Below are 56,812 nucleotides of genomic sequence, written 5' to 3' on the forward strand. Positions count from 1 at the left end.
CCGGCCACCCGCCGCAGGTCGCTTTTCCCCCGACCCGGGCACCCGCCCCGACGAAAGCCCCACCCCACAGCCCCACCCCACGGCCCGGACCAACCCCGCACCAACCCCGCACCAACCGACCCGCAACCCTACTGAGGTTTCCGGGTTCGGTTGACGGTGTGTCAAATATGGGCATATCCGTGGTATGGGGAGTTCGGGGATGTCCCCGGCCGAGCGGGAGCGCCGGGAGAAGTCGCGGTTGCGGGCCGCTGGTTGGTTCGCGGAAGGTGTGTCGCAGGCGGAGGTGGCGCGCAGGTCCGGCGTGTCGCCGCAGGCGGTGTCGGTATGGCATCGCGCATGGCTGGACGGTGGGGCGGACGCGTTGCGCTCGGCCGGGCCGCCGGGTACCCGGCGGCGGGTGTCGGACGAGGGGTTCGCCGAGGTTGCGGCGGTGCTCGAGGCCGGTCCGGAGGCGGCCGGGTTCACCGGGCAGGTCTGGACGCTCGCGCGGGTCGGGCGGGTGATCACGCAGGTCACCGGGGTCGTCTACGCGTCGCCGTCCAGCGTGTGGCGACTGCTGAAGGCCCACGGCTGGTCGCGACAGCGGCCCGCGCGGCGTGCGTTGGAACGGGACAAAGAGGCGGTGACGACCTGGAGGAGCACGGTGTGGCCCCGGGTAAAACCACCGCGGAGCGGACCGGTGCGGTGATCGTCTTCGCGGACGAGACGGCGCTGTCGCTGTTGCCGCCCGTCCGCGCGACGTGGGCCCCGCGCGGTCGCACCCCGATCCTGCGGGTACGGATGGGGAAACGGCCGAAGACCTCGCTGGTCGGCTGGTGCTGTTACCCACCGGACGCAGTACCGAAGTTCCTCTACCGCATGGTGTCGGGCTCGGTCACCGACCGGGACCTGATCCGGCAACTGCCGGACATACACCGCACGTTCGACCGGCCGATCATCCTGGTGTGGGACAACCTCGGCAGTCATCGAAGCCGCCGCATGCATGCCTTCGCGGACGGCGTCGACTGGCTGACCCCGACCTTCCTCCCGCCCTATGCTCCCGACCTCAACCCGGTCGAGGGCGGGTGGGCGCACCTGAAGAACGGCCCCCTGGCCAACCTCGGCGCCCGCACCCTCGACGAACTGGTCGCCGTCGCACGCCAGGGCCTGCGACACATCCAACACCATCCCGCGCTCCTCACCGGCTTCCTCGCAGCGACCCAACTGACATGAGGACCAACAGCAACCGAATTCGCAAAGCTCAGTAAGCGCAACGTGCGCCGAGAACCCCAGGCCCACTTCCGCTGTGCTGTGGTGCTTGGAAATCGGGGCTCGGGGGTGTGCGGCCGGAGTCGTACTCTCGTAGTGCCAGGCGGAGTTCGGGTTCGGGTTCGGGTCCGGTTCGGGAAGGTGGGTCGGTGGGCGACGTGCGGTGGGGCATTGACGAGGTGGCTGGGTCCGAGGTGGCCGGTGTGTCCGACGTGGCCTACGGGTCCGACGCGGCCGGGTTGTTCGGGCCGGGCTCCGTTACCTGGCAGTTGCATGCGGATCCGGTGATGTGGGTGGCCGGGGTGCGGGCGCTTTATCTGCAGGCGTTGCATCCTCGGGCGGTGCGGGCCGTGGTGCAGAACTCGGACTTTCGGAAGGATCCCTGGGGGCGGCTGTTCCGGACGGCGGACTTCGTCGGGGTGACCACCTATGGGACGCGGGTCGAGGCGGAGCGGGCCGGGACTCGAGTGCGGCGGATTCATGCCGGGTTGCGGGCCGTCGACCCTGCCACGGGGGAGAAGTACCGCATAGACGACCCGGATTTGCTGCGCTGGATACATTGCGCCGAGGTGGGGTCCTACCTCTCCGTGGCCCGGCAGGCCGGGTTTCCGTTCACCGACGCGCTCGCCGATCGGTACCTGGACGAGCAGCGTCGTTCGGCCGAACTGGTCGGGCTCGCCGCGGACGATGTGCCCGGGTCGATGGCCGACCTCGATCGTTACTTCGACGAGATTCGACCCGAGCTCGCCATGTCGGACGAGGCGCGGGACGTGTTCGACTTCCTGCGGCGACCGCCGGTGCCGTTGGTGTTGGTGCTCGGCCGCGAGGTGTTGTGGCGGCAGGTCGCCGAGTTGGCGTACGCCGCGTTGCCCGACTGGGCCAAGGAGCTGTACGGCACACGTGGTCTGCCGTCGGCGGTGGCTCGGCCCGGGCTCAAGGTGCTGCGTCGGGTCGTCGGGGCCGCGACGCCGGTGATTCGTGCGGTATACCCGTCGCCGCACATCAGAGGGGCGATGGATCGGCTCGGTCCGGAGGTCCAGCCGTCGCCCGACCGGCTGCCGAAGCCGGGTTCCGGCGGCTGAGGTCCCCGATTCCCTGATCCCCGGAGTCCGCTTCCCCGGCCTACTTCGCCAGGAATCAGTAAGGCACCCTTTCTTTCTGGGTCTGCTCCCGTCACAATGTCAGACATTGTCAAGTAACCGGGCAGCTCGAAGGGAACCGCACGTGGCGAACGGCTTCTGGGCCCATGCGCAGGCCAATCCGGACCGGCTCGCGCTGGTGGACCCCGATGGCGCCGAGTGGACCGCGGGGGAGTTGGCCGCCGCGTCGAACCGGCTCGTGCACGGTCTGCGGGCGGCCGGGCTGGGGACCGGCGACGTGTTCGCCGCGATCCTGCCGAACTGTGCCGAGTACATCGTGGCCTACATGGCGGCGGCGCAGGCCGGGATGTACCTGGTCCCGGTCAACAATCACCTCGTCGGCCCCGAGATCGCCTGGATCCTCGCCGACAGCGAAGCCAAGGTGCTGATCGGGCACGAGCGCTTCGCGGACACGATCGTGGCCGCGGCCGACGAGGCCCGGGTGCCGGCGGCGGCGCGGTTCGCCGTCGGAGCGGTGCCGGGCTTTCGGGCGTTCGCGGAGCTGAGCGAGGGGCAGTCGGCGGAACCGCCGACCGAGCGCAGCGTGGGCGTGACGATGAACTACACCTCGGGCACCACCGGCCGCCCCCGCGGCGTGCGTCGGCCGCTGTCCGGCGGTTCGCCCGAAGAGGCCCGCTACGGCGGCACGTTGCTGATCTACGGCGTCAAGCCGTACGACGACAACGTGCACCTGGTCGGCTCGCCGCTCTACCACACCGCCGTGCTCCAGCACGCGCAGCAGTCGCTGCACATCGGGCACGCCGTGGTGCTGATGGACAAGTGGCGGCCCGAGGAGATGTTGCGGCTCATCGACCGCTACCGGGTCACCACCACGCACATGGTGCCGACCCAGTTCCACCGGCTCCTGCAACTGCCGGAGAAGACGCGGGCCGAGTACGACGTGTCGTCCCTGCGGCACGCCGTGCACGGCGCCGCGCCCTGCCCCGAGCACGTCAAGCGGGCGATGATCGAGTGGTGGGGGCCCTGCGTCGAGGAGTACTACGCCGCCAGCGAGGGCGGCGGCACCTTCTGCTCGGCGCAGGAGTGGCTGGATCGGCCCGGGACGGTCGGCAAGGCCTGGCCGATCAGCGAGATCGGCATCTTCGACGACGACGGCAACCGGCTGCCGGCCGGCGAGGTCGGCACCGTGTACATGCTCATGCGGGCCGGGGCGTTCAAGTACCACCGCGACGACGAGAAGACCCGCAAGGGCCGGATCGGCGACTGGTTCACCGTCGGCGACGTGGGCCTGCTCGACGAGGACGGCTACCTGTACCTGCGCGACCGCAAGATCGACATGATCATCTCCGGTGGCCAGAACATCTACCCCGCCGAGATCGAGGGCGCGCTGCTGCGGCACCCGGCCGTCGGCGACGCGGCGGTGTTCGGCATCCCGCACGAGGACTGGGGCGAGGAGGTCAAGGCCGTCGTCGAGGCCAACGAAGGCTTCGCGGCCGGTCCCGCGCTGGCCGAGGAATTGCTCGGTTTCTGTGCCGGACAGGTGGCCGGCTACAAGCGGCCCCGGAGCGTGGACTTCGTCGAGACGATGCCGCGCGATCCGAATGGGAAGTTGCAGAAGCGGCGACTCCGGGATCCCTATTGGGAGGGGCGCGAGCGGGCGGTCTGAGCCGATATACGAATACACCGCCCGGGATATCCCGGGCGGTGTATTCGGCGTTTCGTTTTCGTGCCGCGAACCTTTCGGGTCGCGGCAGCCGCAGGAGCGGGTCTATCCGGCGGCGGAAGCGGAAGGGGAAGCAGCAGGGGAAGCGGAAGCGGAATTGCTTTCCTCCGGTGCCGAAGCGATCGCCAGTGCCCATTGCAGGTCCGGCTTTCCCGTCGGCGTGCGCTGGGTCTGTTCGACCACGCGCATCACCCTCGGCACCTTGTAACCGGCGATCTTGGTTCGGCAGTGCTCCTGGATCGCCGCCAGGCTCGGGGTGCGGCCCTCGCGGGGCTGGACGACCACCGCGACCGTCTGGCCCCAGCGCGGGTCCGGGATGCCGACCACGATCGCGTCGTAGACCTCGGGGTGGGCCTTGACCGCGCCCTCGACCTCCTCGGTGAAGATCTTCTCGCCGCCCGAGTTGATCGTCGCCGAGCCGCGGCCGAGCAGGGTGATCCGGCCGTCGCCCTCCAGTCGGGCGTAGTCGCCCGGGACCACGTAGCGGGTGCCGTCGGGACCGGTGCGGAAGACCTCGGCCGTCTTGACCGGGTCGCCCAGGTAGCCCTGCGGGATGTTGCCCTTGCGGCCCAGGCGGCCGACCACGCCGGCGGGCAGCGGGTTCAGGTCCTCGTCGAGCACGACCGAGTCGGGGACCGCCTTGACGGTGATGCCGCTCTGCTGCTCGGTCTGGCCCTTGACCGCGACGCCGACGCCGTTGGCGCCGGACTCGGAGGCGCCGATCGCGTCGCTGACCACGATCCCCAGGCGCTCCATGAACTCCTCCTTCAACGACGGCGAGAACAGCGCCGCGCTGGAGGACAGGGCGAACAGGGCGGACAGGTCGTACGCCGCGCGCCCGTCGCGTGGCTCGTCCAGGGCCTCCAGGAGCGGACGGGCCATCGCGTCGCCGGTGATCAGGACGACGTTGACCTTCTCCGCCTCGACCCGCTCCCACACGCTGTGCGCGTCGAACTTGTCGATGAGCACCACACGGTGCCCCTTCGACAGGTTCTGCAGCACACCCCACTGGGTCGCCCCGTGCATCAGCGGCGCGATCGGGAAGGTGGTCATCTGCCCGTTGCGGCCCTTCTCGACCATCTCCTCGGGCCGCGAGACGCGCTGCCCGTTGGTGGGATCGATACCGCCGCCGAGGGCGAAGATGACGTCCTCCTGACGCCACACCACACCCTTGGGCAGACCGGTGGTGCCGCCGGTGAACAGCAGGTACAGGTCGTCGCCGGAGCGCGGGCCGAAGTCGCGGGCGGGGGAGCCGGCCGCCAGCGCGTCCTCGTAGTGCAGCGCGCCCAGGGACTCCGCGGTGACCGGGTCGGCGGCGCCGCTCTCGGTGCCGTCCTCGACCACGAGCAGGTGGCGCAGCGAGGGGACCTTGGGCGCGACCTCGGCGACCCGCCCGGTGAACTGGCGCTGGAAGACCATGGCGACGGGCTTCGCCTGGTCGAGGAGGTAGGCCAGTTCGTCCGCGACGTAACGGAAATTCACATTGATGCAGACGGCTCGGATCTTGTAGATCGCGAGCATCGCCTCCGCCCATTCGATGATGTTGAAGGCGTAGACGGCGACATGGTCGCCCGGCCGGACCCCGGAGTCCTGAAGGTGGTGGGCGAGGCGATTCGCCCGTTCCTCCAGAAGGGCATATGTACGGCGTTCACCGTTCGCGACGATCGCCTCGCGTTCGGGGTATTCCCCGGCCGCGCGCTCGAAGAGGTCGGCAAGGTTGAATTCCATGGGCGGAGCGTAAGGCGTGGGCCGGTCGATATTCCAGAGGAAATATCGTTTGGATGCCCTCGGGAAACTGTGATGCCCGCGACCGTCGCCAACACTTGACTGTGGCAAAGATATGAGCCGGCGGCGCCGCGCGGGCCGGCCGGGTCCGCCGGTACGGGCCGTCCACGCTCGCTCGCCGCGACCGCCGCGGGCGCGGGCTCAGCGCTTGGCGTACTCCCGCAGCCGTGGTCGCGCGCTCGCCAGGACCAGGACCACGCACACCCCGAGGACCCCGATCGGCACCCACGGCCAGCCGGTCAGCGCGTCGGCGGCGTCGTCCGTGCGGTTCTCGAAGTCGGTGTGCTCCGCCTCCGCGGCCACGGCCAGCGCGGTCTGGTAGTCGTAGAAGTCGAAGGCCAGGTTGCCGCGGCCGACGTTGGTGGCCAGCCCGACGGCGACATCCAGCCGGCCCCCGGCGACCGCCGCCCGCAGTGCCTGATCGTCGCGCCGGAAGGCTTCCAGGCGGGTGGCGACCTGCCGGTTCGGCACGGCCTTGTCGAGCTCGATCGACTTGTCCTTGAACGCCTGGCCGTACGCCCGGGCGCGGTCGGGCAGGATCACAAACCGGCTCTCGTCCGCGTTCGCCTCCGACGCCGTCGCCCGGGCCCGGGCCAGCGTCAGGAACGGATCGAACGCCTGCGTCTCCGCGTCGCGCAGCCGGGACGCGTGGTCGGTGAACAGGACGGCGGCCGTGCCGGTGAGCGCGGCCACGGCGATGGTCACCGCGGCCAGCCCCGGCACCACCACCCGGCGGAAGCGGCGGGCCCACCAGACCTGGCCGACGACCAGGATCACCACGAGCACCAGGCCGACGAGCCCGATCGCGAGCGCCGCCCAGCGTGCGTGCGTACGGTCCGCGTCCGCGTCGGCGGCCAGCTTCTCGCCGGCGCCGCGGCCGAGCGCGTCGGCGGCCGGCAGCAGTTCGTCGTGCAGGAGGGAGGTGGCGTTCACGAAGTAGTTGAGCGCGACGACCGGCGGGCGGGCGACGGCGCGGTTCTCGACCTGATCGTCCTCCAGGCGGGCCTGCGCGACATACGCGTCGTACTTGCCGAGCCCGTCGATCAGCGTCTGCACGGTCCGCGACGAGGCGCCGCCCGCGGCGAGCTTTTGGATGTTCTCGGTGACCGAGGCGCGCCGCTGGCGCATCTGCCGCAGCGCCAGTTGCCGGTTGCCGATCTGCTCGTCGGAGCCGACCAGGAGCACGTTGGCCACCTGCGCGTCCAGATCGGCGAGCGCGAAATACAGGTCGGCCGCGGCCCGCGCGCGGGGGGCCGAGGTGTGCGCGACCTCGTCGAGGCCCGATCCGGCGTTGCCGGAGCCGACCGCGATCCCGGCGGCGAGTACGACGATGCCGGTCAGGACCAGCGCCACGAACGCGTACAGCCTTGCCGGCACCGCCCCCATCGGCCGCAGCCGCAGGGATATTCGGGCCACCGCCCTGTCCGAACTCGGCACAACCGGCGCGGCCTGCGGCGGCGAGGGCACATACGCGGGGGCCGGGGGCGCAGGCGGGGCAGTCGATGCAGCCATGACGAAACGGTAGGCACAGGCCGCGAAGGCCCAATGGGACAACGATGGCGCGGACACGAAAATCACGTGAACATCCGTGTTTTCGAGGGGAGTTCGAGCGGTTCCGACACATCCCCACGAACCCCCTCGGGGCCGACGGGTCGTGCGGAACTCCTCGACTCCTCGACTCCTCGGGAGCCCGGCTCCCAGGCGATGCGACGGGGCGACAAAGCGACGGGGCGGGGTGCGGAGGTGCGGAGGTGCAAGGGGCGCACGGCGTTGTACCGGCTCTGACCGCGCGCGACCCGGAGGCCGCCGCGAGGCTCCCGCGCGCTGCCGGCGCGCTCCCCCCGGCGCGCGTTTCGCGCGGTCGCGCGCCCTGCTCCGAGCGTGTGCGTGACTGACGCTTGGTCAGCCCTCGGTTGCGCCCAGTTGTGTCACCCACGCGGATGAACCGCGCGGCGTGTGCCGGCTATGCCCCCCGTTAACCGCTTTGGTGACGGGCGGATTCGCACTGCGAAGGGCTGTTGCGGAGCAGTCTTTGGCATGTAGCGTTGTCCGCGGTTGCAGCAGTAGATGTAGTTCCCTCGCACGTCCAACGCCTGCGGACATCAACAGCCGTGGGCGTTTTTCGCTCCTCACAGCGAGGGCATCCCGGGGTAACGCGGGGAGTGGGACCACTCGACGGTTCGCGACCCGGGCATCACGAGGTGTGGTGTCCGTGGGTTACGTGAAGGAATCAAGACATGGCCACCGGTACGGTCAAGTGGTTCAACGCCGACAAGGGCTACGGCTTCATCTCGCAGGACGACGGCGGCGCTGACGTCTTCGTCCACTTCTCCGCCATCCAGACGAACGGCTACCGTTCGCTGGAGGAGAACCAGCGCGTGGAGTTCGAGGTCACGCAGGGTCAGAAGGGCCCGCAGGCCGAGATGGTTCGCCCGCTCTGAATCGGTCCCGCGGCTCCGGCAACGGACCGCAGACCTAGCAAGGCCCGCGCCCGTGCAGGGTGCGGGCCTTGGGGCTTTTCCGGCGCCGATCCCCGGCGGGTACGGTGCCCCGCCCCGCTCGCTGCCGCAGCGGCCCGGCTGCCCGAAGCCGGCGTGCCGCGACCGGCGCGCGTGCGGCGGTGGGTGTGGCCGGCGGCACGCCGGGGGGCCACTAGCATGTCTGTATGGGTTTCCTGCGCCGCCGCCCCCCGTCCGGGCCGGATTTCGACGTTCTCGCCATCCCGTTCGGTGACTGGCCCGGTTCCGTGGTCGTGGCCATGTTGCCCGGGGAGGACGGCAGTTGCCAGGGGATCTTCGTCCGCTACGACCTGCTGGCCAACCGCGGCCCCGCGATGTTGATCGGCAACCTGCCGCCCGGCTCGCCCGCGCGGGAGGAAGGCGTCGGCCGGATCGAGGCCCAGCAGCTCGTCGCCGCCCTCGGCCACGAGGAGATGCCGGAAGAGTTGTCCACCGAGGACACCCCGATCATGCTCGGTGACGACCTGCTGATCGTGCGCAAGGTCAAGTACGCCGAGGGTCGGCTCGCCTGCGTGGAGTTCGACCGCAGCGACAACGTCCTGGTGCGCATCGTGACCTGGGATCGCCCGATCACCGACGACGTCTTCCAACTCCTCAAGCCGATCGACTCGGAGACCTTCGGCGGCTGAGGCCGCGGGGTCGCGGGGCGAGCCGCACCCCGAGCCCGTGAGCCGCCCGCGCTACCGCGTGCCGATCGCGGCGCGCACCGCTCGGCGGACCATCCCGCAGTCGTCGTGCAGCCGGCGCAACAGCCGGCGCTGCTCCTCGCCGACCGGACCCACGTCGTTGAGCCGGATCTCCCGGACCAGCACCAGCATCAGATTGACCAGGAACGCGTCGCGCGCGAGCGAGCCGGACTGCTGGGCGGTCTGGATCAACTGCCGGCGGGTCATCGGATCCCGGGCCAGCAGGGTCCACAACACGGCCAGGTCGTAGCCGGGCAGGTGGTAGCCGGACGACTCCCAGTCGACCAGCGCCGCGCCCTGCGCGGTCAGCAGCACGTTGGACAACACCGCGTCGCCGTGGCAGAACTGCGCGGGCACCCGGCTGAGGCCGCGAAGCAGCTGGGCCAGGTCGCCGGCGTCGCGATCGGTGAGCAGGCCGAGCTTGTGGTACCGGTCGACCCGGGCCGGATAGTCGAACGCGAGCGGGAAGGACCCGGGAGGGGGCTTCCAACGGTTCAGGGTGGCGAACGTGTGCAGGACCGCGCGTACGTCGGCCCGGGCCAGCGCGGTGCCCGGATGACGCTCGTTGGCCGCCGGCCGGCCGGCCACGTGTTCCATCACCAGGATGCGGCGCTCGGGATCGGCGGCGATCAGCCTGGGCACCCGCACCGGCGGGCGCTGGCGGGTGAAGGTGCGATACGCGTTGACCTCGTGCCGGAAACGCTGGAGCCAGTGCGGCGAGGGGTCGGTCAGGTACTTCACCACGACCGGGCCGCGCCCGACCGAACCGGACAGCAGCAACGAGCGCGGCGTGCGCCGCAGCACCGCTCCGGCGGTGAAGCCGGGACACACCCGCGCGGCGAGCGCGGCGACCGCCTCCGGACCCGGACCCTGTTGCGGCATGCGAGGTACTCCCGGGCCCGCTCCACCGGCGGCCACGGCCGCGCCGGTCGCGACCGCGGCGTTCGCCGAGATCGCCGTGTTCGACGCCGCCACCGTGCCGGCGGGTGTCGAACCACCGGTGGGCATACGCCTGTTCGGCCCGGGAATGCCCGGTCGTGAGGCGGCGGATCCTGGGGTGGTCGAGCGGCCCGGGGTGGTGGACGTCGTGGATGACATGTAAACCTTCCTGCGCTGCCGAGGGGCGGATCCGGCCGCGCGACGGGTGGGGGCCCACGTGCCGGATCCACCATCCACAACACTCCCGAATCCGGGTGGTGATCCACGTGGCGCACCCTGGCGAACCCTGGCGAATCGGAGCCGGCTGCTCCGGACCCGGCTAGCCTCGGTCCGGCAGGCGGCCTCCCGAGGACGCTTTCGAGCCACGGTCCCCACATCAACGGGCGGTTTGTCATGCGCCGGGAACCCAACACCAAACTGGTGGATCTCTTCGCCCTGACCGGGTGGTCCAAGGGCGAACTCGCCCGACTCGTCAACCGGCGGGCCGCAGCGATGGGCCATCCCCAGCTTGCCACGGACACCTCGAGGGTCCGGCGCTGGCTGGAGGACGGCGAGCGTCCGCGCGACCCGGTTCCCCGGGTCCTTGCCGCGCTCTTCACCGAGCGGCTCGGGCGTGTCGTCACCTCCGAGGACCTCGGCCTCACCGGCCGCCCCCGGCACAACGCGCAGGTCGTCCAAGAGGACCTGCCGTGGAGCACGGACCGTACGGTGACCGCGCTGACCGAGTTCACCGGCATGGACCTGATGCTCAATCGGCACGGCTTCACCGGCGGCGGGTTCGCGCTGGTCGCCGGTCCGGCACTGGTGGCCAACTTCGATCGTTGGCTCAGCCCGGGGCTCGGGGTGCCCAACCCGCGCGGCGCGCCCGCCGATCCGGTGTCCTACGGCCTCGCGGACGCCGGCCCGATCGGCGCCGAGGAGGTCACCGCGCTGGAGAACGCGGTCACGGTCTTTCGCACCTGGGACGCGGATCGCGGCGGCGGGCTGCAACGCAAGGCGGTGATCGGTCAGTTGAACGAGGTCGGCAATCTGCTGACCTATCCCAATCCGCTGCCGATCACCCGCCGGCTGTGGCACGTGGCGGCCAACCTCGCCGCGCTGGCCGGCTGGATGTCGCACGACGTGGGGCTCGACCCCACCGCGCAGAACTACTTCGTGATCGCGGCGCACGCGGCCCGGGAGGCGGGTGATCTCCCACGCGCGGCCGAGGCGTTGTCGCGCGCGGCGCGGCAGATGGTGCACCTGGAGCGCCCGGCCGACGCGCTGGCGCTGATCGAGCTGGCGCAGCGTACGGCGGGCGATCGGGCGGGCGCGACCACCCGCGCGATGTTCCACACCGTGGAGGCGTGGGCGCAGGCCGCGCTCGGCCGGGCCGCGGACTGTCGGCGCACGCTGGGTCGGGCCGAGGCCGAGTTCGGCCGGTCGCGCCCGGAGCAGGATCCGGACTGGGTGGCCTTCTTCGATTCGGCCGACCTGCACGGCATGCAGGCCCTGGTGTACCGCACGCTGGCCGAGCTGGACCCGACGGCGGCCGGTCGCGCGCAGGAACACGCGGAGAAGGCCCTGGAACTGCGCGCGAGAGGGCACGAGCGGGCGAAGACCTTCGACCTGATCTCGCTGGCCTCGGCATGCCTTCTGGACGGCCAACCGGACCGGGGCGCGCACCACGCCCGGCTCGCGGTTCGCGCGGCCGGCGAGGTCAGCTCCAAGCGCACCTGGGACCGCCTGGAGGTGCTGCGCAAACTCACCGACCGCTACCGCGACGTCCCCGAGGTGCACGCGCTTCGCCGAGAACTCGCCGAGGGCACCTGAACGCCACCCCCACCGCCCGGCCGGCCACCGATCGGGCGACCACCCTCGAACGCTCGCCCGGCACCGCCCGACGAGCCGTCACCGGGGGGTCGACCGCCCCCACGACCGAGGGAAACCGCATGCTCGCCCGCCCCGACGGTCGACCCTCACCGCACGCACACCGCCATCACGCACGCGTCGTCCTCGTACCGGGTGTGCCCCAGCCGACTGAGCACCACGTCCACGCACGTCCGCGCGCTCGCCCCGAGCACCAGCGGCCCCAGGCCCAGGAGCGCGCGGACCGCCTCCTCTGTACCGCGCCCACGTCGCTCGACCAACCCGTCGGTGAAGATCAACAGCACGTCCCCGGAACGGAGTTCGACCCGGTCCTCGACGAACTGCGGCTCGTCCAGCGCGCCCAGCAACACCCCGAACGGCGCCGCCAGCGCCCGCCCGGTCCCCTCCCGGTACAGCAGCGGCGGCGGATGCCCGCCCTGCGCCCACGTCAACACCCGCGTCGCCGGCGCGAATCGCGCACACACGGCGGTGGCCACCTTGTCCGCGGGCAGCGTGTGCACCACGATCCGATTCAGCGCCGCCAGCATCGCGGCGGGGCCCGCCCCCGTCATCGCCACCCCCTGGAGCGCCCCGCGCAGCGTGGTCATCCCGGACGCCGCCGCGACCCCGTGCCCGGACATGTCGCCGACCGCGAGCAGCACGTCCCCGTCCGGCAGCGCGAGCGCGTCGTACCAGTCGCCGCCCACCTTCGAGTCCTGCTCGGCGGGAAAGTAGCGGGTGGCCACCTCGATCCCGGGCAGCTCGATCGGCCGGGTCCACCACGGCATCACCACCCGCTGCAACTCGGCGGCGATGCGATGCTCCGAGCGCAACAGTCGGCGCTGGGCCAGCAGTTGCGCTCGCGTCTCGGTCAACGCCTGCTGGGTGCGTCGCAGTTCGGTGATGTCGCGCAGCAGCGCCCAGATCGCGTGCGGGGTGCCGTCGGCGTCGAGGACCGGCTCGCCGACGAACTGCACGGACACCCGGGTGCCGTCGCGGCGCACGATCCGGAACTCGCCCTCGACGCCGTTCGCCTGTTCGAGCAGTTCACGCACCAGGTCGGCGACGAACGCCCGGTCCTCGGCCGCCGCGTGCTCGGCCAACGCGGCCAGCGGCAGCGGTCCCAACGCCCGGTCCCGGTCGAAGAGCGCGTACATCTCCGCCGACCAGCGCACGTCGTCGCGATCGAGATGCCACTCGGCGCTGGCCACCGGACCCGAACCGGGCGCGGTCTCGCGCGGCGCGCAGGTCCCGCGCTGCTCGGGCAGCAGACCGCTCGGATCCGGCTCGACGAACAACCGGCGCAGGTGCCGCCAGGGCAGCGCGGCGTCCTCGGCGTCGTCGACCGTGAAGGGCGTCAAGGTGGTGGCGACCGTGAAGGGCGCCGCCGGCCCGGCATCCGACGGCCGCATCGCGCTGCGCGCCGGCGTGCAGGCCGCGAGCCCCGGATCGTCCGCCTGCCGGTGCTCGGGGTCGTCGATGTCCAGACTCAGGCGGGCCAGGTACTCCGCCGCCCGACCGAGGCTGCACGCGAGCAGATCGCACAGCAGGTCGCGCCGATACGCGTCGTCGCCGGCCGCGGGATCCGCACCCGCGAGGATCGGGCCCGGCAGGCCGCCCGGTCCCGCGCCGGGGCCGAATTCGCGCCGCAGGGCGTCGAGTTCGGCCCGCATCCGGCCGATGTGCGCACGCCACCGGGACGGATCCGCCACGGCGGCTGCGTCCACGGGGTGTTCGGGCCGTTCGCGCATCCGCTCGCGCTCCTCCGGACATGACCTGGCAGGGGTGCAATGAACTGTCGCACATCAAAGGCCCGGACGCGGATGAAACCACGGTAACCGGCATGCTTGTGGCGGATTGCCCATTTCGCTGTCCGGAGATGGCGAAAGGGGCTCGATCGCGACCACGATCGAGCCCCCTGCGGGCCACGCGAACAGAACCGGACACCCCGCCCGACCGGATTCGAGCGGCGGCGTCGCGATACGGCGTGTCGGCACGCCGGGCACCGGTCCGCGGCGTCGGGCCCGGCCGCCGCGCGGATCAGCCCAACTCGTTCCCCAGGATCGAGATGAACGACACCATGTCGCCCGGATACCCGCCCAGGTTGTGCGTCAACGCCAACTTGCGCCCGTCCGCCGGGATCCGCCGCTCCGCCGGCGCCGCGCCGCGCAGTTGCAGCCACGCCTCGAACATCATCCGCAGCCCGGACGCGCCCACCGGGTGCCCGAAGCTCTTCAGCCCGCCGTCCGGGTTGACCGGCAGCCGACCGTCCAGGTCGAACGCGCCGGCCAGGACGTCCTTCCAGGCGGTGCCACGATCGGCGAACCGCAGGTCCTCCATCAGCACCAGCTCGGTCGGCGTGAAGCAGTCGTGCACCTCGGCCATCGCCAACTCCTCGCGCGGATTGGTGACCCCGGCCTGGCGGTACGCGTCCTCGGCGCAGGCGGCGATCTCGCGGAACGTGGTGTAGTCGTACTCCGGGTCGATCACCCCCGACCCGTTGCCCGCCACCAGGGACAGTGCCTTGATGTACAGCGGCTTGTCCGTGTACAGGTGCGCGTCCTCGGCCCGGACCACGATCGCCGCCGCCGCACCGTCCGCGACGCCCGCGCAGTCGAACACGCCCAGCTGCCCGGCGAGTTTGGGCATCGCGGAGATCTTCTCGGCGGCGATCTCCTTGCGGAACTGCGCGCGCGGGTTGCGCGCGCCGTTGTAGTGGTTCTTCGCCGCGATGTGCGAGAGCACCTCGCGCATCTCCGCCTCGGAGACCCCGTACTTCTCGCCGTACGCTGGCACCACCATCGAGAACATGGCCGCCGCGGTGAGGGTGCGCGCGGTGCCGTCGCCGGGGATCGGGAAGGCGTTCAGACCCTGGAACCCGCCGTCCTTGACCTTCTCGACGCCCACCGCCATGGCCACGTCGTACGCGCCGGACGCGACCGCGTAGGCGGCCTGGCGCAGCGCGTCCGAGCCGGTCGCGCACATGTTCTCCACGCGCGTGACCGGCTTGCCCTGGAGCTGCAACGGCTTGGCCAGGGTCAACCCGGACATGCCCGACTGCGCGGTGCCCAGCCAGTACGCGTCGACCTGCTCCTTGCCCACGCCCGCGTCGGCGAACGCCTCGGCGGTCGCCTCGATCAGCAGGTCGTCGGTGCCCCGGTCCCAGTGCTCGACGAAGGGTGTGCAGCCCATCCCGACGATGGCGACGCGGTCCTTGATGCCGTGCGATCCCATGCCTATGCCTCCTCGGCGGCTCGGGCGGTCCGCACGGGGCGGGCCTTCCAGAAGTAGTTGTGGATCCCGTCCGCGGTGCCCAGCCGGCGGAAGGTCGGCTCGACCCGGTCCCCGATGGCGACCTCGCTCGCGTCCATGTCGGTCAACTCGATCGGCAGCCGGCCGCCGTTGTCGAAGTCCACGACGGCGAACACCACGGGCGGGCTGGGGGAGTAGGCCATCCGGTCCACGGTGAACGTCTTGACCGTGCCGAGCACGTCGGCGGTGGGCACCGGCTCCATGTCGTCCACGTTGCCACCGGTCATCGACACCCGCTGCGGCGGCAGGTGCACCGCGCCGCTCTGCCGGTCCCGGGCGCCGACGAAGCCGTACTTCCAGTCCACCGAGCGCACCGCGGCCGAGGACGAGGTACGCGCGGGCTCGGGGCGGCGCGGCGGCTCGACCGGCAGCAGCCCGCGCCAGGCCAGGTACTTCCCGTACGGCAGCGGCGCGCCGCCGGCGATCTGCTCGGCGACCGTGCGGGTGGGCCGATAGGCCGCGAGCGCGTCGCCGGCGCGGAAGAGGAACACGTCGGCGCCGTCGGACAACACGACCAGCGCGATCACCGCGCCCGGGGCGGCGGCCTCCAGCGTGGCGGCCAGCAGCAGGCCCGGGTGCGCCGCGCCGGTGTTGCCGACGGTGCCCGACAGGTCGTCGCCGAGCACGCCCTCGCGCAGCCCGAGTCGGCGGCCGAGGCCGGCGACCGCGCGCCCGTGCAGGCCGGCGACCACGGCGTGGTCCACCTGGTCGGCGGTCAGGCCGGTGGCCTTGAGCGCGTCGGTCCAGGCCCGGCGGCCCGCGGCGAGGTAGTTGTTCTCGCCGAACTTCTCCTCCCACACCTTCGACCGCACGTCGCCGGGGGTGCGCCAGCGGTCGACGAACTCGGCCGTGGCGGCGGCGCCGCCCAGGTACTCGGCCAGGACCGGGCCGTCGGCGGGGCCGCCGACCAGGAGCGCGGAGGCGCCGTCGCCGCCGGCCGCCTCGTCGGGGCTGCCGGGCAGGCCGACCCGGATGTCCGCGCCGACCACGAGCGCGCTGTCGGCGCCGGTCAGGGCGAGCCGGAGCAGCCCGGCCGCGGAGCGCACCGAGCCGGCGGCGTCCATCGCCGGCACCGAGCCGTCCAGGCGCAGCGCCGCGTGGATCGCCGTCGCGTTGGTGCGGTCCGTGTACGCGGGGGCGACCGTGGCGAACAGCAGCGCGCGCGGGTCGGCCCCGGGCGTGGCGCGCAGCGTGTTGCGGGCGGCCTCGACGCCCAGGGTGGTGGTGTCCTCGTCGAAGGACGCGACCGTACGGGTGCCCTTGCCGCCTCCGGTGCCGGCCACGGCGGCGATGGTCTTGCGGTCGAGGCGCCGGTAGGGCAGGTAGGCCCCGTATCCGAGGATGCCGCGTCCCGTCGAAACTGCGGTTCCGTCAGTCGTCATTTCTCCGCTTCCGCCTCGTTCCACTCGGGTTCGTCGCGTTGCTGGGTAGCTGGGTAGCTGGGTGGCTCGGTTGCTGCGTGGTGCCGCGGCGGCGTCGGGTGTCCGGGTCGCCGCCGCGGTGGCCGGTGGGTCGGGCCGTCGGCTACGGCGTCTCCAGTCCGATCGCCCCGGCGGCCGCGAGTCGGTCGATCTCCTCGCGGGACATGCCCAGTTCGGTGCCCAGGACCTCGGCGGTGTGCTCGCCCACCCACGGCACCCGGCTCTCCGGGCCCTCGGCGACACGGGAGAGCTTGACCGGGTTGCCGGGGGACAGGATCGGCGCCGGCTCTCCGTCGGTGCGCTCCATCTCGACGAGCATGTGGCGATTGCGCACGTGCTCGTCGTCGATCACGTCGCCCGGGTTGTACACCGGCCCCGACGCGACCCCGACGCCGCTCAGCGCCGCGCACGCCTGCAGGCGCGACTTGTCCGCGGCCCACTCCTCGATGCCGGGGCGCAGGATGTCCTCGATGTGGTCGAACCACGCCTGCGGCCCGTCCAGCCGGGGGTCGGTGCGCCACTCCGGCTTCCCGACCAGGTCGGCCAGCGCCGCGAACATGTGCGGACGGGCGCACTGGATCAGGAAGTAGCCGTCGAAGGCCCGGAACGAGTGGTTGATCAGCGGGGCCAGGCCCGGGTCCTTGAGCCCCATCGACCAGTAGCTGATGCCGGCGTCGTTGAGCGCGACCATGGCGTCGAACATGGAGATGTCCACGTACTGGCCGACGCCGGTGGCGTCGCGGTGGCGCAGCGCGGCGAGCACCCCGATCACCGCGAACAGCGCCGAGCCGGAGTCGCCGAGCGCGCCGAGCGGGGACACCACGGGCGCCGTGTTCGGGTCGCGCTTGAAGTCGTACAGGCCGGCCATGCCCTCGGCGACCGGGGCGTACGCGGGCCAGGAGGCGTAGGGCGACTCGGTGGTGTTGCCGAAGCCGGACACCGACAGGTAGATCGCGCGCGGATTGACGGCGGCGATGTCCTCGAAGCCGAGGCCGAGCCGGCCGGCCGTGCCGGGCTTGAAGTTCTCGCAGACGATGTCCGCCTTCTCGGCCAGGCGCAGCACTATCTCGCGGCCCTCGGGATGCTTGAGGTCGACGGTCACGCTGCGCTTGCCGAGGTTGTTGCGCAGGAAGGTGACGCCGACGTCGCGGCCGAGCGGATCGGTCATCGTCGGCAGCGCGGCGCGCCCGGACTCGCCGACGCCCGGCGACTCGATCTTGACCACCTCGGCGCCCAGGCGGGCCAGCATCTGGGTGGCGTAGGGGAGCGCCTGCATCTGTTCGATGGCCAGGACCCGGATCCCGTCGAGCGGCTTTCCGAAGCGTTGCAGGTCGGCGCCCGCCACCTCACCCAAGCGCATGGTCACTCACTCCCTGTCGTGCGGTCGTACATGTGCCGCGCGGTCGGCCGGCCGGCCGAGCCTGCTGCAGCCGTGCGGCCGGCCCCGGCACCCGGACCCTCGGCGCGGCACCGACACGGCACCCCGCACGAGTGCCCGATAGTCGCGAGACAGGCACCTCGTCACCATAGCTGACGGCCAGTCAGATAAGCATGGGTCGAGTTCCGTGCCGCTCGTCACGCACTCGCGCGGGGTGCCCGGTTCGGGTGACGCGCGAGGGCTCGTCGGCTTGTCGGCGGTCCGAGGAGACCCCGTCTCCATTACGGTGCGCGCATGATCGACGATGCTCTGATTCGCGACGCGGAGTCGGCTGCCCGTGCCCTGCTCGACCGGCGTATCGACCTGATCCGCGAACTCGCCGCATCCACTGCCGAGTTGGAGCCCCTGCTGCAGGCCGCGGCGGCCGGCGAACAACGCGCGCTCCAGGCCTGGTCCGACGCCCTGGCCGGCGGCTGGACACCCGACGAACTCCGCCGGCTCGGCTACCGCGACCCGGACAAACGCCCAACCCCCAAAAAGCCCACCACGAAGCGCACACCCCCCACCACAACACCCCCACCGCCCACCCCGACCCCCGAAACGCCCCCGGCCCCCGCCTCGGTGCCCGAAACACCCTCGGCCCCCGGGACACTCCCGGCGCGGCGCGCGACGCCGGAAACGACCTCGGCGTCCACCCGCCCGGACGCGGCCGAAAACGACTCGAACCCGGCAGACGCAACCGGTCACGGTTCGGCATCCGGGGATGCGACCGGGCGTGGTTCGGCATCCGGGGATGCGACCGGGCACGGTTCGGCACCCGGGGATGCGACCGGGCACGGTTCGGCACCCGGGGATGCGATCGGGCGTGGTTCGGCGCCCGAGGATGCGACCGGGGGCAGCTCGGCGCCCGGGGACGCAACCCGGCGCGGTTCGGCACCCGAGGACGCACCCGGGCGCCATGCGGCATCCGGGGGCGCGACCGGGTGTGGTTCGGCATCCGGGGACGTGGCCGGTGGCGAGCCGGTGACGGTGGACGCGGCCGGCCGCGAGCCGGGACCGGCGGGCGGGGCAGAGGTTGGCCCCGAGCGCGGATCGGCCGGCGCGCAGCCGACGGGCGCCGGCCGTCCGACCACCCCGTCCGTCCCACGCCCGGGGCCGGGGTCGGGGTCGGGGTCGGGAACGAGCCCGGGCCCGCTGCCGCCCGCACGCGCAAGCTCCGGACCGCCCCCGCCCGCGTCCACCCGCCCGGACACCCCCGAAGCCGTCACCCGGGCCGCCGAGTAACCGACCACCGGCACCCGCGCAGGCGCCCCGCGCCCCGCGCCGACCACCGAGTCGGCCCCGACGACGAATCGCTGTATTGTTGGTTGAGCCATGCAGATAACGCACGGCGAGCGACAAGGGGGGCGGTCATCGATACCGCGACGACACCGTGTGACGAGCCGACAGCCGGCCGCGCACCCGACGAACTGGGACGCGAACTCGCGCGCCTCATGCGGCTCTCGGCCGCGGCCAAGGCGCGCAGCCGCGCCGAAGGCGGTCCGATTCCCGACGGGGGAGACCGGCTGCTGCTGGCCTATCTGGTCATGGAGGGACCCCGCCGGGTCACCGACCTGGCCGCGATGACCTACCTGGACGTGTCCACGGTCAGCCGACAGATCGCCTCGCTGGTCCAGCGCGGTCTCGTCGAGCGCCGACCGGACCCCAACGACGGTCGCGGCACGCTGCTCGCGGTGACCGACACCGGCGAGCAGGCGTTCGAGGTGTACCGCAGCCGCCGCCAGGCCGAGCTGGATCGGGTCACCCGCGACTGGTCCGCCGACGAACGCCGGACGTTCGTACACCTCCTGGCCCGCTTCAACGACGACCTCGAACGCGAACAGGCGCCGGCGCGCGACGCCGCGCCCGGCGCGCCGGAAGGCCCCACCGCATGACCGACACGAAACCGCAGGTTCGGCCGCAGCCGGCAGCGGGAGACAGCGGCCTGACCCACCGTCAGATCATGACGATCATGTACGGCCTGATGGCCGGCATGTTCCTCGCCGCGCTCGATCAGACGATCGTCTCCACCGCGATCCGCACCATCTCCGACGACCTGCACGGGCTCAGCCAACAGGCGTGGGCGACCACGGCCTACCTCATCACCTCGACGATCGCCACGCCGCTCTACGGCAAGCTCTCCGACCTGTACGGCCGGCGGCCGTTCTACCTCGCGGCCATCACGATCTTCGTGGTCGGCTCGGCCGCCTGTACGTTCTCCACCTCGATGTACGAGCTGGCCGGCTTCCGCGCCCTCCAGGGCCTCGGCGCCGGCGGCCTGATGTCGCTCGCCTTCGCGATCATCGGCGACGTCGTGGCCCCCCGCGAACGTGCCCGCTACCAGGGCTACTTCCTCGCCGTCTTCGGCACCTCCAGCGTGCTCGGCCCGCTGGTCGGCGGATTCTTCGCGGGCCAGGACGAGATCCTGGGCATCGCGGGCTGGCGCTGGGTCTTCCTGGTCAACGTGCCCGTCGGCGTGGTCGCGCTGCTCGTGGTCGGCAAGGTGCTGCGCATCCCGCACACCCGCCGGCCGCACCGGATCGACTGGTTCGGCGCGATCACCCTGGCCATGGGCGTGGTCCCGCTGCTGATCGTCGCCGAACAGGGCCGCGAATGGGGCTGGGGCTCGGGAGTCTCGCTCGCCTGCTACCTGATCGGCGCCGTCGGCGTGATCAGCTGGATCCTCGTCGAGCGCCGCATGGGCGAGGACGCGCTGATCCCGATGCGCCTGTTCTCCGACCGCATCTTCAGCCTGGCATCGCTCATCGGCGTCATCTTCGGCATGGCGATGTTCGGCGGATTCATGCTGATCCCGCAATACTTCCAGATCGTCAAGGGCGCCAGTCCGACCAAGGCCGGCCTGCTGATGATCCCGGTCATGGTCGGCATGATGGGCTCGTCCATCCTGTCCGGTCAGATCACCTCCAAGACCGGCCGGTACAAGATCTTCCCGATCCTCGGCACCGGCATCGCGGCGATAGCGATGGGCCTGTTCGCGCTCTACGTCGACGCCGGCACGTCCCTGGTGACCACCAGCATGTTCATGGTCCTGCTCGGCATCGGCCTCGGTCAGTGCATGCAGACGCTGATCCTGGTGGTGCAGAACGCGGTACCGCCCCGGGACATGGGCGTGGCCACCTCGGCGGCCACCTTCTTCCGGCAGATGGGCGCCACCGCCGGCACCGCGGTGTTCCTGTCCGTGCTGTTCAGCAACGTCTCCGGGGAGATCGCCAAGGCGTTCACCCGCGACGCGCAGACGCCCGCGTTCAAGTCCGCGCTCTCCGACCCCGCCGTGCTCGCCGATCCGGCCAACGCGCCGGTGATCGAGATGGTCCGCCATCCCGGCCCGGGCGGCGCGCAAGGCTCCGGTGTGCTCAGCGACTCGTCGTTCATCCAGCACCTCGATCCGAGATTGGCCGCCCCGTTCAAGGAGGGCTTCTCCGAGGCGATGCAGCTGGTGTTCCTGATCGCGGCGTGTGTGATGGCGGTGGCGTTCGTCCTGGTCTTCTTCATCAAGGAAGTACCGCTGCGCACCATGTCCGGCCTGCAGGCGAAGGCCGCCGAGGAGGCGGAGCGCGCCGCCGAGGGGGCCGCCGACGTCCAGACGTCCCGGGAACCCGCCGCGACCGGCTCGGGTACGGCCGCCCGAGCGCAGACCTCACCCGAACAGGACGCCCGCCGCGCGGCGGGCAGACGCTGGCCCGAGAACGACTGACCCCGGTCGCGTGCGCCGGACGGACCCGAGCGGGTACGTCCGGCGCACGCACGTTCGGGTACGGGCACACGGCCGGCTCACGCGAGCCGACCCGCCCGCCTCCGCACCATGCCGAGTCCGACCCACGACGCCACGCCCAGGTTCACCACGGCCAGCACCACAAAGGTGAGCACCGCCGCGTGCGCCGAGGCGTGCGCGCCGGCGCCCGTCGTGGACAGGAACATGGTGCCGAACGTGGCCACCCCCACCACGCCGCCGAACTGCATCAGCGTGACCAGTACCCCACTCGCGTCACCCGCGTGCTCGGGCCGGACCCGCCCCAGCGCGCTCGCCATCAGCGGGCCCAGCACCGCGCCCTGACCCAGGCCCATCCCGGCCAGGCCGACCGCGAGCGCCACGCCGCCGTCCCGCCCGCCGTGCACCGAGGCCGCCATGCCCACGTACGACACGGACACCAGCGCGAAGCCCAGATATCCCAGGTGCGCCCGGATCCGCTCGGGCAACCGCCCCCACCACAACCCGGAGACGGCGAACCCGATCGCGCACGGCACATATGTCAGACCGGCCCGCAGCGGACTGTCGCCGAGCCCCGACTGCAGGTGCAGCGCGAGGGTGAACAGGAACCCGTTGTAGCTCGCCACCCCCACCAGCAGCATGATCCCGCCGGACAGCAACCCGGGGGAGCGCAACACCGCGCCCGGCACCAGCGGCGACCCGCCGCGCCCCGACACCCGGCGCTCCACCAGGGCGAACGCGCCCATCCCGACCAGCCCCGCGGCGAGCACCAGCCACCCCCACACCGGCCAGCCCTGCTCGTGCCCCATCACCAGCGGCACCACCAGGGCCAACATCGCCGGCGCCAGCACCAGTACGCCCGGCACGTCCAGCCGCCCCCAGCCCGTGCGCTCGTCGGGCCCGGGCCGGTCGCCGCCCAGCGCACGCCACCCGACCGCGAGCAACAGCACCCCCAGCGGCACGTTGACCAGGAACACCGGCCGCCAACTCGTGCCCCACAGATCCGCGTCGACCAGCACCCCGCCCACGATCTGCCCGACGACCGCGCCGCCGGCTATCGCGGTCTGGTACAGCCCCATCGCCGCCGTCCGCCGCCGTCCCTCGAACCGGCGCTGGATCAGCGTCAACACCTGCGGTACCAACAACGCGGCGCCCGCGCCCTGCAGGCACCGGAACGCCACCAACTCCCCGGTGGAACCGGCCAGCCCGCAGGCCAGCGAGGCCACAGTGAACAACCCGAGCCCGGCCAGGTACGCCCGCCCGTACCCGAAGATCGCGCCCAGCCGCGATCCGGTGATCAGCAACATCGCGTACACGATCGTGTAGCCCGCGATCACCCACTGCAGCCCGGCGCCCGACGTATGCAGGTCCGAACGCATCACCGGAGCCGCCACGTTCACGATCGAGGAGTCCAGGACCGCCATGAACTGCCCGGCCACCAGCACCACGAGCAGCAGCGTGCCCGCGCCCCCGACCCGGCTCCCGTCCTCCCGGCGGCCCTTCGCCGCCCGTCGCCGCTCCCGGGCGGTCGACCCCCGAGAGCCTCCCTCGTCGGGAGCGGTCGATCCGACGACCCCGGCCGCCGGGGTCGTCACCCGCTCCCCACCCCCGTCCCCGTGCCGGGCGCCGCCGCCCGACTTCACATCCGTATCGTTCATGGCAGCGACTCTGCCCGGTGCCGGGTACCCGGACCAGTAGCCTGGTTATCCCGGTATCACCAGGCACCTGGCAATCGAGGCGACGATCGGCGCAGGATGGGTCGATGAACGGCAGCCCGCGTACCGACGCCACCCACCGCCCGGCCGCCCCGGAGCGGGTCGAACCGCCGATCGGGCCGACAGCGGCCCCGACCGCCGACGCCGGGCGCGCCGCGCCGGAATACGTCCGCCCCGAACGCGCCGCCTCCCGAGCCGAGTTGGGCGCCTTCCTGCGCAGCCGACGCGAGCGGATCAGCCCGGAACAGGTCGGCCTGCCCGCAGGCCGCCGACGCCGCACACCCGGGCTGCGCCGCGAGGAGGTCGCACAACTGTCCGGCGTGGGGGTGACCTGGTACACCTGGCTCGAACAGGGCCGCCCGATCAACGTCAGCGCCCAGGTCATCGGCGGCATCGCCCGCACGCTGCGGCTCGACGGCGTCGAGTACGAACACGTCAAGCGGCTGGCCTGCGTGCCGGGCCTGGCCACGCTGCGCGCCGAGGACGAGGTCGACTCGGACACCCAGACCGTCCTCGACGACTTCGCCACGCTGCCGGCGGCGGTGCTGAACGGCCGCTACGACGTGCTGGCCTACAACGCGCTCTACGCCCGGATGTTCCCGAGCCTGGTGGCGGCGCCGAGGCAGCGACGCAATGTGATCTGGGAGTTGTTCACCCGGCCCGCGTGCTGCAACCCCTTCCACGAGTGGCGGGAGGAGTGCGCGGGCGTGGTCGGCGTGTTGCGCGGCAGCTACGCGCGCAATGTCGGCGATCCGCTGTGGACCGCGTTCGTCGACGAACTGATCGCCGCCAGTCCCGAGTTCGCGACGACCTGGGCGGCCCATCCGGTCTCGCTCACCCGCACCCGGACCAAATTCTTCCGCCACCGCGACGTCGGGGTGCTGCACGTCCGGGGGATGCCCACCGACCTCGCCACCTCACCGGGCCAGCGGCTGAGCGTCTACGTGCCCCAGGACGAGCCGACGCGCGAGCGACTGGCCCGGCTGGCCGCGCCCGACTTCGTACCGAGCCCGCCGCACGAACATCCGCCGAGGTAAGCCGAAGGGCCGGAGGATCGAGATCCTCCGGCCCTTCGGTACTGCCCGTGCGCGATACTGGGATTGAACCAGTGACCTCTTCCGTGTCAGGGAAGCGCTCTCCCGCTGAGCTAATCGCGCGGGTGGTGTAGCGGTACGACGGTTGTACAGCGTGCGCGATACTGGGATTGAACCAGTGACCTCTTCCGTGTCAGGGAAGCGCTCTCCCGCTGAGCTAATCGCGCGGGCAGATCACCCTCGGCACCAGGCCCGGGTTCTCTTGGAGGTGGAGACGGGATTTGAACCCGTGTAGACGGCTTTGCAGGCCGTTGCCTCGCCTCTCGGCCACTCCACCAAGTGAAGGAACCATAGTGGTTGCCCACCACATTCCTCTACTTCTTCCGAGCGGACGACGAGATTCGAACTCGCGACCCTCACCTTGGCAAGGTGATGCTCTACCAACTGAGCCACGTCCGCCTGTCGACCCGGGTTGCGCTTCCGCGTCCCGGCGACGTTGAGAACTTTAGCGGATCCGAGGGCCATCACAAAAACCGATTCCCCGCGCACCCCGCCGCGAGACCCGCGCAACCTGCGAAAACGACCGAGGCCGGCCCGAACCGAGAGGGTTCGAACCGGCCTTCGGCGAGCGCCGACGGGGGGCCGCCCGGCGCGTTGGGCCGCCGTTACGACGGCAGATGTTCAACCGCTGTGCACCCGGCGGCCGGGCCCCGCGCTCCATCGTGCGAGCGCCGGCCCCCGAGATCACCCGCGCCGCTCCCCGGACGGCGCCGGTTCGGCATCGGCCCCGGCATCCACCGGACCGGAGGGAACCGGCACCTCGTCCGCGCTCGCGTCGGACGCACGCTCGACCACCGCGGCCGGCGACTGAGCGGGGACCTGCGGCAGTTCGGATGCCCCGGCCTCACCCGCCACCACATCGGACCCGCCCGCGCTCGACTTCGCCAACAAAACCGGCCCGGCAGCCGCCTCGACATCCACGGCCGGCACAACAGCCGTCACCGCGTCACCCTCGGCAGCCGGCACAACGGCGGTCACCGCACCAGCCGACCCGCCCTCGGCGGCCGGCACGACCGCTGTGGCCGCTTCGACCGACTCGGCTTCCGCAGCCGGTACGACGGCGGTCACCGCATCAGCCGACTCGTCCTCGGCGGCCGGCACGACGGTTGTGGCCGCTTCAGGCGACTCGCCCTCGGGGGCCGGCACGACCGCTGTGGCCGCTTCGACCGACTCGGCCTCCGCGGCCGGTACGACGGTTGTCGCCGCGTCGCCGTCGGCAGCCGGCACGACGGCCGTCGCCGCATCAGCCGACTCGCCCTTGGCGGCCGGCACGACGGTTGTGGTCGCTTCAGGTGACTCGCCCTCGGCGGCCGGCACAACGGCAGTCGCCGCTTCAGCCGACCCGACCTCAACGGCCGGTACGACGGTTGTGGCCGCTTCGACCGACTCGGCTTCGCCGGCCGGGACAACGGCCGGCGCTGCTTCCGCCGATTCGTCCGCGTCGCTTGACTCGGCCGCGGTGGCCGGTGTGGCCTTGGCCCCCGCCGTCGGCGGAGCCGCGGGGCGCGGCGGCGGGGCCGCCACCGGCGTGGCCACGGCCGGCGCGGACGCGACAGGCGTCGGCTCGCCCGGGGGCACCGGCGCAGCCGCCGTCGCACCCTCCACCGGAGCCTGCGGGACCGGCGGCGCGCCGAGCGCGGTCTGCGCCGGCGGCGCGAACCCGCCGGGCGCACCGGGCGCGGCCGGCACCGGCGGAGCGAAGTACTGCCCGGTCGGCGCCTGCGCCGGATAGGCCGCCCACGGCGTCGGCGCCCCCGCCGGGAAACCGCCCACCGCTCCCGGAGCCGGGACCAGCCCCGACGCGAACGCCAGCGCCTCGCGCTCGTGCTGGAACGTGGTGATCTTCCGAACCACGAAGATCGCCGCGACCGCCGCGAGGATCAGCACGATGTCCGCGGCCCCCGACAGGATGTCGATGGTCCGCAGCCGATCGGCGTCCGACAACTCGATGTCGTCACCCAGCGGGTAGGACAGCCGGCTCGCGAAGAACAACACCGACGCGCCGACCAGCAGCACCCACCAGGTCCACAACAGCGGCAGCCGCCCGGGCGTACGACCGCCGCGCTCGGCGGTCCGGGGATCGCTCGCGCGCCACACGTCGTGCAGGATCAGCTTCGGGAACCACAGGCTCACCACCGGCACCAGCCAACCGCCGACCGCCCACCCGGTGGACAGGTGCTGCTTCGACGGGCCGAACAGGTCCACGTTGGCCCGGGCCCGATACATCCAGATGATGAACAGCACCGCCGTCGCGATCATCGACAACACCAGGAACGTGATCGCCGCAGCGACCAGCGAGTCCGAGTCCTCGGCCCGGGTGCGCAGCGAGTCCGTGACACCCAGGTCGCCGGCGTCGACGATCTGCCGGAGCACGTCGGCCCGGTGGAAGAACGCCGCCGCGCACAGCCCCGCGAACACCGCCGACAGCGGCAGCAGGATGTACAACGTCACGGCGAGCCCGCGCAGCGAGCGGAACGGCTGCGGCATCCAGCCCCCGAAGGGCGAGGCCGGATACGCCCCCGGCATGCCGTAGGGCGCCTGCGGCGCGAACGCACCCGGCGCGGGCGGATAGGCGCCCGGATACACCCCGGCCGGATGCACCCCGGTGGGCGCGGGTGCGGGCGGAGCGTACGGATCCGGCGGCGTGGGCGCCGCGGGCGCCGCCGGGGCCGCGGTCGACCCGGCGACCACGGGGGCCGACACGGCGCCGGCCTGCTGCGGCGCGACGGCCGGGACGGCGCCGCAGTACGAACAGCGGTCGGCCCGCGTAGACCAGGTGTCGCAGGCGGAACAGTGCACGGATGAACGTCCTTCGATCGCGTGATGCGGTGGAGACTTCGACGGGTCGGGCGAACCGACCGGGAGGGGTGGTCGCCGGTCTCGGGGTCGCCGGGTTCCATCCACCCGTGCCGCATCATGCCGTGCCCGAGCGTCACACGGGAACGCGGAATCGATTCGGGGCACTTCCGGGCGCGTCGCACCGGCGCGAGGGGGCGCTCGCGGCGGCCGATGCCGGGCCGCCCGGGCCGGCCGCGCCGATCGGCCGCCTCCTACAATGGCGTCCTGACCCGCGCGCCGATCCTCAAGCAGGTGCCGCGGTCGCGACCCCGGAACGAACACGTGAGCCAGCCTCCCCCCATCGCCCACCTCGGCGGGCGCTTGGCCACCGGACTGCGGGATGTCACCCGCGACCCGGCAGCCCTGGACTCGCACGGCGTCTGGGCCGTGGTCGCCGATTTCGAGGGCGACCCGATCTGCGCCCGCTTCGACCACGTGCGCCCGGCCCCGCTGCCCGCCGCCCCGTGGATCGGGCCGCCCGCCCACACGTGGACCGACTCGCTCGGCGCCGACGCGTACCGCGCGGGGGTGCGCCGGATTCGCGAGTACATCGCCGCCGGCGACGTGTACCAGGTCAACCTGTGCCGCATGCTCAGCGCCCCGCTGCCCGCCGACGCCGACATCGTCGGCCTGGCGGGCCGGCTCGCGCTGGGCAACCCCGCGCCGTACGCCGGGGTGATCCGACTGCCCGAACACGGCGTCCACGTCGCGTGCGCGTCGCCGGAGCTGTACCTGCGGCGCGTCGGGGACCGGGTCAGCTCCGGCCCGATCAAGGGCACCGGCCGAACCGAGGCCGACCTGCTGCCCAAGGACCACGCCGAGAACGTGATGATCGTCGACCTGGTCCGCAACGACCTGGGCCGCGCCGCCGCGATCGGCTCGGTCACCGTGCCCGAGTTGTGCGTGGTCGAACGGCACCCGGGCCTGGTCCACCTCGTCTCCACCGTCGCAGGCACGCTGGCCCCCGGCGTCGGCTGGCCCGAACTGCTCGCCGCGACGTTCCCGCCGGGCTCGGTCAGCGGCGCCCCCAAGAGCAGCGCGCTGCGCATCATCGAGGAGCTGGAGCCGGTCCCGCGCGGCCCCTACTGCGGCGCGATCGGCTGGGTGGACGCGGACCGCCGCGAGGGCTCGCTCGCGGTGGGCATACGCAGCTTCTTCGTCCGCGACGGCCGCCTGTGCTTCGGCACCGGCGCCGGCATCACCTACGACTCCGACCCGCAGCGCGAGTGGGAGGAGACCCGCCTCAAGGCGCGAAACCTGCTCGCGGTCGCGACGGGGGAGTACCGGGCGGAGGGGGAGCACCGGGCGGACCCGGTCGGAGTCGGGCACCGGCCGGACACCGCGGCGGAGCACTCGCCGGCCTCGGCGGACGCCGGCGGCCGGGAGCACCCCGCGAGCCCGGAGCACATCGGCGCCCGCGAGCGCGCGACGGCCCCGGAGCACCCCGGCGAGCGCCCGCCGTCCACGGCGCCGGCCGTCCCCGGTTACCCAACCGAGCCCGGGACCGGGCAGGATCGGGCCGCGCGGGATCGCGTCGGACACAACCCCGCGGACACCTCGGAGGGCGCATGAGCAGGATCTGGATGAACGACCGCCTCGTCGACGACGAACACGCGGTGATCCCGGTGGACGACCACGGGCTGACCGTCGGCGACGGCGTCTTCGAAACGCTGAAGGCGCGGGACGGACAGGCATTCGCGACGACCCGGCACCTGGCTCGGCTGACCCGCTCCGCACGCGGCCTCGGGCTGCCCGACCCCGACCTCGACCTGCTGCGCCACGCGTGCGCCGAGGTACTGGCGGCCAACCCGCTGCCGGGCATCGCCCGACTGCGGATCACCTACACGGGCGGCCGCTCGCCGCTGGGCTCCGAGCGAGGCCGAGCGACGCCGACCCTGGTGGTCGCCCTCGCCCCGGCCAAACCCCGCGGCGAGAGCACCGCCGTGGTCACCGTCCCGTGGACGCGCAACGAGAACGCGCCGACCACCGGGATCAAGACCACCAGCTACGCCGACAACGTGGTGATGCTCGGCCACGCCGCCCGGCACGGCGCGAGCGAGGCGCTGTTCGCGAACACCGCGGGCAACCTGTGCGAGGGCACCGGCTCCAACGTGTTCGTGGTCCTCGACGGCCGCCTGGCCACCCCGCCGCTGTCGGCCGGCTGCCTGGCCGGCGTCTCGCGCGCGCTGGTCCTCGAATGGGTCGGCGCCGAGGAGATCGACCTGCCGCTGAGCGCGCTCGCCGAGGCGGACGAGGTGTTCCTGACCTCGTCGCTGCGCGACATCCAGGCGGTGCACCGGATCGACGAGCACACCCGCACCGCGCCCGGCCCGCTCACCCGCAAGGCCATGGAGATCTTCGCCGCCCGCGCCGCCGCCGACATCGACCCCTGACCCGGACGCCGGCCCGCCCGGGCCCGCCCGCGCGGGTGCGCCGGCCGCCCCGATCGTGCCCGCGATCGCGCGGTCGGCGCTCCGGCGCAGGTTGACCGGGTCCGCGCGCGGGCAGCACTGCCGATGACGGGGCGCGACATCGGCAAGGCGGGGGGACGCGATGACCACCACTCTGCGACCGGCCGGACCGGGCCGGGACGGCGTGTACTCGATCTGCGCCAACGGCCGATCCGTGGGCGGCGTACACCTGACCCCGCTCGGCCCGTGGGGCACCGGCACCGGATGGATCCTGCACATCCAGGTGCTGCCGTCGCGCCGCCGCCGAGGACACGGGTGCGTGGCGATGCTCGCGGCCGAGGAGATCATGCGCGGCCGGCGCTGTACCCGGATGGCCGCCGCGGTGCCCGAGGGCAACCGCGCGGCCACGGGCCTGGTCTCCGCCCTGGGCTACGCGCCCGACAGCACCCGACTGGTGGCCCCGGTGCGCGCCACCGGCCTGCCGCACGGGGTGCGGATGATGGACACCGACGAGCGCGAGGCGTGGTGCGCCGCGGAGCTGCACCGCCACACGGCGACGTTGCGCGCGGCAGGGTGGTCCGAACCCGCCGCCGGGGCCCGCGCGCACGCCCGCCTCGACCACCCCACCGCGCCCGCCCCGTACACGCTGGGCGACGGTGCGGCGGTGTGGGTGGCGCACGGCGTCGTCCTGGCCCTGACCGCGCGCAACCCGGAGGCCGCCGCGACGCTCCTGCGCGCCGCCGGCCACGTGACGGCGACCCAGGGGCTGCCCGAGCTGGCCATCGACCTGCCCGACAAGGCCCGCACCCCGGAGTTCACGAAGGTGCTCACCGGGGCTCGATTCGCGCCGCGTACGCGTTATTGGGGGAAACCCATCCTGTGAGAAGTCGGGAACATCCCTGATCCTGGATCTACTCCACGGGGAGGAGATGAGTCGGTCGGAGTCCTCCCCCAGTACCGAACCGACCGTCGATCGTGGTGTTCGAGGAGCGAGACGGCCACGATGGAGGCAGGACGGCAACGGCCGTCGACCGATCCCGATCGACGCCGACCGACAACGAAGCTTCGTAGGTTTCGAACGAGGAGGCCGAGCGCATGTCCGGCGCAGATGTGGTGACCGGCGCGTTGTGCATGGCGCTGACGGGCCTGGGCCTGGTCATCGCGGTACAAAAGGCTCGCCAACGACGTTTCCTGAACGCGACGCGGTGGACCGCCGCGGCGCTGTTCCCGATCGGCCTGTACCTGACCGGCCTGGCCACGCTGGGCCGCCGGGTGGGCAGCGCGGTCGCCGACTGGGCGACCGACCTCGCCTTCGGCCTCAAGGCGTGGGGCGGCGTCGCGATCCTCGCGTTCGCCGTGATCCTGCTGATGATCACCCGCATGGTCGGCGGAAAGAAGAAGTCCCCGGAATCGAGCGGCACCGCGTCCACCACCTCCATCACCTCCACCACCTCGTCCGACCTGGCGGCGCTGCTCGGCGGTGGCGATCCGGCGGCGGGAGCGGGCGGCTCGGGCGGCGCGCCGCCGCGCGGCCGACAGCCGAAGCCGGCCGCCGCGCCGCGCTCACGGCGGTCCTCGCGCGCGAGCGGGGGCGACGACGAGTTCGCGGAGATCGAGGAACTGTTGCGCAGGCGCGGGATCTGAAGTCGGGGAATCCCGATTTGCGGATTTCCCCGGGATACCGTCGGTCACCGCGGGTCAGCGTGAGGTGCTAATCCGTGTCCGCGCACAACGGGCGCGGTCGGGGATGGTGAATGTGAACGCATTCCCACGCGGTTGTGCCCGTGCCGACGCGATGCCTATGCGGCGGGATAGCCCTGCCCGAGTCGCGGCCTATGCGACGCGCGCCGTGCCGGAAAATGTGTTCGAATGCGCGCTTTCTTTGTGGCGCGCCCGGGTCGGCTGCGTATTCGGATCACCAGGCCACTCGCGCGCTCGCTCGGCCGACCGTTCGTCGGGCGGGTGGGCGGTTCGGGGTCGTCGGCGTGGCCGTGCACCGGCCGGGACGTGAAAACGCTCCGCCGCCCCCACCGTGTGGACGATGGGTGCGGCGGAGCGCTGACGTGTGAACCCGGCGCCGCGGACAGGGGCGTGTCCGCCGTGCCAGAGCTCAGTTCTCGGCGAGGATCTGCGACAGCTCCCGGTCGAGATCGAAGAAGCGGTGCTCGTTGCCGGGGGCCACGGCAGCGTTCGTACGCTTCAGGAACGACTCCAAGGCCCGTGCGGGCGCTTCGAGCAGGGCCTCGCCCTCCGGAGAGCTGAGGGCGATGCAGACGATGCTCTGTCCGTGGCTCCGAGAGGGCCACACACGAACGTCGCCGGTGCCCGAGGGCTGACGCAGCCCGTCGGCGAGAAGATCGCGGGCGAAGACCCAGTCGACCGTCTCATCGGCACCCGTGTGGAAGGTCGCATGCACGGCGTACGGGTCCGACGAGTCGTAGCGCAGTCCCGCGGGGACCGGCAATGAGGACTCGCTCGAGACGACGAGGCGCAGGTGCAGCTCACAGCTGACCGTGGTGTTCATAAGCGCCATGGCCTTTCGCTCAGTGTGCGCTCGGGGATTCGCACGTCGGCGTTCGCAACATCCCACCTGCGGACCTCTTGTAAACGTCTCTGCCCGATATACGGGCGTCTGGGTACTCCTTAAGAGCGATGCGGGGGTGTAACGTTCGCCCGCATGATTTCCGGAAGGGAACAGGCGATCGGATCGGGTCGCTCCGATCGCCCGGACCGACCCGCCCGGGTCGGTCCCCGACCGTAGGGTCTGCACCGAACCTCTGCCCCCTTGTAGCGTTGTCAAGCCAGGTCGGGCCGAGGTCGGCGCCGGCCCCGGGCGAACGGAGGCATCCGGTGGACGACGGCCGGTACGACGAGAGAGGAAGACGGACGATGGACACGGGGGTCGCGGAGAACAGCGCGCACGCCGGCGGGAAGCCCACCCCCGACCGGGACGACCCGGCCGGAGCGGCGGCACCCGAGGGCGCGACGAAGGCCGACACACCCACCGGGGCGCCCGAGGCGAAACCATTCGGCTCCCGCGCGCCGGCCTTCATCAAGCGCTCCAAGCCGCTGCACATGACCTGGCAGATCGGCGTCGCCATCATCGGCTTCGCGATCATCGTGGGCGGCATCATCATGCTCCCGCTGCCCGGTCCCGGCTGGGCGGTCATCTTCCTCGGCCTCGCCGTCCTGGGCACCGAATTCGTCTGGGCCCAGCGCACGCTGCTGTGGACCAAGGACAAGGTCACCAGGGCCGCCACCCGCGCCCTCGACCCCAGGACCCGCCGCCGCAACATGATCATGCTCGCGATCGGCCTGCTCCTGATCGCCGCCGCGGTGGCCCTGTACCTGTGGAAATACGGCATGGCCCTCCCGTTCTGACCCCCGAGCGAGCCGCCCACAAGCCCCAAGCGGCCCCCGCGCCCCACCCGCGGAGGGCGGTCACAACCGCCCCCACCCATGCGGTAATGTTCTCCCTGCACCCGGGCGATTAGCTCAGCGGGAGAGCGCTTCGTTCACACCGAAGAGGTCACTGGTTCGATCCCAGTATCGCCCACGCAGGTCAAAGCCCCGGATCATGAAAATGATCCGGGGCTTTGTCGTGCCGCCAGCAGCGAAGTACCGCAACGGGTGCCCCGAAGAGCTTTCGCCGAAGGTCAGTCCAGCCACTCGCCCAGGCTCCGCAGAGCCTCGCGCGTCTGCTCGTCCGGGGCCTGGGCGTAGATCTCCATCGTCACCGCGATCTTCGTGTGCCGGAGGATCCGCATCACCACGCGCGGATGCACGTCGAGCGCCACGAGCAGGGTGCCGCACGTGTCCCGCGTGTTGTGCACCGTGATGCGCCGGACCTTCGCCTTCTCACACCGGGCGTCGAAGCTCCGATTGAAGTTCCTCGGCTCGTACGGCGTGCCATGGCGCGTGGAGAAGACGAAGTTCCGGTCCTCCCACACCTCGCCCGCAGCTTCCTTGTCCTCCTCCTGTTGCTTCCGCCGGATCCGCAGGGCGGTCGCGCAGATGTCCGGGAGCGGAAGCGGCACTTCGGATGCCTCGGTCTTGGCCGTGTCGGTATGGAGCAACTGCCGCCTGACGCGCTGAAGCTGCCGCTGAACGTCTAGTTCCCCGACGTCGAGGTCGACCACGTCCCACGTCAGGCCCAGCACCTCGCCCTTGCGCATGCCCAACACGAGGATGAGCACGTAGGCGGCGAACAGCGGATCCCGGTCGTTGCGCGCCGACTCCAGGAACCTCTTCGCCTCCTCGGCCGTCCACGGCTTGGCCTTGCGCTTGCTCCGCTTGGCGCCGCTCACCCGGACGAACGCGGCCACGTTCCTGGACAAGACCTCCTCGCGCACCGCGTTCCCGAGTGCCGACCGCAACACGTCCCTGATGTCACGGATCGAGCGAGGGGACAGGGTCTGCTCGCAGCAGTCGGCCTTGCCGAGCGCGCAGCACCGTCGCTTCTCCTCCGGCCGCGCCGCGTCCTTGCCCTGCTCGCAGCACTGACACAGCTCCGCGAGGCTATTCACCCACGTCTGGACATCCCGCACGGTGAGCTTGTCGCGGGCTTTGGTGCCCAGGTGAGGAGCGATGTGGTTGCGGACGTGGGACTCGTAGGTCGCGGCGGCCGTGGGCCGCAGGTGCGGCTCCACGACCTCCTTGAGCCAGTATTCGAGGTACTGGCCCACGGTCGGGGACTTGGTCGCGACGGGGCCGGCCTTGGCGGCGGCGTGCAGCGCGAGCCACTTCTCGTGGGTCACCTCGCGCGTCTTGCCGTAGGCGTACTTGCGGTCGCGGGTCCCGTCGGGCTTTGTAACCCAGACGTAGGCCGCGTAGCCGTTCCGGTACGGGTAGATGGATCCTTCGCCGTTGTGGCGCTTCGCACTCACTTGTCGGCACCCTCGACTTCCGCGATACGGGACTGCACGTACTCATCCACCCAGCGCGCGATGATCTTCCGGTTGCGCCCGTCCTTCACAGACTTCAGGCGACCGGTGGCGATGAGGTTCTTGGTCTTGGACTTACCGAAGCCGAGCATGAGGGCGACTTCGTCAACGGTGTACCACTTGGGTTCGATCACGGTTCGAACGGAAGACACAGTTCCTCCGAGACGAGAGAACAAGAGGGCGAGGGCGAGGGTCGGCGGCGGGCGGTGCCGCCGTCCCCCTTCCTCCCAGATCCGCAACATGCGCAACACCGCAACACCGCAGGTCACAGGCTCGGATTTGTTGCGGATAGCGGTGGTGTTGCGGATAGGTGCCGCTACACGCGGGGCGCGGCGGCACCTGTCCGGCGGTACTTCGGCCCGGCGCTCGACGCCAGGGTGTGGCGCTTTCGCGGGCTGTGTTGCGGATGCCTACGGGCTATCCGCAACGAATTCGCCCCTGTTGACCTGCGGTGTTGCGGCGTTGCGGATGTTGCGCATCTCCGGGGGTGGGGGAGGGCAGTACCGCATCCACGCGTCCGTGAGGTCTTCCGCGTAGTAGCCCCTGGGGGTTCCGGAGGCGGTTCGGATGACGCGGGGCTTGATGGGCTTGTTCGCGGGGGTGACGTACCGGCCGAGCAGTCGGGCGAGCATGCGGGAGGTGAGGGGCTTGTCGTCCACGTCGGCCCACTGGCCGTCGTCCAGGGCGAGCAGCATTTCGAGGATGGCGGTGGTGGGCATGCGGTCGGCGCCGCGGAAGACCCGGTCGCGCAGGTCGGTCAGCAGCCGGATTCCGACGGATGCCTCGTCGTCGTCGCGTGCGGCGTTGACCAGGTCGACGCATGCGGCGCGTGCGCGGGTGGGCCAGTGTCCTCCGGCCGCGTCGGCGACGGCGAGCAGGGGTTCCCACACGTCTGCGGGCCTGTCGGTGACGCCTTCGGGCATCTCCGGCCAGGCGTCGGCGACCGCGTCCCGTACGGTGTCGGCCCACTCGGCGAGTCGGTCCCGCAGGACGTGTCCCTCCTTCTCGTGGAGGCGGCGCCGGTAGGGCGAGACCTTCTCGTTCGGTGCGCGCTTGCGCATGCGGATGATGACCGAGCGGGTCAGGATCGTGTCCGGCAACGAGCCCAGGCCCGCCATGGCGACGGCGCAGTACGAGGAGAACCAGCCTGCGGTCTGGTTCGAGCCGTCCCCGACGCAGCGCAGGGCGGCTCCGCCGCGTCGGTAGCCGGAGTTGAGGAATCCTCGGACCGGTTCGTTGTCTCCGGCTTTGGGGCCGAAGACGGTGTCGATTTCGTCGAAGAGCAGGGTCGGCATGCCGTGGGATGCCTCCACGAGCCGGAAGAGGGCGTTGGCGGACGCGTTGACGGTTATCGCGGCGTTCGGGGTCAGCGTCTCCACGATCTCCAGCGCGCGGGACTTGCCCGATCCCGGTTCTGGGGACAGGAACGCCAGGCGGGCGGTGCCGTCGAACGCGTCGATCAGGTGCGCATGCGCGTCCCACAGGGCGACGGCGACGTAGGCGGCCTCGGTGGGGAACACGTTGAACCTGCGGTGGAACCGCTCGACCTCATCGAGCAGTTCGGCCCCGTCGATCATGGTCGGGGTGTCGCTCATGCGGTGATTCTCCTGTCGCTGATGGGGCGTCGGTCGACGTCGGGTCGGACGGGGCCGGGGCGGTCGGCGGGTTCGGTGACTCATCGGCCGCCCCGGCGTGGCGTCAGACCTTCAGGTCGGCGATCTCCTTGGCCCGGTTGGGGAAGAGCACGCGGCGGGAGATGGTGGCCAGGACGATGCGCCTGTCGCTGCGGTGCTCGGACGTGAGCAGCTCGCGTCCGGTGGTCAGGGCGTGGGTGTCGGTCGGTTCGCTGAAGAAACGGCTGCCGCGTTTGTTGCCCGCGGCGTCCTTGAACTCGATGTGGAACTCGGCCATGGCGGAGCGACCCTCCTCGGGTGGCTGGTGTGCGGGTGGGATGGTTCAGGCGCTTGCGTGCAGTCCGTTGCGGACGGCTCGGCGCGCGTAGTGCTCGGGCACGCCGACCCCGACGGCGGCCGTGACGATGTCCTCGGCCAGCACATCGAGCCCGCACGGCCCAGGGCATCGGGCGTGCTGTTTGGCGAGGAAGCGGGCGACGCCATAGGCGCTGGATCCGGCGCCGGTTTCGGTGTGGGCGCGGATGCGGGCGAGTCCGCGTTCGAGGCCGGTGCGGATGTAGCGCTCGGTGTGGCGGCATCCGGTGGCTACCGCGCGCGTCCATCCGGACCGCGCCGGGGAGGAAGAGTCCACCCCGCCCCCGGGCCGGGTGGTTTCTTGTCCTTCCCGGTCCACCAGGCTTCGGACGACCGAGGGCAGTGCGGTGGTGTGTCCGGTTCCGAGTCCGAGCCAACGGGCGTAGGCCATGCGGGATTTGATGTCGACGCCGGGTCGGACGTGGTTGGCGGAGCGGGTGGCGCCCCGGTAGATCCAGTGTTCGCCGCGGGTGGTCGCCACGACCCGCGTGGGTGGAAGGGTTGCGCGGGCCCACTCGATCGCGTCGCGGTCGTCCAGGTCCACGACGGTGTATCCGGCGCCGCCGGGGTGGTAGGCGACGGCGACCGCCCGCGCCCAGGCCCACGCCCACGGCGGGGAGGCGATGACGGCCGGGTCGGTGGTCGCGGCGGCCCAGGCGTGGCACACGCGCGGGCACTTGCAGGGACCGGCGGTCTTCATGTTCGGTCGGCCGCCGCAGGCCGAGCCCGTGCAGGCGGGGCAGTTCCCGAAGGGGACCTTGCCTGCCCGCAGGGGCAGAACCGGCAGGCCGGAGGCGGCCAGCATGAGAGCGGTGTGCAGGTGGCCGGTCACGAGAGGCCCCACTTGCGCGCGGCCCGTTCGATCCGTTCCGTCAAGGCCGTGCCGGGCGGGAACGGGCCGAACTCGCTGTGGATGATGGCGAGGGCCTGGTCCGTGTCGTCGGGCCCGACGGAGCGCAGGGCATCGGCCGTGAACAGGAGTTCGCGGGCTTCCGCGATCACACGGTTGATCTCGTCGTTGACGTCTCCGTCGTCGGGCGTGAGGGGCGGGTTCATGCGGCCGTCTCCTCTCGGGTGCGTGTGGTGAGCGCGTCGATGAGGTCGGTGCCGATGTGGTGGGTGTAGGCGGGTGGGATGGCTTCGGCGAGTTCGCGGCGGACGTCGGTCCAGTCGATGCCCATGGCGGCCTGCCATTGGGCGACGGTGCCCTTGCCGCCCCCGTCGCCGTAGACGGCGAAGTACGGGCCGGTGAACCACTCGCCGTGGCGCATGCCGGCGACGCGTCCGCGATGCGGCCGGTGCGCCGGTGCGGTGACGGCGGCGCCGTGGACCTCGAAGTAGCGGTGTCGGATGACGGCGAGGTCGAACATCTCGCCGCACAGCCGCAGATCCCTGCGCAGTTCGGCGCCGGCGACGTTCTCGATGACGAACGGCACGCCGGCCGCGGTGAGGGCGTCGCGGGTGGGGGCGATCAGCCGCGGGTAGGTGCGTCCGCGGTTGGTCCCCTTGGTGAGCGAGCACGCGTCCTGGCACGGTGGGGAGGCGTGGACGACGTCGAAGTCCGCGGCGTGCGCTTGGGCGTACTCGATCGCGTCCGCGCGGACGAATGCGTCTCCGCAGTAGTTCGGCTGCTCGGCGATGTCGACGCCGGTGACGTGGAATCCGGCGAGCCGGTAGCCGTGGGTGGCACCGCCGGCACCGCAGAACAGGTCCAGCAGGCGCGGTCGCACGCTCATGAGACCACGCGAGCAGCGGGCGGTGTACCACTCGTACCCGCTGCCTTGGCAGGTGCGGATGATCCGCGCGTGATTGTTTGTCATGCTGGGGGTCCCTTCCGGGTCCTTGTGGGGTTCGGGTTGGGCCCGGGGCGACCGCCGGTCTTGGCGGATGGACGGTCGTCCCGGGGTGGGGTCACCAGTCGCCGGAGGTGCAGACGATCGAGCACCCCGAGGCGCGGCAGTCGTGCCTGCGCGTACGCATGTCGGCGGCGATCCGGGCGTCGCGCTGCTTGTTGCTCTCGCGCCAGACCACCGGCTTCGCCCCGGCGATCAGTTCGTCGCAGCGGGGGCAGCCCGCCGTCTTGCGGCCGAACGTGGGGCCGCGTCCGCTGTTGCAGGTGTGCTTGGTCGTCTTCTCGTCCGCCATGACAGCCTTGCCTTTCTCGTCACGGTGTGTAGTGGTGTGTGGGTGTGGGTGTGTGCACGCGTGTGGGTGTGCGCACGGGCGAAAGTGCAGGTCAACGCGCGCGCGTGCGCGCGAGGGCCACAGGTGTGCGCACGGCTTCCGCATGCGTGCGCACACCCCGCCGCACGGCTACGCGGCGTAGTCCTCGAACGCGTCGTCGCGGGGGATGATGAGCCAGGATCCGATCGTTCCGCCGGGGTTCTCGGCGACCTCCCGGCCGTCGTCCGCCCACTCGGCGAGGCGACGCGAGACCCAACTGCGGTGACGTCCGACGCGGGCCCGCGGGAAGTCCTTGGGAGCGCACACCGCCTCGCCCCGCGCCCGCAACTCGTCCAGGATGGTCGCCATCTCGGCGAGAGCGTCCTCGGTGGAGCGACCGCTTGCGAACTCCGGCTCGGACACCTGCATCACCCTGGAGGGTTCCTCGATCTCCTTGTCGGGATCTGCCTGCGCGTCCAGGTCGCTTTCGTGGTCGACCTCGTACGGCCGCCCGCCGGCCTCGAACTCGGTCGTGTCGTCTGCGGCTTCGCTTTCCACGATCTCCGCTTCGTCCGGGCGGGTGGGCACGCGCGGGTGTTCGGCGAGAGCGGCCCGCAACGGCCCCGGGCCGGTGGACTCTTCCCCACCCCTGCGGGCGGCGCGGGCCTTGTAGGCCGCGTAGCGGGGTCCGGCGGCCTTCGCCGTGGCCGCGTCCACGCCTTTGGGGCGGACCACGGCGTAGGCGGCGATCAGGCTCCGTACCTGTTCGTCCTCGGGCAGGCGGAACGCTCGCGCGGGCACGGGCCAGCGTTCGCGGTCCACGCCCGGGGCCTGGAGGTAGAGCATCCCCGGGCGTTCGGCCGCCCACTGTTCGGGCGATGCCCCGGCGTCCTTGGCCGCGCCGTCCAGGGTGAACGCGTCGCCGTCGTCCTTGACGCCGAAGATCAGGGACGTTCCGAACTGGGCCCGCACCTCCGTCGAGATGCCCGTGAACGAGGCACGCTGGAGGGAGAACGACAGGACCGTTCCGGTGGAGCGGGCCTGCTGGGCGACCGGGACGACGTTCGGGTGATCGGCGACCGCCTCGTCCGCCGACTCCTCGAAATGGATCAGGAGGAGCGGGATCCGGTGCTTGGTCCAGCACTCGGGCTCCCACTGGGCGTAACCCAGGCGCCCGAGGAGGTCCGCGCGGGCCTTGACGACGACCGGGAGCACGTCGAGCATCGCGCTCACGCCCTGCGGTGTGGTCTCGCACCAGTCCAGGCCGCCCTGGATGGCGCCCACACTCTGGCTGCCCTTGGACGGGTCCGCGAACCACACCACCGCGTCGGAGCGCGTCATCGCCTCGGTCAGCAGCACCTTCAGGCTTCCGGACTTGCCGGATCCGCTCATGCCGGTGGTCAGCAGGTGGGAGAGCGGGCGGGGGTGGTCGCGGTCCTCGGTGCCCGGCAACCAGAACTCCAACGGTTGCGCGTCCTGGTAGACGCCCAGGCGGATCGGGCGGGCGATCGACTGGCCCGGCAGCGACGGCCCGGGGTAGAGCACGGACTTGCGCAGGTGATCCACCGGTGTCACCGACAGCGTCACCCGCGAGTGGTCGTCCCGGTTCGGCGTCACACGTATCGCCGCGGGCGAGGTGCCCAGCGCGGACGCCATCTGCGGAATCCGGTTCTGCACGTCGTCCGGCACCATCTCGCCCCGGGGGAGTTGGAGTTCCGCGCTCACCTCACCGGCGACCACCTCACCCTTGACCACCTGCGTCCGGGCGAGCCCGACCATCTCGAACAGGCCGTCACTCACGCTTTCGGCGCCGCTGTTGCGCAGGGCGTGGCGAAGATTCCACCACAGAGCGAGGGTGCCCCCGCCGAGCGCCTGGAGCAGGGCCACGTTCGGCGACGTCGGCCCGGCCACGGTCGCGGCCGTCAGATAGGCGGAAGCGGCCCCGGTGGACACCGTCGCCATGGCCCGCAGTCGCGGGGAGCGCTTCGACGCCTCCGACCAGGCCGCGACCGTGATCCCGGCACCGGCTGCGCCGATCAGGGCGGTCGCCGCCGGGTTGGTGCCGATCGTGTCGTGCGCCAGCGCCGCCGGAATCGTCAGACCCGCCGCGACCATCCACGGCGGCAGCAACGGTGCCGCGCGGCTGGTCAGGTGCTTGGCGGCCTGATCGAGCGGGGCGGTGGCCACCACCGCCGTCGCCCGCGAACGCCTCGATTTCCTTGCCACGATGCGTCTCCTCCTTTACGCCTCGAACTTGAACGCGGGCTTGACCGGCTTGGACTTGACCCCGGCGGCCTGCAACTCGGCCGCGTAGTTCTTCTGGAAGCTCGCGTACGCCTTGGCCATCGACCCGGCCGCGTACTTCAACGCCTCCGCCGCGATGATCAAGTGCTTGGACGTGTCCTTCGCCCGCTTCCGCCCGGCACGCCCGGCAAGCAGGGCGTCCACGGGGGCGATCTGCGACAGGACCGCGTACAACTCCTCCGCGGCCATGGCCAGTTCGAGGGAGCCGTCCCGGCAGAACAGGCGCCCGCCGTTGCAGTAGTCGCGAATGCTCTTGTTCGTCACGAACTCCGGATCACCCAGGACGTCCTGGGCCGTACTCCTACGCCGCTGCTGGGCCATCGGGCCCCTCCCTCTTGAGCGTGGTGAATGGATTCGAGCGGGGCTGACCCCGCTTCCCCCACACCCGGACCGCCGATCGCGGGTCCGGGAGTGAGAGGAGCCGGTCAGAACAGCGCGTCCGTCTCGATGTGCGCGGCACGCGCAGCCGCGGCGGTCTTCGTCGCGGCAGTCACGGCGGGCCCGTGGCAGCGTTCGCACCACGTCGTCAGGTCCGCGGCCGGCAACCCGACCGCGACCGCGAGCGAGACGGACAGGTCACGCGGGCCGACGATCAGGCCGTCGTACCGATCGCACCGCCCGCCGCTGTCGGCGTGGCGCCGTCCGCACCGGCCGGTGCAGCCGCACGTCCCGCCTTCGCGGATCGCCACCGCAGACCACAGGTCGGCACCGACGATCGGGGGCCGGCTCACGCGGCCCGGTCCTCACGCAACTCCAAGTAGCGGGCGGACACCCACCCCACCGACCAGCCACACAACTCGGCCGCGGGGCGCACCGGGTGGCCTTCTTCGAACGCGGCGCGCACCACCGTACGCGCCCGCTCCTCCGAGAGCTTCCCCTCGGCCGGGTCGATCGCCAACACGGCGGCCCGTTCACGGCGTTCACGCTCGGCCCGCTCCCGAGCGGCCCGTTCCCGCTCGGCACGCTCGCGCTCCGCGTGTTCGGCGGCCTGGCGTTCACGCTGTTCACGCTCGCGTTCACGGCGTTCACGGTCGGCCGCCTCGGCCCGCTCCGCCTCGCGCTCCTCCCGAAGCGCACGCTCGGCCGCCTCCACCTGCTCACGCGCCAACCGGACCTCGTGTTCACGCTGTTCACGCGCCACCGATGCCCGGTGCTCGCGCTCCTCGCGCCGCGCCCGTTCGGCCGCTGCTCGGCGCTCGGCCGCGGCCGTCTCGCGCCGCTCGCGCTCGGCCCGTTCACGCTCGTTCAACGCGACCTGAGCGGCGGTGATCGCCCGCCGATACGCCAATCCCGTCTCCGCCGTGACGATCAGCAGGAGCGGCGCCACGGCGTGCACGGCGACCCCGACCGGATCCCTGCGCAACGCACTGTCGGCAACGTTCAAAAGCAGGGTCATCAGGCCCGTCATCCACCGCAGCACCACCGGCCACCCACCGCCGTGCCCGCCCACCCGGGCCAGCGCGGCATCCAGACGCACCACGATCACCACCGCGGCATCGACCACCAACGGCAGAATCGGCGCCGTCCACGCCCACCGCGCCGGAGTGTGCGCCGCGGCCAACGGGGTGACCGTCAGGACCGAGTAGAGCATCGCGCCGGCCACGATCAGCCACGAACCCACGTTCAACGCCCGCTCCGCCGAACGCAGTTGAGCGGCGTTCACGGTGCACCCCCGTCCGCCCGGCGGACCACGATCGCCGCGCTCAGACACACCGGCGACGTGTCGTCACCGGGCACCTCTGTGTCCTCGATCCAGGCCCACTCGGCGCCGTCCGTGAACACGAACCCGAGCCCGTTCAACACCCGTGAACGCACCGCCGTAGTCGGCACCGCCGACCTCCGGGCGAAGCGGTGCCGGGGCCAGTCGGACACCGGCCCCGACACCGGCACGAACAAGCACCAACGCCCGTCCTGGAAGTACAGGTGCGCCCGATACGTCACGCCGCCGTCGACCCGGCATCCGGCCTCGATCCGCGTATCGGTCATCGCACACCCGCCGAGACCGCATGCTCCAGACGGTGCGTGAACTCCGCCCACGTCTCCGCCGGCCACCCATCGCTCGGGCCGTGTCGGTCCACGAAATCCTCGACCAGCGCCGCCCGCGTCGCGAACTCCGCGACCGGCCGCCCGGATCGGGCGCCCCGCGCCCACTCGTCGATCCCGTGGGCCCACAACACGCACCGATCGCGGACACTGCGCTGGCCCGCCCAGGAGGCGACCAGGAGCAGGTCCAGGCTGGCCGTAACGGCGACGACGGTCACGGCCGCCACCGGCAGGACCCACGGCCCGGGGACGAGCGAACCCGGCACGAACGCGGACCCGACACCCCCGACGAACGCGATCAGGACCGGCGCCGCCGTCAACACGCGGAACCCCACCGCGGCCAACGCCCGGCGGGCCAGACCGAGCGTGTGCGCACTCGGCGACCACCGCGGCATGTGCGCGATCGGCCACACCACCAACTCCCGAGGCGTCACGCCGCCCACGCCCCTTCGCACTCCCCGACGTCAACCGGCCCCACTGGGCCGAGCGGGGCGGACGAGAGCGCCAACATCTCCGCGCACACCCACGTCCCCGCATCCACGGTCCGCAGCGCGCTTAGCAGCCGCTCGACGTGGCGGGCGAGTTCGCGATCCTTCGCCCACAAGTCGGAGAGGATGTCCCGCGCCGCGTCCAGCCGCGCCGCCTCCTCCTCCGCCGACTCACCGGGCTCCCCGTCGAACAGGGCAAAATCCACGCCGAATGCCAACTCGGCAAACTCGGCGATCGTGGCCGCATGGCGACCAACGACAATGTCTTTCACGGTCGTACTCCCTTTACTGGAGAAACGACCCACGGGGCGTCCGACGACTTGCCGGAAGCGGGCGCCCCGGCACACGTCGGTGTGCCTCGTCCCGAGAGACGAGTGGCCTTGGCCCCCGACGCGCCGATGTAGCGCGCGTCGAGGACCAAGAGCACTCGTGCTGTGTCCCCTTCCAGGAACGAACGCGCTCCTGTTGGTAGGCAGGGACATGGCCTTTCGGCCTCAATGCCATCCGGTTGACCAGGGATCCGGTGCCCTCAGCCCGCTCTGTCCCGGGCTCCTTGTGGTGCGTGGTTCGGGTTCGCCGATGCGTCAACACAGCCGAACCCAAAGGCCATTGGGACTGTCTTGCTTGCCTCTTGGCCTAGACGACTACATACATAGTCGGCATGCTTGGGGAGCGCCGTCAAGGCTCTGTTGCTGATTTCTGAAGTAGCGCTTCCCTGGGCTCTACGATCACCCGTGAAGGGAGTCGCGCCCCATGAGCAGGTGTCATATGACGAGGAGTCAAGGTGCGCGAGAGTGGGTCTGGCCAAGTGTTGCGGCACCTAGGTACGCAGCCGTGGTGCGACGTGAGGAGCGCCGACATGCAGTTTGATGCACTCGATCCGATCGAAGTCCCGCAGCACGTGTGGGCCCGCCCGGAGATGCGCGAAGCGCTTCGCACTCGCTCACTTGGGGGTGTTCTGAAGGTCGCGGTCAAGTACACGGGGGCGAGCCAAACGCGCTTGGCGAACGCGGCCGACCTGAGTCAGGCCGAGGTCAGCCGAATCCTGTCCGGTACTCGACGGGTTACCTCCATCGACCTCATAGAGCGGATCGCGCGGGCGTTGTCGATGCCGGACGACGCCCGCATGGCGCTGGGACTGGCTCCGTGTGGCCCCGTCTCTGCCGCGCATCCCAGCATTGCCGAACCCGAAGGGCCCGAAGCGTGGGAACTCGTGGGCACCTTGACGCGCTCATCGATCGGCGCTGAGGCGGTCCTCCACCTGGAGAAGGCCGCCCTGGACTTGTCGATCGGATACCCGTCGGCCCCGCCCGGCGCCGTCCTCCCGGCGGTCTCGCGCCAGATGCAGCGGTTGCAGGCCGTACTCCAGCAACCGCAATCCCTGCGGGTGCAACGCGACTGCACTCGGGTCATGGGCGTCTTGGCTGGCCTCGCGGGCAACCTGTACTTGGACATGGGACAGGAGTGGAAGGCGAACAGCTTCTTCGACGCGGGCAAGGTGGCAGGACGTGAAGCCGAAGACGATGCACTCACGGCGTGGCTGTGCACGATGCAAAGCATCGGCGCGTACTACGGCCCCGGTTCGGAAAACGCACTCGCGCTTCTCCGACAGGCCGCTGGCCTCGCGCAAAACTCCGCCAACGAAAGGCGCCGCGCATGGATTTCAGCGCTCTTGGCGCGTGCATTGGCGGCCAATGGGGAGCGCGGCGGCGCTCTCTCGGCACTCGACCACGCCCGCGAACTTCTTGCAGATGCCGCTCCGCCCAGCGGGGTTGACTTCTTCGATGAGGCCCGGCTCGACGGTTTCGCAGGTAGTTCCCATCTGTTACTGAATGACCCAGAGACTTCGTCCCAACTGCTACTTAAGGCGATCCATGCGCGAGCGCGAACTGACCACAAGGGAAGAGCACTGCTGACCCTCGATCTGGCGGAATGCCGTGTGGCCGAGGGGGAATTCGAAGAGGCTGCCCGCCTGTTGGGAACGGCGCTGGATCTGTCACGAAGTTCTATCGTCAGACCAATCGTGGATCGGGTACAGAAGGTGCGGCACGCCTTGGCGCCACGACAGGATCTTCCAGCGGTGGCAGCGGTGGCGGAACAGACCCGCGAAGAGTGGAACGCCTAGTCAGAAGGACGTGATGAAATGCGCTGGACGATCCACGGACGTCGCTTCGTATACGAGAGCGACTGGGTCAACGTCCGATTGGACGACGTCGATATCCCCGGTGTTGGCAGGGTCGAACACCACGTTCTGACCTTTCCACGAGCCTCCAACACCGCCGTCGTCACGGACGACCAAAAACGAATTCTCTTGATGTGGCGACACCGGTTCATCACCGACGAATGGGGATGGGAAGTACCCGCGGGGTGGTCCGATCCCGGTGAAAGCCCCGAGCAAGCCATCCGCCGGGAGATCGAAGAAGAGACCGGATGGCGCCCCGGAGACATCACACCAATGACCTCCTACAACGCGATCAGCGGCATCTCGACCATGCGCTTCACCGCATTCCACGCGACCGGCTCGTCCTGCATCGGTCAACCGACGGACATTGGTGAGGCATCGCGTGTGGAATGGGTGCCTCAGGACGACGTCGTTAAACTCATCGCGAACGGCAGCGTGCCGGACGGCCCATCACTGACCGCGCTTACGTACTACCTGGGCATCCACCGATTCACCTCCGAGGCCCGATGACTTCGTCGCTGCCCCGAGTGCCTGGACAAGAACCGGTGCTTCGCCCGTTACGAAGCGCCCCTTCCGTCCATCTTTGACGACGATGCGGGCGGCTTCCAGTTGCTCGTAGGCGGCTCGAACTACCGTCCGAGAGGCTCCGAATTCGACAGTCGCCTGTAGTTCGGTAGGAATCGCTTCTCCAGGCTTGAGTAGCCCCCGGGCGATCCGTTCGCGAATTCCCAGAGCGATCACTTCGTGCTTGGGGCGTATCGCCGCATGGTCGCCACCCGTGACGAAATGGCCTCGGCCATGGACGGAGACCACGGTCCCATCCTCGCGAAGAACGCTGATCGCCCGACGCACCGTTTCCCGTGCCACGCCAAACTCGGTCATCAGCTCAGGTTCGGTCGGCAAAGGCGTCCCCCTTGCGTACACGCCCTCGGCAATTCGCCGACCCAACTCGTCAGCGATCGCACGGTAGCCGCGCAGACTGGCGCTACTCACCTACGCTCCCCTCGTTCACGCGGCCGTGAGCCCGTCCCCACGTGCACGGAGCCTCCTCACGGGCGTAAGGCCGTCCATGACGCCAAAATACCTAGTTCCCCGACCTGCGAACCCTCCCCGCGTTGTGCAGAACTCCACAGACTGTGCTGTCACCAGGGAGGCACTGGAAGTCCCTCTCCGGCCGCCGGTCGATACCGGCTGAGTAAGGTCGAACCCCGAGGCGGAGCCATGGGTGCCGCTTGCGATACCGCAGCAAAGTACAGCAGCCGCAGCGACTCTACGCCCCCGCTAGAGACCCGACATGGCGTCTGGCCTGCGCTGTAGCCTTCAGCGACCATAACGCGGGTAGTTCACACCGAAGAGGTCACTGGTTCGATCCCAGTATCGCCCACCAGCTCAGAAGGGGTATCCGCGTCAACGCGGATACCCCTTCCGCGTGTTCGGGAGCCAAACAGGGAGCCACCGAGGCGGAATCAGCCCTCGTCGTGCGCCGCGCCGCCCCCGTCCGACGCGTCCTCCGAAGCCTCGATGAAGATGGCATCCATGGCTTCGGCTCCTGGCGCGATATCCGGCGTTGGCTGCTTGCGGTAGACCAGCTCGGTGGTGGTGCTGCTGCCGTGACCGACCACCCAGGCGATCACCTCCAGCGAGATACCGTGCTCGGACAGCAGCGACACGAAGCTTGGTCGAAGCTCGCGCGGGGTACAGGCCGGCCCGCGTCACGATCGTCCGGAATCCCCGTCGACGCCGACGGCCAGGACGACGTTTTTCGTCTGCTACAGATTCAGCGCCCGGCCGCTCGGGGCGGCCCTCGGTCACGGTGACCAACTCGGCGGCCTCCCGCAACACCCTGTTCCGACGTCGGGCGTGCTTGAGGGCGGGCCGCAGCACTGAGTGCATCCCGCCGAGCGAGCGTGAAGCGAGGTGCCCCACATGCACATCCTGCCTGCGTTGGGTCGCGCGAAGGGCACCCGTGCGCGGTGGCGACTACAAGGCCCACGCCCAAGGCGGCGGCGATGCCGGCCCGATCGGTGGTTGTGGCAGCCGTGCGTGGCACACCCTGGGGCACGTACAGGGTTGGGTGGCCGGCATGTGCGGGCCGCCGCCGCGGTCTGAGCCCGTACAGGTGAGGCGGTTCCCGAACGGGACTTTCCCGGCCCGCAGCGGAAGTGCCGGCGTCTCGGCCACTTGCCGGATCACCGTTCGGTTCGGGCGTTCCGGGCGCTGTGAGGCGTGGCTCTACCGGTGTCCAGGCACGCGGAGCCGTGAGGACTGTCGGAGTCGTCGTGTCGAATGGCCGAGGGACGTATCGCCTGGCAGTTTCGAAGGAGACAACATGGCCGTGTTCGACGACTTCGGTCGTCCGCTCGTCGCCGGCTTCAGCGTCGAAGCAACGCCGGGACATGCGGAGCCTCACCACTACGACGTGGTGCTCGCTTCGGCGGGCGGTGGCAAGGGCGTGCCTCGGAACCGGGACTACACGCAGGCGCTCGAGATACTGCTTCGCCGACTCGGCGGCCTACACGGCCGACTGCTCGATGCTGCGGTGGACAGCAGGAACACCGCGCTCAAGAAACTTCCTTTGGAAGAGCGGCGTGTGCTCTCGCCGGCCTGGCGTGCCGTCGACCTGTACACCGTCAAGGACTTCAGGGGACTGCGTCTGTCGCTGACGGGTCCGCAGAAGAAGATCGGAGCGAAGCCGGGTGCGAAAGGGGGCAACGAGCGCCGACGTCTCCGACTCACTGTGAACGTCCCGGCTGCCGGGGACGCCGAACGGCTCGAGCAGATGCTCATCCGGCCGGAGACCGTCGAGATCTCGAATACCCACGAAGTCGAGGTCGACACAGGCGTCGGAGCCACCGATGTTCCCGACCCCGCACCGTACCGATCGGGGGCACCCGATGCCCAGGGGCGTAAGTCGGCTCGAGGGCAGGGTCGTTCGTCGGACAGTGCGGCCAATCGAGCCGTCGAGATGCGGGCGATGCGGTTGGCCGAAGCTCACTATCGCGCCGAGGGCTGGGACGTGAGCGTAGTCGCGAACACCAGCAGTTGGGATCTTACGTGCCACAAGGACGGCGTCGAAAAACACGTTGAAGTCAAGGGCATGACCGGCTCCCCGGAAGGTGTCCATCTGACCGCCAACGAAGTCCGGCACGCGCTCTCCTACCCGAACCCCGCTCTCTTCGTCGTTCACGGGATCGTTGTGGACCGCTCCGGCGACGATGTCACCGCCGATGGTGGCACCGAACTGTGGTGGGACCCCTGGGTCATCGCTCTCGAGCGAGCCACCGCGACTCAGTACCACTACAGTCTCGACGGCCCTGCCTAGGACCCTGGTTCAAATCGACCGTGTCGTGTGGGGCCGAGAGGTCCCGGATCACGAAAGTGGTCCGGGGCTTCTGGGCGTTCGGTGGGTTTTTGGGCTCGGGGTGGGTGTGGGGTCCTTGAAGTATTGACAAGGGTGATGGGGCAGGACAGGCTCCTGAGCACGTTGTGAGAGCGCTCTCACGGCGTGGGCCCGGCCGTGTCGATGGTGTCGGGCCGCCATGGACGACCGCACCGCCGCAGTTTTCGTACCGCCGCACGACGTACCTCGCTCATCGCCGTCCCGGATGCACGGTCATCAGGAGGTCTTTCCCTGCGCACGCGCTACGTTCGTGGTCGAGGCAGAGCCCTGTCCGCTCTGTGTACCGCGCTGTTGGTCGGATCCGTTCTCGCCGGGTGCGGGGGTGACGGGGGGTCCGGCTCGGGGGACGGCAAAGTCACCCTGAACGTCGGGCTGTTCGGCACGTTCGGCTTCGAGGAGGCCGGGTTGTACGCCGAGTATCAGCAGACGCACCCGGGCGTCAGGATCGTCCAGCACGACACCGAGAAGGAGGAGGACTACTGGCGTACGGTGCAGACCCGGCTCGCCGGTGGGGGCGGGATCGACGACATCCAGGGCATCGAGGTCGGGCGGATCGCCGACGTCGTGCGGAACCAGGCCGACAAGTGGGTGGATCTGAACTCGCTGGGCCTCGCGGGTGGCAATGCCGAGTACCTGCCGTGGAAGAGCAAGGCGGCGACCACCGCCGACGGGAAGGTGCTGGGAGTCGGGACGGACATCGGGCCGATGGCGATCTGCTATCGCAGTGACCTGTTTCGGGCGGCCGGACTGCCCACCGATCGCGAGGAGTTGGCGCGGCGCTGGTCGACGTGGGAGGGATACGTCGAACTGGGGCGGCAGTTCCAGGCGAACGCGCCGAAGAAGACGCATTACCTGGACAGTGTGACCGGGTTGTACAACGCGATCATCGGGCAGCAGCAGGAGTCCTACTACGACGCGGCCGGCAAGCCGATCTACGACACCAATCCGACCGTGAAGCACGCGTGGGACCTGGCTGCGCAGGCCGCCGACGGGAAACTGTCGGCCGCTTTGCAGCAGTTCCAGAGCGATTGGAACCAGGCGTTCTCGGCCGACGGCTTCGCCTCGCTCTCGTGCCCGGCGTGGATGATCGGGTACATCAAGACCCAGGCCGGTGACGCGGGCAAGGGCAAGTGGGACGTCGCCGCGGGGCCCGGTGGGACTGGGAACTGGGGCGGCTCGTACCTCGCCGTCCCCAAGGGCGGCAAGCACCACAAGGAAGCGGCCGAACTGGTCGCCTGGCTGACCGCGCCCGAGCAGCAGGCGAAGATGTTCCGGAAGCAGGGGAACTTCCCGTCCAAGGCCGTGGCGATCGAAAGCGTCAAGGCGACGATGGATCCCTACTTCAACAACGCGCCCATCGGTGCGATCTTCAGCGCGGCGGCGGAGCGGATGCCCGTGCAGGTCACCGGGGTTCGGCACAACGACATCAAGGACAACATCACCACCGCGCTGACGTCCGTGGAGGCACAGGGGGTCAAACCGGACGACGCGTGGAAGCGGGCACGCGACGCGGTCAGAAACGCCCTCGCAAGCTGACGACGGCGGCAGCGCCCGGCGACGTGCGCGCGGCGGGGCCGGGAACGAAGGCCCGCACCGAGCGGCGACCGCCCCCCGTCCCGAGCCGGTGGCCCACCCCGGCACCCGAGCCGGCGTCCGACTCCCCGGCACCGAGCCGGGCGGGTCGACCGACACGGCGAGCCGGCGGTCGATCCCGCCCGGAGCGCGATGGCCGACCGCCGTGCCCGGCCGGTGGCGGGTCGGTACCGAGCCAGGATGCGACATCCTCCGCGTCGCATCGGGGCCGCTCCCGCGTCGAGCGGGCCGGCCGGTCCCGACGCCGGGGCCGATGGCCGACTTCTGCGCCGATCCGGCGGTCGCCCCCCACGCCGAGCCAGGGGAGCGCCCCCGTCGAGTCGGTGGCCGTATCCGTGTCGAGCGGGTGGTCGGTCTCCGGGCTGGGTCTGGGGGTGCCCATGTCGGGTTGGTGGCCCGGCTCCGTGTCGAGCGGGTTGTCGACCTCTGCGCTGGGTGGGTGGACGAGTTCCGTACTGAGCCAGGAGGTGTCCACGGTGAGTCGGTGGCCGGTCCTTGTGCCGAGTGGGTGGTCGGCTCCCGCGCCGGGACGCCGTCGCCCCCCGCGTCGCGTCGGGGCGCGGTTCCCGTGTCGAGCGGGTGGCCGGGTCCCGGTGTCGAGGCAAGTGGCTTACCTTCGCGCCGAGTTGGGGGGCGGTCCCGCGCTGGGCCAGAGGGCGCCACCGTGCTGAGTTGGTGCCGGTTCCCGTGTCGAGCGGGTGGCTGACCGCAGGGTCCGGCTGCGGTGGTCGACTCTCGCGCTGAGGTGGGTGGTTGGTTCCGCGTCGGGTCGCGGGGCGCTCGCGAGTGTGCGCCGAGTCGGAGCTGCTGCGAGGTCCGCTTTCTTCGGTGGCCCGGCCGCTCCTCCTCGGTCGGGCCACTCAGCCCCACGCCTCTTCCCGACATCCGCCCGCCCCGACGTCCGTCTCGCTTGCCCGCTTGCACGCCTGGCCGGCGATCGCCCGCCCCACGCCCGTTCCGGTGATCGTTCGCCTCCACGCCCGTCCCCGACAGCCCCCCACCCCCGACCGCCCACCCACCTCACCCTGTCCGGAGTGATTTCGATGGCGGCTTCGCCACCTTCCGCTTCTGCGACTCGATTCCCGCGTTGGCCGGGGTCCCGATTTCGGTCCGGCTCGCGTTCTCGGGCGGGCACCGTCTTCCCGACGTCCCGTCAGGTTTGGCGGCGGCGGGTCGATGCCGCGTCCCCGTATGGCTTCGTCGCGCCCTTCTTCGTGCTCTTCGTCGCCTTCGGGCTGTTCCCGCTGCTCTACACCGGCTACATCTCGCTGCACCGCGTCCGGTTGCAGAACCCGGATGAGATGACCTGGCTGGGGTTGGAGAACTACACCAACCTCTGGCACGACCCCTTCTTCTGGAAAGCGCTGCGCAACACCTTCACCATCGGCGTGATCTCGACCGTGCCGCAGTTGTGCATGGCGCTCGGCCTGGCGCATCTGCTCAACCGTCGGTTGCGGGGGCGGACCTTCTTCCGGGTCGCGATCCTGATGCCCTACGCGACGTCCGTCGCCGCCGCGACGCTGGTGTTCGGTGGTTTGTTCGGGCGGGACTACGGCATGGTCAACTGGTTCCTCGGCCTGTTCGGCGTCGACAACGTCGACTGGTACAACGGCACCTGGACCTCGCAGATCGCCATCTCCACCATCGTCACCTGGCGCTGGGTCGGCTACAACGCGCTGATCTATCTCGCCGCGATGCAGGCCATTCCGCACGATCGTTACGAGGCCGCCGCGCTCGACGGGGCCAAGTCCTGGCACCAGTTCCGGCACGTGACCATCCCCGGACTGCGGCCCACGATCGTGTTCACCGTCGTGGTCTCGACGATCGGCGCGATGCAGATCTTCGCCGAGCCGCTGCTGCTCCAGGGCGGCCCGATCGGCGTGCGCGGCGGGGCCTCGCATCAGTACCAGACCATCGGGCTCTACATGTACGAGACCGGGTGGAGCAACTACGCGCTCGGCAAGGCGTCCGCGATCGCGTGGACCACGTTCCTGATCATTCTTCTCGTCATCGGGGCCAACGCGCTTGTCGCCGGGCGCCGTTCGCGTCGCGAAATCCGGGAGGGCCGCTGACATGGCCGGTACAACGGTTGCCCCGCCGCGAGAGCGCCCCCGGCGCTCCGCGCGCGTGCGTCGGTCCAGGCGCTCGCGTCAACTCCACGGCGGTCCGCTCGTATACCTGATCCTGGGCTTCGCGACCCTGCTCTCGATCTTCCCCTTCTACTGGTCGATCGTCGCCGCCACCCGCGCCAACGCGGACATCAACCACGTGCCGCCGCCCTTCACGCCCGGCGGCAACCTGTTCGCCAACTTCGACAAGGCCCTCGACGAGGCCGACATCGTTCAGGCGTTGATCAATTCGACGATCGTGTCGGTCACCGTCGCCGCCGGCACCGTGCTGTGTTCGACACTGGCCGGATTCGCCTTCGCCAAGCTGCGGTTCCGGGGGCGCGGCGCGCTGCTCGGGATCACCGTCGCCACGATGATGATCCCGCCGCAACTCGGGCTGATCCCGCTGTTCATGATCATGGCGAAGTTGCAGTGGGTGAACCAGTTGCAGGCCGTCGTACTGCCCACGCTGGTCACCGCGTTCGGCGTGTTCTTCATGCGGCAGTACCTGATGGAGGCGCTGCCCGACGAACTGATCGAGGCCGGTCGGGTGGACGGCGCGTCCTACGCGCGGATCTTCTGGTCGATCGTCGTACCGATCGCCCGCCCGGCGATGGCGGTCCTGGGCCTGCTCACCTTCATGACCACGTGGAACGACTTCTTCTGGCCGATCATCGCGCTGTCGTCGAGCAATCCGACCGTGCAGGTCGCGATCAACTCCCTCGGCGGGGGATACGTGCACGACCAATCGATCATCCTCGCCGGGACGTTGCTGGGCACGCTGCCCGTCCTGGTGGTCTTCGGCCTGCTCGGCAGGCAGATCGTCGGCGGAATCATGCAGGGCGCGGTCAAGGGCTGAACACACGCCGTCGAGCCGGCCAACCCACCTCCCACGTAAGGAAATCCGATCATGACCGACCACGCCCCGAGCACCGACCACGCCCCGACCTCGTCGACCCGGCTCGCCGACCGCTTCCCGCCCGGATTCGTCTGGGGCGCCGCCACCGCCGCCTATCAGATCGAGGGGGCCGCGGCAGAGGACGGACGGGCGCCGTCGATCTGGGACACCTTCAGCCACGTCCCGGGCCGGGTGCACGCCGGCGACACCGGCGACGTGGCCACCGACCACTATCACCGCTATCGCGAGGACGTCGCCCTGATGGCCGAACTCGGTCTGGGCGCCTACCGGTTCTCCATCGCCTGGGCGCGGGTGTGGCCCACCGGGAGCGGTCCGGTCAACGTGGCCGGGCTGGACTTCTACGATCGGCTCGTGGACGAACTCCTCGCGCACGGCGTGGATCCGTACGCGACGCTGTACCACTGGGACCTGCCCCAGGCGCTCCAGGACGCGGGCGGATGGGGCGCGCGCGACACCTCGGCCCGATTCGCCGACTACGCGCGGCTGGTGGCGGCGCGGCTCGGCGACCGCGTGCGCGACTGGACCACGCTCAACGAGCCCTGGTGCTCCGCGTTCCTGGGCCACGGGTCCGGTGTACACGCGCCGGGGGCGACCGACCAGGAGTTGTCCCTGCGTGCGAACCACCATCTGCTGCTCGCCCACGGGCTCGGCGTCGCGGCGTTGCGGGCCGAACTGCCGGCCGGGCACCGCATCGCGATCACCCTCAATCCGGCGGCGGTGCGTCCCCTCTCGGACCGGCCGGCGGACCTGGACGCGGTGCGTCGGGTGGACGGCCTGGCCAACCGGATCCACCTCGACCCGCTGCTGCGTGGCGAGTATCCGGCGGACGTGCTCCGCGACACCGCCTCGGTGACCGACTGGGCGTTCGTCCGTGACGGCGATCTCGCCGAGATCGCCCGGCCGATCGACGTGCTCGGGGTGAACTACTACACGCCGCTCCTGGTGGGCGGTGCGGAGGACGGCGGCACCGAGACGTCCCGGGCCGCCGCGCCCCGGGACGACGGGCACGGCGCGAGCGTGTACTCCCCGTGGCCCGCGTGTGCGGACGTGCGCTTCGCGCAGGTTCCGGGGGAGCGCACCGCGATGGGCTGGGGGGGTCGACCCGAGCGGCTTGTACGACGTGCTGAGCCGGTTGCGGGCCGAGGCGCCGGGGCTGCCGCTGATGGTGACCGAGAACGGCGCGGCCTACGAGGACCGGATGGACCCGGCCGGCACGATCGAGGACGTCGAACGCACGGCCTACATCGCGGCGCACGTCGCGGCGGTGGGCCGGGCCGTCGACGACGGGGTGGACGTCCGGGGCTACTTCGTGTGGTCCTTGTTGGACAATTTCGAGTGGGCGTACGGCTACGCCAAACGATTCGGCATCGTGCACGTGGACTTCGCGACCGGTCGGCGTACGCCCAAGCACAGCGCACGCTGGTACGCGGCGTCGATCGCCGGCGATCGGGTGCCCGAAGCCGAGCCGGCCTCGGACGGATTGGGGAGCATTGACCAGGACTGACGGTCGGAGCAAGGCCGCCTCGGCGGCCGAACCGCCGACCCTGGAGACGGTGGCGGCGGTGGCCGGGGTGTCCCGCGCCACCGTCTCCCGGGTGATCAACAGCTCACCCAAGGTCAGCCCGCGGGTGCGCGAGGTGGTCGAGGCGGCGATCGCGCGGACCGGCTACGTCCCCAACCGCGCGGCCCGCACGCTGGTCACCCGGCGCACCGACTCGGTGGCGCTGGTCGTCCAGGAGCCGGAGACCCGGCTCTTCGGTGATCCGTACCTGTCGGCGATCGTGCGTTCCGTGGGCGCCGAACTGGCCGACACCGACAACCAGCTCGTGCTGATGATGGTGCGCACGGCCGCGCAGCAGGACCGGCTGGAGCGGTATCTGCGCGGCGGCCACGTGGACGGGGCGCTGCTGGTGTCGTTGCACGGCGACGACTCGCTGGCGGGTCGGCTGCACAAGGCGGGCATGCCCGTGGTGGTGGGCGGGCGACCGCTCGGTCCGGGCGCCGACTTCGTCTACGTGGACGCGGACAACGTGGGCGGTGCGCGCGCCGCGGTGGAGCACCTGAGCGCGCGCGGACGACGGCGGATCGCCACGATCGCCGGCCCACAGGACATGTGTGCGGGCGTGGACCGACTGCGCGGCTATCTGGACGCGGTACCCGGGCCGGCGCTGGTCGCGCACGCGGACTTCGGTCGGGCCGGCGGGGCCGCCGCGATGCGCACGCTGTTGGCCCAGGCGCCGGACCTGGACGCGGTGTTCGCGGCGTCCGACCTGATGGCGGTCGGCGCGATGGCGGCGTTGGCGGCGGCGGGTCGGCGCGTGCCCGAGGACGTCGCGGTGGTCGGCTTCGACGACGCGGATGTCGCGGGGTGGGCCGAGCCCGCGCTCACGACGGTGCGGCAACAGGTCGCGGAGCAGGGCCGGTTGATGACGCGGTTGCTGCTGGAACGGATCGGCGGCGGCGGCCCGGGGACATCCGCGGTGTTGGGCACGACGCTGGTCGAGCGGCGTTCGTCGTGACGCCCTCGGGCCGTGACGTCGTGACGGTGCCCCGCCCCGACCGCCCAAAGCGCGCCCATGTCGGGAAGTCGACATGGTGAGGACCCGAATTTCGGTGCGAACCGAGGGTCGAGATCGGTGTTTTTCCGGCCGTATCACGTCCCGTGAGCGTCGGTGACCCGGACCCGATGTTCCACCGGATGGGCGATCGCGCGATGATCTCCCGGTGACCGATACCCGTCCCCCGATCCGCTGCGCGTGGTCGGGGGTACTCCAGTGACCGGCGCCGGGACCGGGCTGCTGTTCTCGCCCTGGCTGTGGCTGGTGATGCCACTGATCGTCTCCATCGACGCCGTAGTGCCCATCGTGCCCGGCGACGAACTCGTGATGGCCGCCG

Annotated in this window: 50 protein-coding genes, 5 tRNA genes and 2 pseudogenes (1 of these 57 cut by a window edge); 26 read left to right on the top strand and 31 right to left on the bottom strand. The window is 71.0% G+C overall.

All coding sequences use genetic code 11. From position 1 onward, the window contains the following. Positions 1-199 precede the first annotated feature (199 nt). The 4 genes from ACFRCG_RS35540 (at position 200) to ACFRCG_RS35555 (ending at position 4,014) form a co-directional block, all read left to right on the top strand. The gene (locus tag ACFRCG_RS35540; RefSeq protein ID WP_380039240.1) at positions 200-688 is read left to right on the top strand and encodes a winged helix-turn-helix domain-containing protein; all 489 of its coding nucleotides are present in this window, start codon (positions 200-202) and stop codon (positions 686-688) included. Continuing rightward, complete coding sequence (locus ACFRCG_RS35545) at positions 646-1,212, top strand: transposase (protein ID WP_380039242.1); 567 nt, start codon at positions 646-648, stop codon at positions 1,210-1,212. The genes ACFRCG_RS35540 and ACFRCG_RS35545 overlap by 43 nt, the downstream gene beginning before the upstream one ends. Before the next feature lie 239 nt (positions 1,213-1,451). Further along, positions 1,452-2,330, top strand: a complete 879-nt coding sequence (locus ACFRCG_RS35550) for an oxygenase MpaB family protein (RefSeq protein WP_380039244.1) — start codon at positions 1,452-1,454, stop codon at positions 2,328-2,330. Between the two features lie 142 nt (positions 2,331-2,472). After that, complete coding sequence (locus tag ACFRCG_RS35555; protein ID WP_380039246.1) at positions 2,473-4,014, top strand: acyl-CoA synthetase; 1,542 nt, start codon at positions 2,473-2,475, stop codon at positions 4,012-4,014. A gap of 102 nt (positions 4,015-4,116) precedes the next feature. Here ACFRCG_RS35555 and ACFRCG_RS35560 read toward each other — a convergent pair whose 3' ends face one another. Continuing rightward, the gene (locus ACFRCG_RS35560; RefSeq protein ID WP_380039248.1) at positions 4,117-5,799 is read right to left on the bottom strand and encodes an acyl-CoA synthetase; all 1,683 of its coding nucleotides are present in this window, start codon (positions 5,797-5,799) and stop codon (positions 4,117-4,119) included. A gap of 198 nt (positions 5,800-5,997) precedes the next feature. Next, entirely contained in the window at positions 5,998-7,368 is a 1,371-nt protein-coding gene (locus ACFRCG_RS35565; protein WP_380039250.1) for a hypothetical protein, read from the bottom strand. 725 nt (positions 7,369-8,093) lie between these two features. Here ACFRCG_RS35565 and ACFRCG_RS35570 point away from each other — a divergent pair. Further along, positions 8,094-8,297 carry a cold-shock protein gene (locus ACFRCG_RS35570; RefSeq protein WP_020557813.1) on the top strand — a complete coding sequence of 68 codons (204 nt, stop codon included), beginning with the start codon at positions 8,094-8,096 and terminating at the stop codon, positions 8,295-8,297. 224 nt (positions 8,298-8,521) lie between these two features. After that, complete coding sequence (locus ACFRCG_RS35575; protein WP_380039252.1) at positions 8,522-9,004, top strand: hypothetical protein; 483 nt, start codon at positions 8,522-8,524, stop codon at positions 9,002-9,004. Between the two features lie 51 nt (positions 9,005-9,055). Here the strand turns inward: ACFRCG_RS35575 and ACFRCG_RS35580 are convergent, their stop codons facing one another. Beyond that, on the bottom strand, positions 9,056-9,943 hold the full coding sequence (locus ACFRCG_RS35580) for an aminoglycoside phosphotransferase family protein (protein ID WP_380039254.1): 888 nt from the start codon (positions 9,941-9,943) through the stop codon (positions 9,056-9,058). On the opposite strand from ACFRCG_RS35580, the gene ACFRCG_RS35585 reads away from it, so the two are divergent. Further along, a complete protein-coding gene (locus ACFRCG_RS35585; protein WP_380039256.1) occupies positions 9,942-10,163 on the top strand; it encodes a hypothetical protein in 222 nt (73 codons plus the stop codon). The two genes, ACFRCG_RS35580 and ACFRCG_RS35585, sit on opposite strands and share 2 nt — an antisense overlap. 230 nt (positions 10,164-10,393) lie before the next feature. Continuing rightward, positions 10,394-11,812 carry a hypothetical protein gene (locus tag ACFRCG_RS35590; protein ID WP_380039258.1) on the top strand — a complete coding sequence of 473 codons (1,419 nt, stop codon included), beginning with the start codon at positions 10,394-10,396 and terminating at the stop codon, positions 11,810-11,812. Between the two features lie 146 nt (positions 11,813-11,958). Here the strand turns inward: ACFRCG_RS35590 and ACFRCG_RS35595 are convergent, their stop codons facing one another. The 4 genes from ACFRCG_RS35595 to ACFRCG_RS35610 form a co-directional block, all read right to left on the bottom strand. Beyond that, positions 11,959-13,599: a PP2C family protein-serine/threonine phosphatase gene (locus tag ACFRCG_RS35595; protein ID WP_380039260.1), complete on the bottom strand. Its 1,641-nt coding sequence runs from the start codon at positions 13,597-13,599 to the stop codon at positions 11,959-11,961. Between the two features lie 289 nt (positions 13,600-13,888). Further along, entirely contained in the window at positions 13,889-15,082 is a 1,194-nt protein-coding gene (locus tag ACFRCG_RS35600; RefSeq protein ID WP_380039262.1) for an acetyl-CoA acetyltransferase, read from the bottom strand. 2 nt (positions 15,083-15,084) lie between these two features. Continuing rightward, the gene (locus tag ACFRCG_RS35605) at positions 15,085-16,542 is read right to left on the bottom strand and encodes an OB-fold domain-containing protein (protein ID WP_380039265.1); all 1,458 of its coding nucleotides are present in this window, start codon (positions 16,540-16,542) and stop codon (positions 15,085-15,087) included. A 142-nt stretch (positions 16,543-16,684) separates the two neighbouring features. Continuing rightward, complete coding sequence (locus ACFRCG_RS35610) at positions 16,685-17,941, bottom strand: CaiB/BaiF CoA transferase family protein (RefSeq protein WP_380039267.1); 1,257 nt, start codon at positions 17,939-17,941, stop codon at positions 16,685-16,687. Between the two features lie 1,511 nt (positions 17,942-19,452). On the opposite strand from ACFRCG_RS35610, the gene ACFRCG_RS35615 reads away from it, so the two are divergent. Continuing rightward, on the top strand, positions 19,453-19,893 hold the full coding sequence (locus ACFRCG_RS35615; RefSeq protein WP_380039269.1) for a MarR family winged helix-turn-helix transcriptional regulator: 441 nt from the start codon (positions 19,453-19,455) through the stop codon (positions 19,891-19,893). Continuing rightward, complete coding sequence (locus tag ACFRCG_RS35620; protein ID WP_380039271.1) at positions 19,890-21,713, top strand: MDR family MFS transporter; 1,824 nt, start codon at positions 19,890-19,892, stop codon at positions 21,711-21,713. The genes ACFRCG_RS35615 and ACFRCG_RS35620 overlap by 4 nt, the downstream gene beginning before the upstream one ends. A gap of 77 nt (positions 21,714-21,790) precedes the next feature. On the opposite strand, the gene ACFRCG_RS35625 is transcribed toward ACFRCG_RS35620, so the two are convergent. Then, positions 21,791-23,386, bottom strand: coding sequence for an MFS transporter (locus ACFRCG_RS35625; protein WP_380039273.1), 1,596 nt, complete (start codon positions 23,384-23,386; stop codon positions 21,791-21,793). A gap of 104 nt (positions 23,387-23,490) precedes the next feature. Between ACFRCG_RS35625 and ACFRCG_RS35630 the strand changes: the two genes are divergently transcribed. Beyond that, positions 23,491-24,480 (top strand): helix-turn-helix transcriptional regulator, encoded by a 990-nt coding sequence (locus ACFRCG_RS35630; protein WP_380039275.1) that lies wholly within the window; start codon positions 23,491-23,493, stop codon positions 24,478-24,480. Positions 24,481-24,528: 48 nt separating this feature from the next. Here the strand turns inward: ACFRCG_RS35630 and ACFRCG_RS35635 are convergent. The 5 genes from ACFRCG_RS35635 to ACFRCG_RS35655 form a co-directional block, all read right to left on the bottom strand. Continuing rightward, positions 24,529-24,600, bottom strand: a tRNA-Val gene (locus ACFRCG_RS35635). Positions 24,601-24,632: 32 nt separating this feature from the next. Continuing rightward, positions 24,633-24,704 (bottom strand) — tRNA-Val (locus tag ACFRCG_RS35640). Between the two features lie 36 nt (positions 24,705-24,740). Further along, positions 24,741-24,814, bottom strand: a tRNA-Cys gene (locus ACFRCG_RS35645). A 49-nt stretch (positions 24,815-24,863) separates the two neighbouring features. Further along, a tRNA-Gly gene (locus ACFRCG_RS35650) sits at positions 24,864-24,936 on the bottom strand. 285 nt (positions 24,937-25,221) lie between these two features. Then, positions 25,222-27,336: a DUF4328 domain-containing protein gene (locus tag ACFRCG_RS35655; RefSeq protein ID WP_380039277.1), complete on the bottom strand. Its 2,115-nt coding sequence runs from the start codon at positions 27,334-27,336 to the stop codon at positions 25,222-25,224. Between the two features lie 321 nt (positions 27,337-27,657). Here ACFRCG_RS35655 and ACFRCG_RS35660 point away from each other — a divergent pair. The 4 genes and pseudogenes from ACFRCG_RS35660 to ACFRCG_RS35675 all read left to right on the top strand — a co-directional run. Beyond that, positions 27,658-28,671, top strand: a pseudogene (locus tag ACFRCG_RS35660) (chorismate-binding protein); the annotation flags it as partial. 272 nt (positions 28,672-28,943) lie between these two features. Further along, the gene (locus ACFRCG_RS35665; protein ID WP_380039279.1) at positions 28,944-29,768 is read left to right on the top strand and encodes an aminotransferase class IV; all 825 of its coding nucleotides are present in this window, start codon (positions 28,944-28,946) and stop codon (positions 29,766-29,768) included. A 160-nt stretch (positions 29,769-29,928) separates the two neighbouring features. After that, complete coding sequence (locus tag ACFRCG_RS35670) at positions 29,929-30,669, top strand: GNAT family N-acetyltransferase (RefSeq protein ID WP_380039281.1); 741 nt, start codon at positions 29,929-29,931, stop codon at positions 30,667-30,669. 212 nt (positions 30,670-30,881) lie between these two features. Then, positions 30,882-31,430 (top strand): hypothetical protein, encoded by a 549-nt coding sequence (locus tag ACFRCG_RS35675; protein ID WP_380039283.1) that lies wholly within the window; start codon positions 30,882-30,884, stop codon positions 31,428-31,430. 466 nt (positions 31,431-31,896) lie between these two features. Here the strand turns inward: ACFRCG_RS35675 and ACFRCG_RS35680 are convergent, their stop codons facing one another. Continuing rightward, on the bottom strand, positions 31,897-32,310 hold the full coding sequence (locus ACFRCG_RS35680; protein WP_026218464.1) for an SsgA family sporulation/cell division regulator: 414 nt from the start codon (positions 32,308-32,310) through the stop codon (positions 31,897-31,899). A gap of 365 nt (positions 32,311-32,675) precedes the next feature. On the opposite strand from ACFRCG_RS35680, the gene ACFRCG_RS35685 reads away from it, so the two are divergent. Then, entirely contained in the window at positions 32,676-33,167 is a 492-nt protein-coding gene (locus ACFRCG_RS35685) for a TIGR02611 family protein (protein WP_380039286.1), read from the top strand. A gap of 103 nt (positions 33,168-33,270) precedes the next feature. Next, positions 33,271-33,342: transfer RNA gene (locus tag ACFRCG_RS35690), tRNA-Val, on the top strand. Positions 33,343-33,442: 100 nt separating this feature from the next. On the opposite strand, the gene xerC is transcribed toward ACFRCG_RS35690, so the two are convergent. From xerC to ACFRCG_RS35765, 15 genes are all read right to left on the bottom strand, one after another. Further along, positions 33,443-34,672 (bottom strand): tyrosine recombinase XerC, encoded by a 1,230-nt coding sequence (gene xerC, locus ACFRCG_RS35695; RefSeq protein WP_380039288.1) that lies wholly within the window; start codon positions 34,670-34,672, stop codon positions 33,443-33,445. Continuing rightward, entirely contained in the window at positions 34,669-34,863 is a 195-nt protein-coding gene (locus tag ACFRCG_RS35700; RefSeq protein ID WP_380039290.1) for a helix-turn-helix domain-containing protein, read from the bottom strand. The genes xerC and ACFRCG_RS35700 overlap by 4 nt, the downstream gene beginning before the upstream one ends. Before the next feature lie 276 nt (positions 34,864-35,139). Next, positions 35,140-36,324: a DUF3631 domain-containing protein gene (locus ACFRCG_RS35705; RefSeq protein WP_380039292.1), complete on the bottom strand. Its 1,185-nt coding sequence runs from the start codon at positions 36,322-36,324 to the stop codon at positions 35,140-35,142. A gap of 103 nt (positions 36,325-36,427) precedes the next feature. Further along, positions 36,428-36,640, bottom strand: coding sequence for a hypothetical protein (locus ACFRCG_RS35710; RefSeq protein ID WP_380039294.1), 213 nt, complete (start codon positions 36,638-36,640; stop codon positions 36,428-36,430). Between the two features lie 45 nt (positions 36,641-36,685). After that, positions 36,686-37,522: a DNA primase gene (locus ACFRCG_RS35715; RefSeq protein WP_380039358.1), complete on the bottom strand. Its 837-nt coding sequence runs from the start codon at positions 37,520-37,522 to the stop codon at positions 36,686-36,688. Positions 37,523-37,545: 23 nt separating this feature from the next. Further along, positions 37,546-37,773, bottom strand: coding sequence for a hypothetical protein (locus ACFRCG_RS35720; RefSeq protein ID WP_380039296.1), 228 nt, complete (start codon positions 37,771-37,773; stop codon positions 37,546-37,548). Further along, positions 37,770-38,453, bottom strand: a complete 684-nt coding sequence (locus ACFRCG_RS35725) for a DNA cytosine methyltransferase (RefSeq protein ID WP_380039360.1) — start codon at positions 38,451-38,453, stop codon at positions 37,770-37,772. The genes ACFRCG_RS35720 and ACFRCG_RS35725 overlap by 4 nt, the downstream gene beginning before the upstream one ends. A gap of 175 nt (positions 38,454-38,628) precedes the next feature. Next, a complete protein-coding gene (locus ACFRCG_RS35730) occupies positions 38,629-38,862 on the bottom strand; it encodes a hypothetical protein (RefSeq protein ID WP_380039298.1) in 234 nt (77 codons plus the stop codon). Between the two features lie 168 nt (positions 38,863-39,030). After that, positions 39,031-41,106 (bottom strand): hypothetical protein, encoded by a 2,076-nt coding sequence (locus tag ACFRCG_RS35735; protein WP_380039300.1) that lies wholly within the window; start codon positions 41,104-41,106, stop codon positions 39,031-39,033. A gap of 15 nt (positions 41,107-41,121) precedes the next feature. After that, positions 41,122-41,706 carry a plasmid transfer protein TraA gene (gene traA, locus ACFRCG_RS35740; protein ID WP_380039302.1) on the bottom strand — a complete coding sequence of 195 codons (585 nt, stop codon included), beginning with the start codon at positions 41,704-41,706 and terminating at the stop codon, positions 41,122-41,124. Next, positions 41,610-41,915, bottom strand: coding sequence for a hypothetical protein (locus ACFRCG_RS35745; RefSeq protein WP_380039304.1), 306 nt, complete (start codon positions 41,913-41,915; stop codon positions 41,610-41,612). Before ACFRCG_RS35745 ends, traA begins: the two co-directional genes overlap by 97 nt. Next, on the bottom strand, positions 41,912-42,847 hold the full coding sequence (locus ACFRCG_RS35750; protein ID WP_380039306.1) for a DUF2637 domain-containing protein: 936 nt from the start codon (positions 42,845-42,847) through the stop codon (positions 41,912-41,914). The genes ACFRCG_RS35745 and ACFRCG_RS35750 overlap by 4 nt, the downstream gene beginning before the upstream one ends. Continuing rightward, entirely contained in the window at positions 42,844-43,170 is a 327-nt protein-coding gene (locus ACFRCG_RS35755) for a DUF6303 family protein (protein WP_380039308.1), read from the bottom strand. Before ACFRCG_RS35755 ends, ACFRCG_RS35750 begins: the two co-directional genes overlap by 4 nt. After that, entirely contained in the window at positions 43,167-43,661 is a 495-nt protein-coding gene (locus ACFRCG_RS35760) for a hypothetical protein (RefSeq protein ID WP_380039310.1), read from the bottom strand. The genes ACFRCG_RS35755 and ACFRCG_RS35760 overlap by 4 nt, the downstream gene beginning before the upstream one ends. Then, positions 43,658-43,987 (bottom strand): hypothetical protein, encoded by a 330-nt coding sequence (locus ACFRCG_RS35765; RefSeq protein ID WP_380039312.1) that lies wholly within the window; start codon positions 43,985-43,987, stop codon positions 43,658-43,660. The genes ACFRCG_RS35760 and ACFRCG_RS35765 overlap by 4 nt, the downstream gene beginning before the upstream one ends. A 587-nt stretch (positions 43,988-44,574) precedes the next feature. Between ACFRCG_RS35765 and ACFRCG_RS35770 the strand changes: the two genes are divergently transcribed. Continuing rightward, positions 44,575-45,840, top strand: coding sequence for a helix-turn-helix domain-containing protein (locus ACFRCG_RS35770; RefSeq protein ID WP_380039314.1), 1,266 nt, complete (start codon positions 44,575-44,577; stop codon positions 45,838-45,840). 18 nt (positions 45,841-45,858) lie between these two features. Next, positions 45,859-46,407 carry an NUDIX hydrolase gene (locus tag ACFRCG_RS35775; protein ID WP_380039316.1) on the top strand — a complete coding sequence of 183 codons (549 nt, stop codon included), beginning with the start codon at positions 45,859-45,861 and terminating at the stop codon, positions 46,405-46,407. On the opposite strand, the gene ACFRCG_RS35780 is transcribed toward ACFRCG_RS35775, so the two are convergent. Then, entirely contained in the window at positions 46,348-46,890 is a 543-nt protein-coding gene (locus ACFRCG_RS35780) for a GntR family transcriptional regulator (RefSeq protein WP_380039318.1), read from the bottom strand. The two genes, ACFRCG_RS35775 and ACFRCG_RS35780, sit on opposite strands and share 60 nt — an antisense overlap. A 473-nt stretch (positions 46,891-47,363) precedes the next feature. Next, positions 47,364-47,567: a hypothetical protein gene (locus tag ACFRCG_RS35785; protein WP_380039320.1), complete on the bottom strand. Its 204-nt coding sequence runs from the start codon at positions 47,565-47,567 to the stop codon at positions 47,364-47,366. A gap of 659 nt (positions 47,568-48,226) precedes the next feature. On the opposite strand from ACFRCG_RS35785, the gene ACFRCG_RS35790 reads away from it, so the two are divergent. The 7 genes and pseudogenes from ACFRCG_RS35790 to ACFRCG_RS35820 form a co-directional block, all read left to right on the top strand. Beyond that, positions 48,227-49,219, top strand: a complete 993-nt coding sequence (locus tag ACFRCG_RS35790) for a protein NO VEIN domain-containing protein (protein ID WP_380039323.1) — start codon at positions 48,227-48,229, stop codon at positions 49,217-49,219. 369 nt (positions 49,220-49,588) lie between these two features. Beyond that, complete coding sequence (locus ACFRCG_RS35795) at positions 49,589-50,833, top strand: extracellular solute-binding protein (protein ID WP_380039325.1); 1,245 nt, start codon at positions 49,589-49,591, stop codon at positions 50,831-50,833. Positions 50,834-51,933: 1,100 nt separating this feature from the next. After that, positions 51,934-52,962, top strand: coding sequence for a carbohydrate ABC transporter permease (locus ACFRCG_RS35800; RefSeq protein WP_380039327.1), 1,029 nt, complete (start codon positions 51,934-51,936; stop codon positions 52,960-52,962). Position 52,963: 1 nt separating this feature from the next. Further along, entirely contained in the window at positions 52,964-53,857 is an 894-nt protein-coding gene (locus ACFRCG_RS35805; RefSeq protein ID WP_380039329.1) for a carbohydrate ABC transporter permease, read from the top strand. 51 nt (positions 53,858-53,908) lie between these two features. Beyond that, positions 53,909-55,421 (top strand): annotated as a pseudogene (locus ACFRCG_RS35810) (glycoside hydrolase family 1 protein). After that, positions 55,408-56,436: a LacI family DNA-binding transcriptional regulator gene (locus tag ACFRCG_RS35815; protein ID WP_380039331.1), complete on the top strand. Its 1,029-nt coding sequence runs from the start codon at positions 55,408-55,410 to the stop codon at positions 56,434-56,436. Before ACFRCG_RS35810 ends, ACFRCG_RS35815 begins: the two are co-directional and overlap by 14 nt. Positions 56,437-56,691: 255 nt before the next feature. Continuing rightward, on the top strand, positions 56,692-56,812 hold the 5' end (the start) of the coding sequence (locus tag ACFRCG_RS35820) for a DedA family protein (protein WP_380039333.1). 500 nt of this gene lie beyond the right edge of the window; only the first 121 of its 621 coding nucleotides appear in the window; its start codon is at positions 56,692-56,694; its stop codon lies beyond the right edge, outside the window.

Origin of the sequence: Embleya sp. NPDC056575 (assembly GCF_042793325.1) — a bacterium.
Lineage (GTDB): Bacteria > Actinomycetota > Actinomycetes > Streptomycetales > Streptomycetaceae > Embleya.

Excerpts from the sequence above, each read along its gene's own strand:
- ACFRCG_RS35805 (WP_380039329.1), top strand. The coding sequence starts at position 52,964 with ATGGCCGGTACAACGGTTGCCCCGCCGCGAGAGCGCCCCCGGCGCTCC.
- ACFRCG_RS35565 (WP_380039250.1), bottom strand. The coding sequence starts at position 7,368 with ATGGCTGCATCGACTGCCCCGCCTGCGCCCCCGGCCCCCGCGTATGTG.
- ACFRCG_RS35610 (WP_380039267.1), bottom strand. The coding sequence starts at position 17,941 with ATGCGCTTGGGTGAGGTGGCGGGCGCCGACCTGCAACGCTTCGGAAAG.
- ACFRCG_RS35665 (WP_380039279.1), top strand. The coding sequence starts at position 28,944 with ATGAGCAGGATCTGGATGAACGACCGCCTCGTCGACGACGAACACGCG.
- ACFRCG_RS35725 (WP_380039360.1), bottom strand. The coding sequence starts at position 38,453 with ATGAGCGTGCGACCGCGCCTGCTGGACCTGTTCTGCGGTGCCGGCGGT.
- ACFRCG_RS35800 (WP_380039327.1), top strand. The coding sequence starts at position 51,934 with ATGGCGGCTTCGCCACCTTCCGCTTCTGCGACTCGATTCCCGCGTTGG.
- ACFRCG_RS35755 (WP_380039308.1), bottom strand. The coding sequence starts at position 43,170 with ATGACCGATACGCGGATCGAGGCCGGATGCCGGGTCGACGGCGGCGTG.
- ACFRCG_RS35685 (WP_380039286.1), top strand. The coding sequence starts at position 32,676 with ATGGACACGGGGGTCGCGGAGAACAGCGCGCACGCCGGCGGGAAGCCC.
- ACFRCG_RS35600 (WP_380039262.1), bottom strand. The coding sequence starts at position 15,082 with ATGGGATCGCACGGCATCAAGGACCGCGTCGCCATCGTCGGGATGGGC.
- ACFRCG_RS35590 (WP_380039258.1), top strand. The coding sequence starts at position 10,394 with ATGCGCCGGGAACCCAACACCAAACTGGTGGATCTCTTCGCCCTGACC.
- ACFRCG_RS35605 (WP_380039265.1), bottom strand. The coding sequence starts at position 16,542 with ATGACGACTGACGGAACCGCAGTTTCGACGGGACGCGGCATCCTCGGA.
- ACFRCG_RS35615 (WP_380039269.1), top strand. The coding sequence starts at position 19,453 with ATGCGGCTCTCGGCCGCGGCCAAGGCGCGCAGCCGCGCCGAAGGCGGT.
- ACFRCG_RS35620 (WP_380039271.1), top strand. The coding sequence starts at position 19,890 with ATGACCGACACGAAACCGCAGGTTCGGCCGCAGCCGGCAGCGGGAGAC.
- ACFRCG_RS35625 (WP_380039273.1), bottom strand. The coding sequence starts at position 23,386 with ATGAACGATACGGATGTGAAGTCGGGCGGCGGCGCCCGGCACGGGGAC.
- ACFRCG_RS35730 (WP_380039298.1), bottom strand. The coding sequence starts at position 38,862 with ATGGCGGACGAGAAGACGACCAAGCACACCTGCAACAGCGGACGCGGC.
- ACFRCG_RS35670 (WP_380039281.1), top strand. The coding sequence starts at position 29,929 with ATGACCACCACTCTGCGACCGGCCGGACCGGGCCGGGACGGCGTGTAC.
- ACFRCG_RS35705 (WP_380039292.1), bottom strand. The coding sequence starts at position 36,324 with ATGAGCGACACCCCGACCATGATCGACGGGGCCGAACTGCTCGATGAG.
- ACFRCG_RS35595 (WP_380039260.1), bottom strand. The coding sequence starts at position 13,599 with ATGCGCGAACGGCCCGAACACCCCGTGGACGCAGCCGCCGTGGCGGAT.
- ACFRCG_RS35770 (WP_380039314.1), top strand. The coding sequence starts at position 44,575 with ATGCAGTTTGATGCACTCGATCCGATCGAAGTCCCGCAGCACGTGTGG.
- ACFRCG_RS35570 (WP_020557813.1), top strand. The coding sequence starts at position 8,094 with ATGGCCACCGGTACGGTCAAGTGGTTCAACGCCGACAAGGGCTACGGC.
- ACFRCG_RS35560 (WP_380039248.1), bottom strand. The coding sequence starts at position 5,799 with ATGGAATTCAACCTTGCCGACCTCTTCGAGCGCGCGGCCGGGGAATAC.
- ACFRCG_RS35710 (WP_380039294.1), bottom strand. The coding sequence starts at position 36,640 with ATGGCCGAGTTCCACATCGAGTTCAAGGACGCCGCGGGCAACAAACGC.
- ACFRCG_RS35790 (WP_380039323.1), top strand. The coding sequence starts at position 48,227 with ATGGCCGTGTTCGACGACTTCGGTCGTCCGCTCGTCGCCGGCTTCAGC.
- ACFRCG_RS35775 (WP_380039316.1), top strand. The coding sequence starts at position 45,859 with ATGCGCTGGACGATCCACGGACGTCGCTTCGTATACGAGAGCGACTGG.
- ACFRCG_RS35715 (WP_380039358.1), bottom strand. The coding sequence starts at position 37,522 with ATGCTGGCCGCCTCCGGCCTGCCGGTTCTGCCCCTGCGGGCAGGCAAG.
- ACFRCG_RS35580 (WP_380039254.1), bottom strand. The coding sequence starts at position 9,943 with ATGCCGCAACAGGGTCCGGGTCCGGAGGCGGTCGCCGCGCTCGCCGCG.
- ACFRCG_RS35575 (WP_380039252.1), top strand. The coding sequence starts at position 8,522 with ATGGGTTTCCTGCGCCGCCGCCCCCCGTCCGGGCCGGATTTCGACGTT.
- ACFRCG_RS35540 (WP_380039240.1), top strand. The coding sequence starts at position 200 with ATGTCCCCGGCCGAGCGGGAGCGCCGGGAGAAGTCGCGGTTGCGGGCC.
- ACFRCG_RS35585 (WP_380039256.1), top strand. The coding sequence starts at position 9,942 with ATGCGAGGTACTCCCGGGCCCGCTCCACCGGCGGCCACGGCCGCGCCG.
- ACFRCG_RS35680 (WP_026218464.1), bottom strand. The coding sequence starts at position 32,310 with ATGAACACCACGGTCAGCTGTGAGCTGCACCTGCGCCTCGTCGTCTCG.
- ACFRCG_RS35720 (WP_380039296.1), bottom strand. The coding sequence starts at position 37,773 with ATGAACCCGCCCCTCACGCCCGACGACGGAGACGTCAACGACGAGATC.
- ACFRCG_RS35675 (WP_380039283.1), top strand. The coding sequence starts at position 30,882 with ATGTCCGGCGCAGATGTGGTGACCGGCGCGTTGTGCATGGCGCTGACG.
- ACFRCG_RS35630 (WP_380039275.1), top strand. The coding sequence starts at position 23,491 with ATGAACGGCAGCCCGCGTACCGACGCCACCCACCGCCCGGCCGCCCCG.